Origin of the sequence: Streptomyces abikoensis, from assembly GCF_014648775.1 — a bacterium.
Lineage (GTDB): Bacteria > Actinomycetota > Actinomycetes > Streptomycetales > Streptomycetaceae > Streptomyces > Streptomyces abikoensis.
Genome location: NZ_BMRT01000005.1, coordinates 1 through 56,170 on the forward strand (window position 1 = coordinate 1; position 56,170 = coordinate 56,170).

55 protein-coding genes (1 of these 55 cut by a window edge) are annotated in these 56,170 nt (G+C 71.8%); 24 read left to right on the forward strand and 31 right to left on the reverse strand.

All coding sequences use genetic code 11. The features are described 5' to 3' along the window. Both IE096_RS17825 and IE096_RS17830 read left to right on the forward strand, forming a co-directional pair. Positions 1–801 (forward strand): biotin/lipoyl-containing protein (locus IE096_RS17825; protein WP_189452895.1); only part of this gene is annotated, 801 nt, incomplete at its 5' end. Between the two features lie 215 nt (positions 802–1,016). After that, positions 1,017–1,568, forward strand: a complete 552-nt coding sequence (locus tag IE096_RS17830) for a TetR/AcrR family transcriptional regulator (protein WP_189453539.1) — start codon at positions 1,017–1,019, stop codon at positions 1,566–1,568. A 64-nt stretch (positions 1,569–1,632) separates the two neighbouring features. Here the strand turns inward: IE096_RS17830 and IE096_RS17835 are convergent, their stop codons facing one another. Together IE096_RS17835 and IE096_RS17840 are read right to left on the reverse strand one after the other, a co-directional pair. Beyond that, positions 1,633–2,613, reverse strand: coding sequence for a DeoR/GlpR family DNA-binding transcription regulator (locus tag IE096_RS17835; RefSeq protein WP_229820383.1), 981 nt, complete (start codon positions 2,611–2,613; stop codon positions 1,633–1,635). 183 nt (positions 2,614–2,796) lie between these two features. Continuing rightward, complete coding sequence (locus IE096_RS17840) at positions 2,797–4,245, reverse strand: NAD(P)H-quinone dehydrogenase (protein ID WP_126915714.1); 1,449 nt, start codon at positions 4,243–4,245, stop codon at positions 2,797–2,799. A 176-nt stretch (positions 4,246–4,421) separates the two neighbouring features. On the opposite strand from IE096_RS17840, the gene IE096_RS17845 reads away from it, so the two are divergent. From IE096_RS17845 to IE096_RS17855, 3 genes are all read left to right on the forward strand, one after another. Beyond that, on the forward strand, positions 4,422–4,859 hold the full coding sequence (locus tag IE096_RS17845) for a gamma-glutamylcyclotransferase family protein (protein WP_126915713.1): 438 nt from the start codon (positions 4,422–4,424) through the stop codon (positions 4,857–4,859). 122 nt (positions 4,860–4,981) lie between these two features. Further along, positions 4,982–5,803 (forward strand): purine-nucleoside phosphorylase, encoded by an 822-nt coding sequence (locus IE096_RS17850; RefSeq protein ID WP_126915712.1) that lies wholly within the window; start codon positions 4,982–4,984, stop codon positions 5,801–5,803. Between the two features lie 354 nt (positions 5,804–6,157). After that, the gene (locus tag IE096_RS17855; RefSeq protein WP_189452899.1) at positions 6,158–7,843 is read left to right on the forward strand and encodes a phospho-sugar mutase; all 1,686 of its coding nucleotides are present in this window, start codon (positions 6,158–6,160) and stop codon (positions 7,841–7,843) included. Positions 7,844–8,183: 340 nt separating this feature from the next. On the opposite strand, the gene IE096_RS17860 is transcribed toward IE096_RS17855, so the two are convergent. From IE096_RS17860 to IE096_RS17870, 3 genes are all read right to left on the reverse strand, one after another. Beyond that, entirely contained in the window at positions 8,184–8,810 is a 627-nt protein-coding gene (locus IE096_RS17860; RefSeq protein WP_189452901.1) for a PH domain-containing protein, read from the reverse strand. A 28-nt stretch (positions 8,811–8,838) separates the two neighbouring features. Further along, on the reverse strand, positions 8,839–9,510 hold the full coding sequence (locus IE096_RS17865; RefSeq protein WP_189452904.1) for a class F sortase: 672 nt from the start codon (positions 9,508–9,510) through the stop codon (positions 8,839–8,841). Positions 9,511–9,596: 86 nt separating this feature from the next. Continuing rightward, entirely contained in the window at positions 9,597–11,066 is a 1,470-nt protein-coding gene (locus IE096_RS17870) for a hypothetical protein (protein WP_189452906.1), read from the reverse strand. A gap of 337 nt (positions 11,067–11,403) precedes the next feature. Here IE096_RS17870 and deoC point away from each other — a divergent pair, with 337 nt between their 5' ends. Genes deoC through IE096_RS17885 form a run of 3 tightly spaced genes read left to right on the forward strand, consistent with a single transcriptional unit; the run spans position 11,404 to position 14,655 of the window. Continuing rightward, complete coding sequence (deoC, locus tag IE096_RS17875) at positions 11,404–12,345, forward strand: deoxyribose-phosphate aldolase (protein ID WP_229820324.1); 942 nt, start codon at positions 11,404–11,406, stop codon at positions 12,343–12,345. 2 nt (positions 12,346–12,347) lie between these two features. After that, positions 12,348–13,778, forward strand: a complete 1,431-nt coding sequence (locus IE096_RS17880; protein ID WP_189452908.1) for an aldehyde dehydrogenase family protein — start codon at positions 12,348–12,350, stop codon at positions 13,776–13,778. Further along, a complete protein-coding gene (locus IE096_RS17885) occupies positions 13,771–14,655 on the forward strand; it encodes an aldehyde dehydrogenase family protein (protein WP_189452910.1) in 885 nt (294 codons plus the stop codon). Before IE096_RS17880 ends, IE096_RS17885 begins: the two co-directional genes overlap by 8 nt. Positions 14,656–14,728: 73 nt before the next feature. Here IE096_RS17885 and IE096_RS17890 read toward each other — a convergent pair whose 3' ends face one another. Further along, a complete protein-coding gene (locus tag IE096_RS17890; protein WP_229820326.1) occupies positions 14,729–15,097 on the reverse strand; it encodes a hypothetical protein in 369 nt (122 codons plus the stop codon). Positions 15,098–15,249: 152 nt separating this feature from the next. On the opposite strand from IE096_RS17890, the gene IE096_RS17895 reads away from it, so the two are divergent. Then, positions 15,250–15,903 carry a uridine kinase family protein gene (locus IE096_RS17895; protein WP_189452914.1) on the forward strand — a complete coding sequence of 218 codons (654 nt, stop codon included), beginning with the start codon at positions 15,250–15,252 and terminating at the stop codon, positions 15,901–15,903. 179 nt (positions 15,904–16,082) lie between these two features. On the opposite strand, the gene IE096_RS17900 is transcribed toward IE096_RS17895, so the two are convergent. Next, positions 16,083–16,838 carry a SigE family RNA polymerase sigma factor gene (locus IE096_RS17900; RefSeq protein ID WP_189452916.1) on the reverse strand — a complete coding sequence of 252 codons (756 nt, stop codon included), beginning with the start codon at positions 16,836–16,838 and terminating at the stop codon, positions 16,083–16,085. A gap of 218 nt (positions 16,839–17,056) precedes the next feature. Here IE096_RS17900 and afsQ1 point away from each other — a divergent pair, with 218 nt between their 5' ends. The 5 genes from afsQ1 to IE096_RS17925 all read left to right on the forward strand — a co-directional run bounded on the left by afsQ1 (position 17,057) and on the right by IE096_RS17925 (position 20,900). After that, entirely contained in the window at positions 17,057–17,734 is a 678-nt protein-coding gene (gene afsQ1, locus IE096_RS17905) for a two-component system response regulator AfsQ1 (protein WP_189453544.1), read from the forward strand. A gap of 112 nt (positions 17,735–17,846) precedes the next feature. Beyond that, positions 17,847–19,361, forward strand: a complete 1,515-nt coding sequence (locus tag IE096_RS17910) for an ATP-binding protein (RefSeq protein WP_229820327.1) — start codon at positions 17,847–17,849, stop codon at positions 19,359–19,361. Then, positions 19,358–19,969: a hypothetical protein gene (locus IE096_RS17915; RefSeq protein WP_189452918.1), complete on the forward strand. Its 612-nt coding sequence runs from the start codon at positions 19,358–19,360 to the stop codon at positions 19,967–19,969. Before IE096_RS17910 ends, IE096_RS17915 begins: the two co-directional genes overlap by 4 nt. A 54-nt stretch (positions 19,970–20,023) precedes the next feature. Then, a complete protein-coding gene (locus IE096_RS17920; protein WP_229820329.1) occupies positions 20,024–20,578 on the forward strand; it encodes a VanZ family protein in 555 nt (184 codons plus the stop codon). A gap of 109 nt (positions 20,579–20,687) precedes the next feature. Further along, positions 20,688–20,900 carry a PspC domain-containing protein gene (locus IE096_RS17925; protein WP_126915698.1) on the forward strand — a complete coding sequence of 71 codons (213 nt, stop codon included), beginning with the start codon at positions 20,688–20,690 and terminating at the stop codon, positions 20,898–20,900. A 75-nt stretch (positions 20,901–20,975) separates the two neighbouring features. On the opposite strand, the gene IE096_RS17930 is transcribed toward IE096_RS17925, so the two are convergent. Both IE096_RS17930 and IE096_RS17935 read right to left on the reverse strand, forming a co-directional pair. Next, positions 20,976–21,443 (reverse strand): hypothetical protein, encoded by a 468-nt coding sequence (locus IE096_RS17930; RefSeq protein WP_189452922.1) that lies wholly within the window; start codon positions 21,441–21,443, stop codon positions 20,976–20,978. Positions 21,444–21,634: 191 nt separating this feature from the next. Beyond that, on the reverse strand, positions 21,635–22,795 hold the full coding sequence (locus IE096_RS17935; RefSeq protein WP_126915696.1) for an adenosine deaminase: 1,161 nt from the start codon (positions 22,793–22,795) through the stop codon (positions 21,635–21,637). A 104-nt stretch (positions 22,796–22,899) separates the two neighbouring features. Here IE096_RS17935 and IE096_RS17940 point away from each other — a divergent pair, with 104 nt between their 5' ends. Continuing rightward, positions 22,900–23,712: an alpha/beta hydrolase gene (locus IE096_RS17940; RefSeq protein WP_373298151.1), complete on the forward strand. Its 813-nt coding sequence runs from the start codon at positions 22,900–22,902 to the stop codon at positions 23,710–23,712. Between the two features lie 8 nt (positions 23,713–23,720). On the opposite strand, the gene IE096_RS17945 is transcribed toward IE096_RS17940, so the two are convergent. Beyond that, a complete protein-coding gene (locus tag IE096_RS17945; protein ID WP_126915695.1) occupies positions 23,721–24,725 on the reverse strand; it encodes a LysR family transcriptional regulator in 1,005 nt (334 codons plus the stop codon). A 63-nt stretch (positions 24,726–24,788) separates the two neighbouring features. Between IE096_RS17945 and IE096_RS17950 the strand changes: the two genes are divergently transcribed. After that, positions 24,789–26,111, forward strand: a complete 1,323-nt coding sequence (locus tag IE096_RS17950) for an MFS transporter (protein ID WP_189452924.1) — start codon at positions 24,789–24,791, stop codon at positions 26,109–26,111. Between the two features lie 709 nt (positions 26,112–26,820). Here IE096_RS17950 and IE096_RS17955 read toward each other — a convergent pair. Continuing rightward, positions 26,821–27,720: an MBL fold metallo-hydrolase gene (locus IE096_RS17955; protein ID WP_189452926.1), complete on the reverse strand. Its 900-nt coding sequence runs from the start codon at positions 27,718–27,720 to the stop codon at positions 26,821–26,823. Positions 27,721–27,826: 106 nt separating this feature from the next. On the opposite strand from IE096_RS17955, the gene IE096_RS17960 reads away from it, so the two are divergent. Continuing rightward, complete coding sequence (locus IE096_RS17960) at positions 27,827–28,744, forward strand: AraC family transcriptional regulator (protein ID WP_189452928.1); 918 nt, start codon at positions 27,827–27,829, stop codon at positions 28,742–28,744. Here the strand turns inward: IE096_RS17960 and IE096_RS17965 are convergent. Then, positions 28,684–29,274, reverse strand: coding sequence for a carbohydrate-binding module family 14 protein (locus IE096_RS17965; RefSeq protein ID WP_189452930.1), 591 nt, complete (start codon positions 29,272–29,274; stop codon positions 28,684–28,686). The genes IE096_RS17960 and IE096_RS17965 overlap by 61 nt on opposite strands. Positions 29,275–29,607: 333 nt before the next feature. Between IE096_RS17965 and IE096_RS17970 the strand changes: the two genes are divergently transcribed. Next, the gene (locus tag IE096_RS17970) at positions 29,608–30,432 is read left to right on the forward strand and encodes a class I SAM-dependent methyltransferase (protein ID WP_189452932.1); all 825 of its coding nucleotides are present in this window, start codon (positions 29,608–29,610) and stop codon (positions 30,430–30,432) included. Positions 30,433–30,436: 4 nt separating this feature from the next. On the opposite strand, the gene IE096_RS17975 is transcribed toward IE096_RS17970, so the two are convergent. The 13 genes from IE096_RS17975 to IE096_RS18035 all read right to left on the reverse strand — a co-directional run bounded on the left by IE096_RS17975 (position 30,437) and on the right by IE096_RS18035 (position 46,020). Then, complete coding sequence (locus tag IE096_RS17975) at positions 30,437–31,042, reverse strand: Uma2 family endonuclease (protein WP_189452934.1); 606 nt, start codon at positions 31,040–31,042, stop codon at positions 30,437–30,439. Positions 31,043–31,146: 104 nt separating this feature from the next. Then, positions 31,147–32,232 carry a TerD family protein gene (locus IE096_RS31990; RefSeq protein WP_189452936.1) on the reverse strand — a complete coding sequence of 362 codons (1,086 nt, stop codon included), beginning with the start codon at positions 32,230–32,232 and terminating at the stop codon, positions 31,147–31,149. A gap of 222 nt (positions 32,233–32,454) precedes the next feature. Next, positions 32,455–33,738, reverse strand: coding sequence for a thymidine phosphorylase (locus IE096_RS17985; protein ID WP_189452938.1), 1,284 nt, complete (start codon positions 33,736–33,738; stop codon positions 32,455–32,457). A gap of 95 nt (positions 33,739–33,833) precedes the next feature. Next, positions 33,834–34,229 (reverse strand): cytidine deaminase, encoded by a 396-nt coding sequence (locus IE096_RS17990; protein WP_189452940.1) that lies wholly within the window; start codon positions 34,227–34,229, stop codon positions 33,834–33,836. Then, positions 34,226–35,518, reverse strand: coding sequence for an ABC transporter permease (locus IE096_RS17995; RefSeq protein ID WP_229820332.1), 1,293 nt, complete (start codon positions 35,516–35,518; stop codon positions 34,226–34,228). Before IE096_RS17995 ends, IE096_RS17990 begins: the two co-directional genes overlap by 4 nt. Continuing rightward, complete coding sequence (locus IE096_RS18000; protein ID WP_189452942.1) at positions 35,515–36,621, reverse strand: ABC transporter permease; 1,107 nt, start codon at positions 36,619–36,621, stop codon at positions 35,515–35,517. Before IE096_RS18000 ends, IE096_RS17995 begins: the two co-directional genes overlap by 4 nt. Next, the gene (locus IE096_RS18005) at positions 36,618–38,402 is read right to left on the reverse strand and encodes an ABC transporter ATP-binding protein (protein ID WP_189453551.1); all 1,785 of its coding nucleotides are present in this window, start codon (positions 38,400–38,402) and stop codon (positions 36,618–36,620) included. Before IE096_RS18005 ends, IE096_RS18000 begins: the two co-directional genes overlap by 4 nt. A 220-nt stretch (positions 38,403–38,622) precedes the next feature. Continuing rightward, positions 38,623–39,651: a BMP family lipoprotein gene (locus IE096_RS18010; RefSeq protein WP_189452944.1), complete on the reverse strand. Its 1,029-nt coding sequence runs from the start codon at positions 39,649–39,651 to the stop codon at positions 38,623–38,625. Between the two features lie 132 nt (positions 39,652–39,783). Further along, positions 39,784–41,022 (reverse strand): amidohydrolase, encoded by a 1,239-nt coding sequence (locus IE096_RS18015; RefSeq protein ID WP_189453553.1) that lies wholly within the window; start codon positions 41,020–41,022, stop codon positions 39,784–39,786. Positions 41,023–41,128: 106 nt separating this feature from the next. Then, a complete protein-coding gene (locus IE096_RS18020; protein WP_189452946.1) occupies positions 41,129–42,346 on the reverse strand; it encodes a hypothetical protein in 1,218 nt (405 codons plus the stop codon). Positions 42,347–42,356: 10 nt separating this feature from the next. After that, complete coding sequence (locus tag IE096_RS18025) at positions 42,357–43,307, reverse strand: N-acetylneuraminate synthase family protein (protein ID WP_229820334.1); 951 nt, start codon at positions 43,305–43,307, stop codon at positions 42,357–42,359. Positions 43,308–43,345: 38 nt separating this feature from the next. Beyond that, entirely contained in the window at positions 43,346–44,668 is a 1,323-nt protein-coding gene (locus IE096_RS18030) for an acylneuraminate cytidylyltransferase (RefSeq protein ID WP_189452948.1), read from the reverse strand. A 17-nt stretch (positions 44,669–44,685) separates the two neighbouring features. Next, positions 44,686–46,020 (reverse strand): DUF6716 putative glycosyltransferase, encoded by a 1,335-nt coding sequence (locus IE096_RS18035; protein ID WP_189452950.1) that lies wholly within the window; start codon positions 46,018–46,020, stop codon positions 44,686–44,688. Between the two features lie 187 nt (positions 46,021–46,207). On the opposite strand from IE096_RS18035, the gene IE096_RS18040 reads away from it, so the two are divergent. Genes IE096_RS18040 through IE096_RS18050 form a run of 3 tightly spaced genes read left to right on the forward strand, consistent with a single transcriptional unit; the run spans position 46,208 to position 49,694 of the window. Beyond that, entirely contained in the window at positions 46,208–47,200 is a 993-nt protein-coding gene (locus IE096_RS18040) for a glycosyltransferase family 2 protein (RefSeq protein WP_189452952.1), read from the forward strand. Further along, entirely contained in the window at positions 47,200–48,570 is a 1,371-nt protein-coding gene (locus IE096_RS18045) for a polysialyltransferase family glycosyltransferase (RefSeq protein WP_189452954.1), read from the forward strand. Before IE096_RS18040 ends, IE096_RS18045 begins: the two co-directional genes overlap by 1 nt. After that, positions 48,567–49,694: an acyltransferase family protein gene (locus IE096_RS18050; RefSeq protein ID WP_189452956.1), complete on the forward strand. Its 1,128-nt coding sequence runs from the start codon at positions 48,567–48,569 to the stop codon at positions 49,692–49,694. The genes IE096_RS18045 and IE096_RS18050 overlap by 4 nt, the downstream gene beginning before the upstream one ends. On the opposite strand, the gene IE096_RS18055 is transcribed toward IE096_RS18050, so the two are convergent. Further along, positions 49,680–50,324 (reverse strand): TetR/AcrR family transcriptional regulator C-terminal domain-containing protein, encoded by a 645-nt coding sequence (locus IE096_RS18055; RefSeq protein WP_189452958.1) that lies wholly within the window; start codon positions 50,322–50,324, stop codon positions 49,680–49,682. The genes IE096_RS18050 and IE096_RS18055 overlap by 15 nt on opposite strands. A 79-nt stretch (positions 50,325–50,403) precedes the next feature. Here IE096_RS18055 and IE096_RS18060 point away from each other — a divergent pair, with 79 nt between their 5' ends. Next, on the forward strand, positions 50,404–51,894 hold the full coding sequence (locus IE096_RS18060) for an FAD-dependent monooxygenase (RefSeq protein WP_229820335.1): 1,491 nt from the start codon (positions 50,404–50,406) through the stop codon (positions 51,892–51,894). Between the two features lie 72 nt (positions 51,895–51,966). On the opposite strand, the gene IE096_RS18065 is transcribed toward IE096_RS18060, so the two are convergent. From IE096_RS18065 to IE096_RS18080, 4 genes are all read right to left on the reverse strand, one after another. Continuing rightward, a complete protein-coding gene (locus IE096_RS18065) occupies positions 51,967–53,451 on the reverse strand; it encodes an alpha/beta hydrolase (RefSeq protein WP_229820336.1) in 1,485 nt (494 codons plus the stop codon). A gap of 79 nt (positions 53,452–53,530) precedes the next feature. Further along, positions 53,531–54,028, reverse strand: a complete 498-nt coding sequence (locus IE096_RS18070; protein WP_189452960.1) for a carboxymuconolactone decarboxylase family protein — start codon at positions 54,026–54,028, stop codon at positions 53,531–53,533. 114 nt (positions 54,029–54,142) lie between these two features. Then, a complete protein-coding gene (locus tag IE096_RS18075) occupies positions 54,143–54,337 on the reverse strand; it encodes a DUF397 domain-containing protein (RefSeq protein ID WP_189452962.1) in 195 nt (64 codons plus the stop codon). Next, entirely contained in the window at positions 54,334–55,149 is an 816-nt protein-coding gene (locus IE096_RS18080; protein WP_308430353.1) for a helix-turn-helix domain-containing protein, read from the reverse strand. Before IE096_RS18080 ends, IE096_RS18075 begins: the two co-directional genes overlap by 4 nt. Positions 55,150–55,266: 117 nt before the next feature. Between IE096_RS18080 and IE096_RS18085 the strand changes: the two genes are divergently transcribed. Next, complete coding sequence (locus tag IE096_RS18085) at positions 55,267–55,623, forward strand: hypothetical protein (RefSeq protein ID WP_189453625.1); 357 nt, start codon at positions 55,267–55,269, stop codon at positions 55,621–55,623. Beyond that, a complete protein-coding gene (locus IE096_RS18090) occupies positions 55,620–55,826 on the forward strand; it encodes a DUF6255 family natural product biosynthesis protein (protein ID WP_229820389.1) in 207 nt (68 codons plus the stop codon). The genes IE096_RS18085 and IE096_RS18090 overlap by 4 nt, the downstream gene beginning before the upstream one ends. Before the next feature lie 6 nt (positions 55,827–55,832). Here IE096_RS18090 and IE096_RS18095 read toward each other — a convergent pair whose 3' ends face one another. Further along, on the reverse strand, positions 55,833–56,170 hold the 3' end of the coding sequence (locus IE096_RS18095) for a GntP family permease (RefSeq protein ID WP_189452966.1). Its footprint extends 1,063 nt past the window's final position; 338 of the gene's 1,401 nt are visible here — the last part of the coding sequence; the start codon falls outside the window, past its right edge — the gene reads right to left on this strand; its stop codon occupies positions 55,833–55,835.

Sequence of the window (56,170 nt, forward strand, 5' to 3'; positions counted from 1 at the left end):
GAGGAGCTCGGCTACGACGACCCGGCGGTACGTGGTCACTCCTTCGAGTTCCGGATCAACGGCGAGGACCCGGGCCGTAACTTCCTGCCCGCCCCCGGCACCGTCACCACCTTCACCCCGCCGACGGGTCCGGGTGTGCGGCTGGACGCGGGTGTGGAGTCCGGCAGCGTCATCGGCCCCGCCTGGGACTCCCTCCTCGCCAAGCTGATCGTCACGGGTGCGACCCGTGAGCAGGCGCTGCAGCGGGCGGCGCGTGCGCTGGCGGAGTTCCAGGTCGAGGGCATGGCCACCGCCATCCCCTTCCACCGCGCCGTGGTCACCGACCCCGCCTTCACCAGCGACCCCTTCCACATCCACACCCGCTGGATCGAAACCGAATTCACCAACACCATCCCGCCCTTCACCGGCGCCGCCGCCGAGGAGGAAGAGGAACTCGGCCGCGAGACGGTCGTGGTCGAGGTGGGCGGCAAGCGCCTCGAGGTCTCCCTCCCGTCCTCGCTCGGGATGACCCTGGCCCGTACCGCCGCCGCGGGCGGTGCCAAGCCCAAGCGCCGCGCCGCCAAGAAGTCCGGCTCCGCCGCCTCCGGCGACAGCCTGGCCTCGCCGATGCAGGGCACGATCGTCAAGGTCGCGGTCGAAGAGGGCCAGCAGGTCAACGAGGGCGACCTCGTCGTGGTCCTGGAGGCCATGAAGATGGAGCAGCCCATCAACGCCCACCGCTCCGGCACGATCAAGGGGATCACCGCCGAGGTCGGCGCGTCCGTCTCCTCCGGCGCCGTGATCTGCGAGATCAAGGACTGAGCCAAGGACCGATCCGAGGGCTGATCCGGGGCGTTCCCCGGTCCGCCGCCGCCCACGGGCCCCGCCGCACCGGCCGGGGCCCGTGGGCGTTCGTCGTCCGGGGCCCCCGGCGGCCTGGCATCCTTGACTGACGGGGGAACGAGGGACTGACGGGGACTGTGATCGGGAGGACGGACGGAATGGCGACCGACGCGGCGCAGACGTCACCACGACCCATGCGCGCGGACGCCCGGCGCAACTACGAGCGGCTGCTCACGGAGGCCCGGACGGCGTTCACCGAGAACGGGACGGACGCCTCGCTGGAGGACATCGCCCGGCGGGCCGAGGTGGGCATCGGCACCCTCTACCGGCACTTCCCCAATCGCACGGCGCTGATGAGCGCGGTGTTCCAGGGCGAGGTGGACGGCATCCTCGCACGCTCGCGCGAGCTGCTGGCGGCTCCCGAGCCCTGCCGGGCGCTGGTCGCCTGGCTGCGGGCCATCGTGGCGCACGCCAGCACCTATCGCGGTCTCTCCCGGGCGCTGATGGCCGCGCAGACGGACGAGGGCTCCGCCATGTCGCGGTGCAGCCTGCCGCTGCGCGAGGCGGGCCGCGCGCTGCTCGCCCGTGCCCAGCGGTCCGGCGCCATCAGCCCCGACGTGGACATCGTGGACCTGATGCAGCTGACGAACGCCATCGCGCTGGCGGCCGAACAGTCCCCGGACGACCCGGAGTTGGCCGACCGCCTGCTCACGCTCACCCTGACCGGGCTAAAAGCCCGGCCGTAGCCTTCGCCGGGGAGAGCTCGCGGATCCCCGGTGCTCCTGCGGCCATGGGGGTCATCGGACCTGCCTACCGTCGGCGGGGTGCCAGGTCCGCCACCCGGGCCGTGGCCTGCTCGCCCAGGGAGACGGCGCTGCGCAGCTGGGTGCCCGGCGGCCCGCCCTGGACCGGGCCGGGCTGCTGGCCGTGGCCCAGCGGCAGGTTTCTGCGCTGGCCGGGCAGCGGGGGTACGTCCCGGCGGCGCGGGGACGCCGTGGGGACGTCCCCGTGGACGACGCCCGCCGCCGCCGGGCCGCTGCCCGCGCCCGGACCGGCCACCGAGATGTGGACGCCCTGGTCGGCCAGGGCCTGGAGCTCGGTGGCGGCCCGCTCGTCGTGGACGGGCGGCTCGTCGGTGACCAGCCGGGTGATCACATCGGTGGGCACGGTCTGGAACATGGTGTCCGTGCCCAGTTTGGTGTGGTCGGCGAGGACGACGACCTCCGCCGCCGCCTGTACCAGCGCCCGGTCCACGCTCGCGGAGAGCATGTTGGACGTGGACAGCCCGCGCTCGGCGGTCAGCCCGCTCCCGGACAGGAAGGCCCGCGAGACCCGTAGCCCCTGGAGGGACTGCTCGGCCCCGCTGCCGACCAGCGCGTAGTTCGAACCTCTGAGCGTGCCGCCGGTCATGACGACCTCGACCCGGTTGGCATGGGCCAGGGCCTGGGCGACGAGCAGGGAATTGGTGACCACGGTCAGACCCGGTACGCGTGCGAGCCGGCGGGCCAGCTCCTGGGTGGTCGTACCGGCGCCGACGACGACGGCCTCGCCTTCCTCGACGAAGCTCGCCGCGAGATCGGCGATTGCCGTCTTCTCGGCGGTCGCTAGATGGGATTTCTGCGGGAAGCCGGACTCCCTGGTGAAACCGCCCGGCAGCACCGCACCGCCGTGCCGGCGGTCGAGCAGTCCTTCGGCCTCCAGCGCCCGCACGTCCCGCCGTACGGTCACTTCTGAGGTCTGGACGACGCGGGCGAGCTCACGGAGCGAAACCGCCCCGTTGGCCCGCACCATTTCGAGGATCAATTGACGACGTTCTGCAGCGAACACGAAACCGACAGTAACGCCAACGTCCATCTGTTTTCAGCAGGTTGCAGCAATTAACGGAAGTTGTCCGTAGTGCGACCCAAGAGGTGGTATAGGGAACCGGAACAAACCGCTCCCCCACCGCTCCCCCTGGGCCTTCCCCGGCCTTCCCTACGCTTCGCGCTGCGTCTTCCTCGTGTGCAACTGCCGTGCCACCTCGGCGACCGACCCCGACAGGGACGGGTAGACGGTGAACGCGTTCGCGATCTGTTCGACCGTCAGATTGTTGTCGACGGCGATCGCGATCGGATGAATGAGCTCACTCGCCCGCGGCGAGACGACCACACCACCGACGACGATGCCCGTGCCGGGGCGGCAGAACATCTTCACGAAACCGTCGCGAATGCCCTGCATCTTCGCCCGCGGATTGCGCAGCAGCGGAAGCTTGACGACCCGGGCGTCGATGAGACCGTTGTCGACATCGGCCTGGGTGTACCCGACCGTCGCAATCTCCGGATCCGTAAATACGTTCGCGGATACCGTCTTGAGATTGAGCGGCGCCACCGCGTCGCCCAGGAAGTGGTACATCGCGATGCGGCCCTGCATCGCCGCCACCGACGCCAGCGCGAACACACCGGTGCAGTCGCCGGCCGCGTAGACGCCGGGCGCGGACGTCCGCGAGACCTTGTCCGTCCAGATGTGCCCGGACTCCTGGAGCCGGACCCCGGCCTCCTCCAGCCCGATCCCCGCCGTGTTGGGAATGGAGCCCACGGCCATCAGGCAGTGGGTACCGGTGATCACACGGCCGTCGGCCAGCGTGACCTCGACCCGGTCCCCCACCCGCTTGGCGGACTGGGCGCGCGAGCGCGCCATCACGTTCATGCCGCGCCGCCGGAAGACGTCCTCCAGCACGGCGGCCGCGTCCGGGTCCTCGCCCGGCAGCACCCGGTCGCGGGAGGAGACCAGCGTCACCTTGGAGCCCAGCGCCTGGTAGGCACCGGCGAACTCGGCACCGGTCACACCGGAGCCCACCACGATCAGCTCTTCGGGCAGCTCGTCGAGGTCGTAGACCTGCGTCCAGTTCAGGATGCGCTCGCCGTCGGGCAGCGCGTCCGGGATCTCCCGGGGGTGGGCGCCGGTGGCGACCAGCACGGCGTCGGCGACCAGCGTCTCCTCGGTCCCGTCGGCGGCCGTCACGACCACCCGGCGCGAACCGTCCGGCGCCTGCTGCGGCTCCAGCCGCCCGCGCCCGCGCATCACACGGCCACCCGCGCGGGTCACCGAGGCGGTGATGTCATGCGACTGGGCCAGCGCGAGACGCTTCACACGACGGTTGACCTTGCCCAGGTCCACGCCCATCACACGCGCCGCCTGCTCCAGCGGCGGAGTGTCGTCGGCGACGATGATCCCCAGCTCCTCGTAGGAGGAGTCGAAGTTGGTCATCACTTCCGCTGTAGCGATAAGAGTCTTCGAAGGGACGCAGTCGGTCAGCACCGACGCCCCACCCAGACCGTCGCAGTCGACGACGGTCACCTCCGCGCCGAGCTGGGCAGCGACAAGCGCCGCCTCGTAGCCGCCGGGTCCGCCACCGATGATCACGATCCGAGTCACGTACTCCATTGTCCCGCACCCATCAAAGCGACTCCTTCCGGGGCCTCCTTAGCGCGATCCCTCCGTGATTCCTCCGCGAATCCCCTCCGAATCCCGAGCGAAACCCGCCAGAACGTTCGCGCGATCCTCCCTTCGAGATTGCCACCCCAAATGCCGTTCCGCCTCACTCCCGTACCCTCGGAACCATGTCGCTCTACGCCGCGTACGCCGGCAACCTCGACGCGCGGCTGATGTCCCGCCGCGCCCCCCACTCACCGCTGCGCGGCACCGGCTGGCTCAACGGCTGGCGGCTGACCTTCGGCGGAGAGCAGATGGGGTGGGAGGGCGCGCTCGCCACGATCGTCGAAGCCCCCCGCTCCCAGGTCTTCGTCGCCCTCTACGACATCGCTCCGATGGACGAGGACTCGATGGACCGTTGGGAGGGTGTCGGCCTGGATGTCTACCGCCGGATGCGCGTCCGGGTGCACACTCTCGACGGAGAGGAGCCGGCGTGGGTCTACGTCCTCAACGGCTACGAGGGAGGGCTCCCCTCCGCCCGCTACCTCGGCGAGATCGCCGACGCCGCGGAATCGGCGGGCGCGCCCCACGACTACGTCATGGAACTGCGCAAGCGGCCCTGCTGACGCCCACCGGGTATGTGCGGAAAGTGACGATTCCATCTCGTCGCAACGCACAAAGCAACAATCGGAACACCGTAACCAGCGACATCTACGCGCGTAGGCCAAGAGCGGCTACCCTCGTCCGCGTGAACGCTTCTGTAACCCCCGACATCCAGGCCGACCCGTACGCCGCGGCGGACGCCGCCGCCGCCCGTCTCCGCGAGCTCACGGGCGCCGAGACCCACGACGTCGCCCTGGTCATGGGCTCCGGCTGGGTCCCCGCCACCGACGCCCTCGGCACCCCCGAGGCCGAGTTCCCGGTGACCGAGCTCCCCGGTTTCTCCGCCGCAGCCGTCGCGGGCCACGCGGGCACGGTCCGCTCCTACAAGGTCAACGACAAGCGCGCGCTCGTCTTCCTCGGCCGTACGCACTACTACGAGGGCCGCGGTGTCGCCGCCGTCGTCCACGGCGTCCGCACCTCCGTGGCCGCCGGCTGCAAGACCGTCGTCCTCACCAACGGCTGCGGCGGTCTCCGCGACGGCATGCGCCCCGGCCAGCCGGTGCTGATCAGCGACCACATCAACATGACGGCGACCTCGCCGATCGTCGGCGCCAACTTCGTCGACCTCACCGACCTGTACTCCCCCCGTCTGCGCGCCCTGTGCAAGGAGGTCGACGCCAGCCTGGAGGAGGGCGTCTACGTCCAGCTCCCCGGCCCGCACTACGAGACCCCCGCCGAGATCAAGATGGTCCGCACCCTCGGTGGCGACCTCGTCGGCATGTCCACCACCCTCGAGGCCATCGCGGCCCGCGAGGCGGGCGCCGAGGTCCTGGGCATCTCCCTGGTGACCAACCTCGCCGCGGGCATGACCGGTGAGCCCCTCAACCACGAAGAGGTCCTCGAGGCCGGTCGCGACGCCGCCGCCCGCATGGGGTCCCTGCTCGCGCAGGTCCTGCCCAAGCTCTGACCTTGATCCCATCCGTGCCGGGGGCGCCCTTCGCGCCTCCGGCGCTGGTGTTTCCGCGCCTTCGGCGCGGCTCTACCCCACCCACCCGCCCGATTGCCCGGCAATGGCCGGAGCCGACGCCGGCAGGGGCGGGTGAAGGCCCCACCGGCCCGCGGACGCCGTACGACGGGAGGGGCCGGGGCGGGACGGACCCCGGCAGGGGCGTAAAGCGTTATTTGCGGCGACGTGCCGGGTTCGCTGTTCCGTTGACCCCGGGCCGTAAATAATGCAGCCCCAGAGGGGTCCGTCCCGCCCCGGCCCCGGCCCACCCCGCACGGCGGGCGCACCGCACCCCGAAACCTCCGGAGGAAAAACGTGGAGCGAGACCTCATCGCACAGGCCCGGACCTGGCTCGCCGAGGACCCCGACCCCGAGACCCGCGACGAGCTCGCCAAGCTCATCGACGCCGGCGACGTCGCCGAGATCGGCACCCGCTTCGCCGGCACCCTGCAGTTCGGCACCGCCGGTCTCCGCGGTGAGCTCGGCGCCGGCCCCATGCGCATGAACCGCACCGTCGTCATCCGTGCCGCCGCCGGGCTCGCCGCGTACCTGAAGAAGCAGGGCCACACCGGTGGCACCGTCGTCATCGGCTACGACGCCCGCCACAAGTCCGCCGACTTCGCGCTGGACACCGCCGCCGTCATGGTCGGCGCGGGCCTCAAGGCCGCGCTGCTGCCGCGGCCCCTGCCCACGCCCGTCCTCGCCTTCGCCATCCGCCACCTCGGCGCGGTCGCCGGCGTGGAGGTCACGGCCAGCCACAACCCGCCGCGCGACAACGGCTACAAGGTCTACCTGGGCGACGGCTCCCAGATCGTGCCGCCCGCCGACGCCGGCATCGCCGCCGAGATCGCCGCGATCGCCAGCCTGAACGACGTCCCGCGCCCGTCCGAGGGCTGGGAGGTCCTCCGCGAGGAGGACGTCGTCGACGCCTACCTGGCGCGCACCGACGCCGTCCTCACCGACGGCTCCGCCCGTGACGTCCGCGTCGTCTACACGCCCATGCACGGCGTGGGCCGCTCCGTCCTGACCGCCGCGTTCGCCCGCGCCGGCTTCCCGGAGCCCGTCGTCGTCGCCGAGCAGGCCGAGCCGGACCCGGACTTCCCGACGGTGGCCTTCCCCAACCCGGAGGAGCCGGGCGCGATGGACCTCGCCTTCGCGACGGCCCGCGCGGCCGCGGAGGCGGGCGGCGCGCCCGACATCATCATCGCCAACGACCCCGACGCCGACCGCTGCGCCGTGGCCGTGCCGGACCCCGACAACGTCGAGGGCTGGCGGATGCTGCGCGGCGACGAGGTCGGCGCGCTGCTGGCCGAGCACCTGGTGCACAAGAGCGCGCGGGGCGCGTTCGCGACGACGATCGTCTCGTCCTCGCTGCTGTCCCGCATCGCGGCGGGCGCGCCGGACGCGTCGTACGAGGAGACCCTCACCGGCTTCAAGTGGCTCGCCCGCGTGGACAGCCTGCGCTACGCCTACGAGGAGGCGCTGGGCTACTGCGTCGACCCGGAGGGCGTGCGCGACAAGGACGGCATCACGGCCGCGCTGCTCGTGGCCGAGCTGGCGGCCGAGCTGAAGCAGTCGGACCGGACGCTGAGCGACCTCCTCGACGATCTGGCGGTCGAGCACGGGCTGCACGCCACGGACCAGCTGTCGGTGCGGGTGCAGGACCTGTCGCTGATCGCGTCGGCGATGCGCCGACTGCGGGAGGCGCCGCCGGTGGTCCTGGCCGGGCTGCACGTCATCTCCGCCGAGGACCTGTCCAAGGGCACGGAGTCGCTGCCGCCGACGGACGGCCTGCGGTACGCCCTGGCGGGCGACGAGGCGGGGACGGTGTCGGGGGCGCGGGTCATCGTGCGGCCGAGCGGTACGGAGCCGAAGCTGAAGTGCTACCTGGAGGTCGTGGTGCCGGTGGCTTCGGCGGCGGCGCTGGCCGACGCGCGCCGGCACGCGGGCGAGGTGCTGGCGGGCATCAAGACGGACCTGTCGCGGGCGGCGGGCATCTGACGCCTGTGGGGGTGGGTCGGGGTCGGGGCGGGGCGGACGGGCCCTTCCGGGGCTGAGCTCTTCGCGGCCCCTGGTATCACGGTGCCGGTTGCCCCGCCCGTGTCACCAGCGGCGAAGAGCTCCTTACGCCCCTACCAGGGCCCATCCACCCCACCCCGCCCCCTCACGTCACCCCAGCCGTGGGTACCCCAGGGAAGCCCCCGACCCCCGCCCCCTACCCGGTGCAATCCGGCTCCGGGTAATCGGGCGGGCGGGCGGGGTAGAACCCGCGCCGCAGGCGCGGGCACCCCCCACCGGGGGCACCCGGAAAGTCCACGGAACCCCGCGCGGGAGGCGCCCGTCAGCCGATCGCGGCGAGCGCGGCGAAGAGCAGCAGCCCCACCGCCGAAGGCGCGATCACCTCGTAGGCCCACCGCACGGAGGGCGAACCCTGCGCCCCCTCCCGCGAAGCACCCCGCTCCGCGAGCTCGCGCAGATCCTCGATCGCCTGGTCGGACGGGGCCCGCAGGGGCCCGGAGGGGCGGGAGGTCACGGAGGCGCGCCCCGTGACGTCCTCCGCCGCGTCCCGCGCCTGCCGCCGCGCCGCCCGCTTGCGCTGCTTCAGCGACACGGGGATGGCCCAGAGCTGGTACTTCTTCCCGTCCGCGAAGACCTCGCTGGAGTAGCCCGCGCGGACGCCCTCGACCGAGGCCCACGGCAGGGTGATCGTGCGGAAGGGGTTCCGCACCAGCAGCCGGTCCTCCCCCGCCCACACGGCGGGCCGCAGCGTGAACGCGACGATCAGCGGCACGGCGAAGAGCAGCCCCGCCAGCGCGAGCCAGGGCGCGTTGCCCGTGCCGCGCAGCATCGCGTCGCCGCCCAGCCACGCGACCAGGGCGAGCAGCAGCACGCCGCCGCCGATGCCGGCGGAGGAGCGGAAGCACCGCTCGGCGTATTCCTGGCCGGAGGCGTCAGGAGATCTCGTCATGGCGCCGATTCTGCACGACCGGGCGCGGCTACGGACGACCGGTGGCGGGCGAGTGCGACGGCGTGCTCGACGTGAGGTCGGCGTACACGACGATGTTGTCGGGCCGGTGGCCGTCGCGGAGGTCGCCGCCGCAGGTGATGAGGCGGAGTTCCGGGCGGTCGGTGTTCCCGTAGACCCGCTGGGTGGGGAAGTTCTTCTTGTCGACCTGTTGCAGTTCGCGAACGGTGAAGGTCGCGGTGGAGCCGTCGGCGCGGGTGACGGTGACGCGGTCGCCGACGCGGACCTTGGCGATGTCCTTGAGGACGGCCGGGCCCTCGGCGGTGTCGTAGTGACCGATGAGGACGGCGGGGCCGGTCTCGCCGGGGGTGACGCCCTTGTCGTACCAGCCGATGCGGTCGGCCTGGGCGACGGAGGGGACCTCGACGGTGCCGTCGTCGGCGAGCCCCAGTTCGAGGAGGGGGCCGGTGTCGACGGAGGCGGCGGGGATGCTGACGCGTACGGGCTTGGAGGCGGGCAGCGCGGGAGCGGCGGAGGGGCGCGGGGCCGAGGTCGCCGACACGTGGGCACCGGCCTTGGCGGTGTGCGGGCCGGTGCCGCAGGCGAGCAGTCCGCCGCCGAGGGCGGCGGCGAGCAGCGCGGCCGCCGCGGCCCGGCGAGCGCGGGCGCGAGGGCGGCCGAGGGCGCCGGAGGAGGGGTTCATCGGGACTCCTGGACGGGCGTCTGCGGCGCGAGGGCGGGCCGCCGGTGAGGTGGCGGCCCGCCCTCGCGGGTGGGTGGGGTGGTGACTCAGGCGGCGGAGCCGGCGACGCGGCGGCGCAGCACGGCGAAGGCGACGCCCGCGGCGCTGACGGAGGCGAGGGCGCCACCGGCCGCGAGGAGGAGGGTGCCGTTGCCGTCGTCCACGCCCTCGGCGCCGGCGGCCACGCCGCCCTGCGGGATGGCCTTGGTCTGGGCGAGCTGGGCGGAGGCGTTGACGGCCTTGGCCTGGGTGCCCGTGCCACCGACGGCGGCGGTGCCCTTGTCCGCGGAGTCACCCGAGGTGCCGCAGCCGGCCGGCATCTTCGGGAAGTCGGTGACGTGCGCGGTGCCGTAGCCCATGTCGACCAGCTTCGGGGTCGCCGTGTCGGCGTCCCTGATGAAGATGCTGTTCTTGGGCATGACCGCGAGGTCGCGGGTCAGGACCTGGTACGGCCGCTCGACGCCGCCCTCGTGGCTCGTGAAGACGGCCTTCGGGCCGCGCGGGCTGTTGATCAGCTCCACGCTCATGTTGCCCATGCTCACGCCGGCCTCGGCGTGCACGGTGCACTCGGCGCGGTCGGCGCCGGGGGGCGTGGTGGTGTTCTTCTTGCCGCCCGGCTGCCCCTTGGGGAGGGCGAAGGTCCTGGTGCCGCCGTCGCCGCGCACCTCGAGCACGGGAGCGGAGCCGTAGGCGTCGACCAGGCGCAGCTGCAGGCCCATGATCACCGCGGAGGTGTTGTCACGGTCCAGTCCGCCGACGACCCTGACCATGTAGTTGTCGCCCGGCTTCCACTGCTCGCCGACGGCGCGGATCCACACCTCGGGGCCACCGGCGTCGGGGTCGTTGCGGAGCACGGCCACCATGCCGTTGCCGATGTAGACGGCGTTGCCCGCGTAACGGGCGGGGGCGACGTGGCCCTGGCCGCCACCGCCCTTGTCGTTGAGGACCTCGACGCTGCCGTCGGTCGGGTTCACCTTGATCAGCTGGTCGTTGTACATGACGGAGCCGGTCTTGCCGTCGGCGTCCACGATCGCGGCGGCCGCACCCGCCGCACGGCCGCGGGCGATCCGGCCCTGGTGGTGGTTCGGGCCGATCCTGTAGACGCGGATGACGGCGCCGTCGCGCAGGTCGTGGGTGCCGACGAGCTCCTCGGCGGTGGTCTTCTCCCCGGAGTCCTTCTTCTCGGCACCCGTCTTCGCCGGCGTCCCCGTCTGCTTGTCGGCCGCCGTCTTCGCCGAGGTCCCCGTCTGCTTGGCGGTCTCGTCCGCCGCCTTCGTCTTCGGCGCGGTCTCGCCCGCCGGCTTCGCCGGGGTGGTGGGGGCGGTCGGCTCGGTGACGGACTTCGTGACCGCCTCGGCCGCCTTGGCGGCGGGAGCGACGGGAGCGGCAGGGGCGGCGGGAGCCGCCGGCTCGGCCGCGAACGCCGCGGTGGCCGGGGCCAGTACGGCACCCGCGAGGGCGGCGGTGGTGATCGCGGCACGCAGTGCGGAGCGGCGGCGCGGGGACAGAGCAGACATGCAGGGCTCCTAGTGGAGTCAGAGGTAGGGGATTCGCATGCCGCTTTCCTCGGTTCGGTTGGGGCCGGAGAGGTCGGGCGGGGTTGCTGAGAAGAATCTATGGATCTTGTGTGATCACGTCTTCGCGTATTTGTCACCAAACATCGACAGCAACCGGAAGATGACCCCTCGCTTGCCACTGAATCAGGATGAGTCAGGACATGTCGCCCGCCCCGGAAGAAGGGCCTCCGGAGGGGGTGACACGCGCTACGCGCGTAGATATGCTCATCCGGTGACCATGACCCCCTCCCCGAGGTTCCCCTCATCCGGCAATGAAGCCGCTGAGCGACTCGCTTCGATGGCGGACGTCACCGCCTCCGACGCCTCGCTGCGCCGCTTCCTGCACGGCCTCCCGGGCGTCGACCCGGTCGGGCTGGAGGCCCGCGCCGCGGCGCTGGGCACCCGATCGATCAAGACGACGGCGAAGGCGTACGCCATCGACCTGGCGATCTCCATGATCGACCTGACGACCTTGGAGGGCGCGGACACCCCCGGCAAGGTCCGGGCGCTGTGTGCCAAGGCCCTCAACCCGGACCCGACGGACCGCGGCACCCCGCGCACCGCCGCGATCTGTGTCTATCCCGACATGGTGGCGACGGCGGCCGAGGCCCTCGCGGGCTCGGAGGTCAAGGTCGCCTCCGTCGCGACGGCCTTCCCGGCCGGCCGCGCCGCCCTCCCCGTCAAGCTGGCCGACACGGCCGACGCCGTCGCCGCGGGCGCGGACGAGATCGACATGGTCATCGACCGCGGTGCCTTCCTCTCCGGGCGCTATCTGTCCGTCTTCGAGGAGATCAAGGCCGTCAAGGACGCCTGCCGCCGCACGGACGGTTCCGCCGCCCGGCTGAAGGTGATCTTCGAGACCGGCGAGCTGTCGACGTACGACAACATCCGCCGCGCCTCCTGGCTGGGCATGCTCGCGGGCGCCGACTTCATCAAGACGTCCACCGGCAAGGTCGCCGTCAACGCCACCCCGGCGAACACGCTCCTGATGCTGGAGGCCGTGCGCGACTTCCGCGCCGCGACCGGGGTACAGGTCGGAGTGAAGCCGGCCGGCGGCATCCGGACGACCAAGGACGCGCTGAAGTTCCTGGTGCTGGTCAACGAGACCGTGGGCGAGGAGTGGCTGACCAACGAGTGGTTCCGCTTCGGCGCCTCCAGCCTCCTCAACGACCTGCTGATGCAGCGCCAGAAGCTGAGCACCGGGCGCTACTCCGGTCCCGACTATGTGACGGTGGACTGACCATGGCTTTTGAATACGCTCCGGCGCCCGAGTCCCGCTCGGTCGTCGACATCGCCCCGTCGTACGGGCTGTTCATCGACGGCGAGTTCCGCGAGGCGTCCGACGGGAAGGTCTTCAAGACCGTCTCGCCGTCGACGGAGGAAGTGCTGTCCGAGGTCGCGCAGGCCTCGGCCGAGGACGTCGACGCGGCGGTGAAGGCCGCCCGCAAGGCGTTCGAGAAGTGGTCCGCGCTGCCGGGTGCCGAGCGCGCGAAGTACCTCTTCCGCATCGCCCGGATCATCCAGGAGCGCTCGCGCGAGCTGGCCGTCCTGGAGACCCTGGACAACGGCAAGCCGATCAAGGAGACCCGCGACGCGGACCTCCCGCTGGTCGCCGCCCACTTCTTCTACTACGCGGGCTGGGCCGACAAGCTCGACCACGCCGGCTTCGGGCCGGGCCCCAAGCCGCTGGGCGTCGCCGGTCAGGTCATCCCGTGGAACTTCCCGCTGCTGATGCTGGCGTGGAAGATCGCCCCGGCGCTGGCCGCGGGCAACACCGTCGTGCTGAAGCCGGCCGAGACCACGCCGCTGTCGGCGCTGTTCTTCGCCGACATCTGCCGCCAGGCGGGCCTGCCCAAGGGCGTCGTCAACATCCTCACTGGTGACGGCACGACCGGCGCCGCGCTCGTCGCGCACGACGGGGTCGACAAGGTCGCCTTCACCGGCTCCACCGCCGTCGGCAAGGCCATCGCCCGGACCGTCGCCGGTACGGACAAGAAGCTCACCCTGGAGCTGGGCGGCAAGGGCGCCAACATCGTCTTCGACGACGCGCCGATCGACCAGGCGGTCGAGGGGATCATCAACGGGATCTTCTTCAACCAGGGCCAGGTCTGCTGCGCCGGCTCGCGCCTGCTGGTGCAGGAGTCGATCCAGGACGAGCTGCTGGACGCCCTGAAGCGCCGGATGAGCACCCTGCGGGTCGGCGATCCGCTCGACAAGAACACCGACATCGGCGCGATCAACTCCGCCGAGCAGCTGGCCCGCATCCGGGCGCTGGCCGACAGCGGCGAGGCCGAGGGCGCCGAGCGCTGGGCCCCGGCCTGCGAGCTGCCGGCGAACGGCTACTGGTTCGCCCCGACGCTGTTCACCGGCGTCTCCCAGGCGCACCGCATCGCCCGTGAGGAGATCTTCGGGCCGGTGCTCTCCGTGCTGACGTTCCGCACGCCGGGCGAGGCCGTCGCCAAGGCCAACAACTCGGAGTACGGCCTGTCGGCCGGCATCTGGACCGAGAAGGGCTCGCGGATGCTCGCCGTCGCGAGCAAGCTGCGCGCCGGTGTGGTGTGGGCCAACACGTTCAACAAGTTCGATCCCACGTCGCCCTTCGGTGGTTACAAGGAGTCCGGTTTCGGGCGTGAGGGCGGTCGTCACGGTCTGGAGGCCTACCTCGATGTCTGATCGTCTCAGTGTCTTCAAGACCTACAAGCTGTTCGTCGGGGGCAAGTTCCCCCGGTCCGAGAGCGGGCGGGTGTACGAGGTGACCGACTCCAAGGGCAACTGGCTCGCCAACGCGCCGCTGTCGTCCCGCAAGGACGGCCGTGACGCCGTCGTCGCGGCCCGCAAGGCCTTCGGCGGCTGGTCGGGCGCGACCGCCTACAACCGGGGCCAGATCCTCTACCGCGTCGCCGAGATGCTGGAGGGCCGCCGGGACCAGTTCGTCGCCGAGGTCGCCGACGCCGAGGGGCTGTCGAAGTCCAAGGCCGCCGCCCAGGTGGACGCCGCGATCGACCGCTGGGTCTGGTACGCGGGCTGGACCGACAAGATCGCCCAGATCGCCGGGGGCACCAACCCGGTGGCCGGGCCGTTCTTCAACGTCTCCTCCCCGGAGCCGACCGGCGTCGTGGCCGTCGTCGCCCCGCAGGAGTCGTCGCTGCTGGGCCTGGTCTCCGTGATCGCCCCGGTGATCGCGGGCGGCAGCACGGTGGTCGTCGTCGCGTCCGAGAAGGCGCCGCTGCCCGCGCTGTCGCTGGGCGAGGTGCTGGCCACCTCCGACGTGCCCGGTGGCGTGGTCAACATCCTGTCCGGCAAGGCCGCCGAGATCTTCCCGGCCCTCGCCGCCCACCAGGACGTCAACGCCCTCGACCTCGCGGGCGCCGACGCCGAGCTGGCGAAGGCCCTGGAGATCGCCGCGGCCGACAACCTCAAGCGCGTCGTCCGTCCACAGGCTGTGGACTGGTCCGCCGACCCGGGCACCAAGCGCCTGATGGCGTTCCAGGAGACGAAGACCGTCTGGCACCCGACGGGTTCGCTGGGCGCGGGCGGCTCGTCGTACTGACGACGACCGTGACATGACGACGGCGGCGGTTTCCCTTCCGGGAAGCCGCCGCCGTCGTGTCGTGGCGACCGTCTCAGCCGCTGTTGCCCGGCAGCACGTTCAGCGCCTGGCCCACCAGGGGCAGGTCCCCGACCTGTCCCCGGTTGGTGACCGGGGCCGTCACCGCGTCGGTGCCGACGGGCTTGAAGTCCGCGACCTGCGTGCGGGCGCCGTTGTTCAGCGGGTCCACCGGGGTGGCCGCGAGCGGGTGGTACTTAAAGGTCTTCAGCACCGGCGAGAGCCCCTCGACGGACTTCTCCAGGGCGATGCCGGTGCCCGTGAACGCCGCCCCGACGTCCGTGCGGCCCAGCTCGGCGCGCGGCGCCTGCGGTTCCGCGTGGGCCGTGGCCGCTCCGCCCGTGGCGAGCGCCGCGCCCGCCGATACGGTCAGCCCGACGCGCATCAGCGTGCGCCGGCGCGGAGGAGGGGGGGACGCGTGACGTGGGTGACGTGCGTGGGAGGCCATGACCACCTGCCGTGAGAAGGTTGCGAACGACAACGCAACGTAGTGGATTCGCTACTCACCGCGCACGTCGCGACCCAGGGGGATCCCCCATGCGGCCCAATGCCTCACACTGGTGTCCCGTGACCTCCCACTCGCCCGCCGCGCGCGTCATCCTGCTCACCGGCCCCTCCGGCTCCGGAAAGTCCTCCCTCGCCGCCCGTACCGGGCTGCCGGTGCTCAACCTGGACGACTTCTACAAGGAGGGCGACGACCCGACGCTGCCGCTCCTCCCCGAAGGCGGCACCGACTGGGACTCGCCGCTGTCGTGGGACGCGGAGGCCGCCGTGGCCGCGATCGACGAGCTGTGCCGCACGGCCCGGACGAACGTGCCCGTGTACGACATCTCCACCAGCTCGCGGACCGGTGAGAGCGGCCTGGACATCGGGCGGACGCCGCTGTTCATCGCCGAGGGGATCTTCGCCGCCGACATCATCGGCCCGTGCCGGGACCTCGGCCACCTCGCGGACGCCCTGTGCCTGCGCGGCCGGCCCTCCGCCACGTTCCGCCAACGGCTGCTGCGCGACATCCGCGAGGCCCGCAAGCCCGTTCCGTACCTGGTCCGGCGCGGCCTGCGGCTGATGCGCGCCGAGCGCGGCATCGTGGCCCGCCAGACGGCGCTGGGCGCCTTCGCCTGCGGCCGCGAGACCGCCATGGGCCGCATCGCCGCGGCGGCCGCCGGCCACCGCGAGACCGTCCGCGTCTGACGCGCGGGCACCGGAGCGCTCGGAAGAAACGTTCCCGCGCGGGCGAGGGGGCGCGAAAACGGCGAGAGCGGGCCCGGCGGTCCCCCCGACCGCCGGCCCGCTCTCTCCCCCCGTTTTCCCCCGTTGGTCCTGCTGTTCCCCCGTGATCCCCGTGGTCCCCCGTGACCCGGGGCCGTCCGTTACGCCACGAGCTCCCCGAAGGACTCGCGGACGCCCCGGCCGGAGCCGATCGCCTCGTCCTCGCGCAGCCGCCGCAGCGACCGCCAGATGCTGCTCTTGACCGTGCCGACGCTGATGTCCAGGATCTCCGCGATCTCCGGGTCCGTCCGGCCCTCGTAGTAGCGCAGGACGAGCATGGTGCGCTGGAGCTCGGGGAGCTTGGCGAGGGCCTGCCAGAGCACGGCGCGCAGCTCGGTGCCGCGCATCGCGTCGGTCTCGGCGGCCGTCTCCGGCAGCTCCTCGGTCGGGTACTCGTTGAGCTTCCGGCGGCGCCAGGCGCTGATGTGGAGATTGGTCATGGTGCGGCGCAGGTAGCCGCCGACCGCCGCCTTGTCGGAGATCCGGTCCCAGGCGCGGTACGTGGAGAACAGCGCGCTCTGGAGCAGGTCCTCCGCCTCATGGCGGTCACCGGTCAGGTGGTACGCGGTCGCGTACAGGGAGGCCCGGCGCTCCTGGACGTAGGCGGTGAACTCCGCCTCCGTCCGCGACACACCGGTGTCGCTCCCCCCGTCGGCCGTGGCGGCGCCCCCCGCGCCCACCGTGGCCTCCCCGTACGCGATCGCGTCGATGGCCACCATGTACGGCGGCCTTGAGTTGCGTCCGGTGCCGCGAGCGCACCCCCGCCCGCCCACGGCACCGGACTTCTCGGCGCTCCGCCCGGCGTCGTGCAGGCGCGTGCGAACTGCGCTGGTCGCAGTGGCGTGCAGTGCGTTCATCTCGCGCCCCCCGTCGGTTGGAGCCAGTTGGTCCGGCAGTGTTCCCGGGCCTCTGTCCTGCCCGGTGCATCACAGCCTGCCGGGCCAGTTTCATGGCGCTGTCCGCCGACTGTCACAGCCCTGCAACAGGCCCCGCCGTGCCCGTTGCGGGGCCGGCCCCGGTCGCTGCGGCGTCCTTCTGTCGAACTACCGGCCACTCTTAGGCCAGAATGACCACTGTGCCTTTCCTGTTGCTGATCGAGGACGACGACGCCATCCGCACGGCTCTGGAGTTCTCCTTGTCCCGCCAGGGTCACCGTGTGGTGACCGCCGCGTCGGGCGAGGAGGGCCTGAAGATGCTGCGGGAGCAGCGTCCGGACCTGATCGTGCTGGACGTGATGCTGCCCGGTATCGACGGGTTCGAGGTGTGCCGGCGGATCCGGCGGACGGACCAGTTGCCGATCATCCTGCTCACGGCGCGCAACGACGACATCGACGTGGTGGTCGGGCTGGAGTCCGGCGCCGACGACTATGTGGTCAAGCCGGTGCAGGGCCGGGTGCTGGACGCCCGGATCAGGGCGGTGCTGCGCCGGGGCGAGCGGGAGTCCAGCGACTCGGCGTCGTTCGGCTCCCTGGTCATCGACCGGTCGGCCATGACGGTCACCAAGAACGGCCAGGACCTCCAGCTGACCCCGACGGAGCTGCGGCTGCTGCTGGAGCTCAGCCGCCGGCCGGGCCAGGCGCTCTCCCGGCAGCAGCTGCTGCGGCTGGTGTGGGAGCACGACTACCTGGGCGACTCCCGGCTGGTGGACGCCTGTGTCCAGCGGCTGCGCGCCAAGGTCGAGGACGTGCCGTCCTCCCCGACGCTGATCCGTACGGTCCGCGGGGTGGGGTACCGGCTGGACGCCCCGCAGTGATTCCCCTTTCGGGGGCGGCAGTGACGGACACGAGGACTGAGAGCGGACAGTGACAGAAGAGCCCGGTCGGGTGCGGGGCTGGGCGGCGGCCAGGAACCTCCTGAAACCGAGCATGCGGTGGATCAGCCTGCGGCTGCGCCTGATGCTGGTCTTCGCGCTGGTGGCCCTCGCCGCGGCCGTCTCCGCGTCGGCCATCGCGTACTGGCTGAACCGTGACGCGGTCCTCACCCGGACGCAGAACGCCGCCCTGGACGACTTCCGCAAGTCGTTGCAGGACAACACGGGTTCGCTGCCGCTCCTGCCCACGTGCGCGGACCTCCAGGAGGCGGCCGACCGGATGGCGGCGACCTCGCAGAAGTACGAGGTCCTGCTGATCGGCAACGTCAAGGGCGGCGCCGCCTGCGCCGCGCCCTCCGACCGCGATCTGTTCACCCTGTCCGTCGTGCCGAAGTCGCTGGTCACCGCCGTGAACCGGGAGCGGAAGGTCGACGAGTCCAATCCGTACCCGTACCACCTGTACTGGCAGCGGATCACCCTCGGCGGCAAGCCGTACCTGGTGGGCGGCGCGAAGGTGATCGGCGGCGGGCCGACGGGCTATCTGCTGAAGTCCCTGGAGAACGAGCGGGCCGACCTCAACTCCCTGGCCTGGTCGCTGGGGATCGCCACCGGCCTGGCGCTGATCGGCTCGGCGCTGCTGGCGCAGGCGGCGGCCTCCACCGTGCTGCGGCCCGTGCAGCGGCTCGGCGACGCGGCGCGCAGACTGGGCGAGGGGAAGCTGGACACCCGGCTGCGGGTCTCGGGCACGGACGAGCTGGCGGACCTGTCGCGGACGTTCAACAAGACGGCCGAGGCGTTGCAGAAGCGGGTGGAGGACCTCAGCTCCCGGGAGGCGGCGAGCCGCCGGTTCGTCGCCGACATGTCGCACGAGCTGCGCACCCCGCTGACGGCGATCACCGCGGTGACGGAGGTGCTGGAGGACGAGGCGGACTCCCTGGACCCGATGATCGCGCCGGCGGTGCAGCTCGTGGTGAGCGAGACCCGCAGGCTGAACGACCTGGTGGAGAACCTGATGGAGGTCACCCGCTTCGACGCGGGCACGGCCCGGCTGGTCCTGGACGACGTGGACATCGCCGACCAGATCACCGCGTGCATCGACGCGCGGGCCTGGCTGGACGCCGTCGAGCTGGACGCCGAGCGCGGCACGACGGTCCGGCTCGACCCGCGCCGGCTCGATGTGATCCTGGCCAACCTCATCGGCAACGCCCTCAAGCACGGCGGTTCGCCGGTGCGGGTCTCGGTGCGGCAGACGGAGGAGGCGCTGGTGATCGCGGTGCGCGACCACGGGCCGGGCATCCCCGAGGAGGTCCTCCCGCACGTCTTCGACCGCTTCTACAAGGCGAGCGCGTCGCGGCCGCGTTCGGAGGGCAGCGGTCTGGGGCTGTCCATCGCGCTGGAGAACGCCCATATCCACGGCGGCGAGATCACAGCGGAGAACTCCCCCGAGGGCGGTGCCGTCTTCACGCTGACGCTGCCTCGCGACTCGGCCCCGGCCCCGGACGGCGATCCGGCCCCCGGCGGCGGTGCCTCGGCGCCTGAGCGGGGCCCGGCCGAGGGGGAGAGCCGATGAGGCCGGCGATCCGCACGGCCGCCGTGGCGGCCGGGGTGTTCGCGCTCGCCACCGGGCTCTCCGGCTGTGGCATCCGGGGCACGGCCGTGCCCGTGGACGCCGGCAGCGCGCCCTCGCGGGCCACGTGCGTGGTGCACGGCCCGCAGGCCTCGGCGACACCGGGCAGCGCCACCACGTCCGTTCAGCTGCTGTGCACCTCGCTGCTACTCCCCGTGACGCGGCTGGTGTCCGTGCCGGAGGGCGGCGACCCGGCGGCACTCGCCCGGGCGCTGCTGGACGAGCTCAAGCGGCCGCCCACGCCCGCCGAGGACGAGGCCGGTTTCTCCACGGCCGTCCCCCAGCAGCTGACCGTCAGCGGCCCGGCGAAGGGCGATCCGGCGGGGGCGCTCCGGCTGAACATGCCCCCCGACGACCTGGCCCCGCTCGCGCTCGCGCAGGTCGTGTGCACGTTCGCGGGGACGCCGGCGGCCGACGCGCGGCCCACGGTGATCCTGGGCGGCCCGTCGGGCGACCGTCCCAAGAGTTACGTCTGCACCGACGAGACCCGTACGCATCCGGAGACGGTGCAGGGCAACGGCAGTCCACTGCCGCCGGCCGACGGGCGCTGACTCTCTGTACCCGGACGCGGAACCGCGCGCCCCGCGTGCGGCGTCATGGGGGGCGTGCAGCGTCATGGCTACGGCGGTACGCCCGCCCTCCGACACCGCTACCGCGTGGCGGGCTGTGTCCTCCTGGCCGCCCATGTCCTCGTGGTCGGCTGGCTCGCCCTGCGGCCCTTGACCGCACCCTGGGTGAGCGCCGCGCATATGGAGCCGCTGGCGACGATCCGGGCCGATCTGGCGCTGAGCCCCTGGGAGGCCGCGCGTTCGATAGGGGCCGGTGTGCTGCCGTTCGCGCCGCTGGGCGTGCTGCTGCCGTGGGCGGGGGGCCGGATCGGGGCGTCGACGCTGGGTTCGCTGGCCCGGACGGTCTTCACCAGCGCGATGCTCTCGCTGGCCCTCCAGGTGGTGGGCAGCGGGGTCGCGGGCCAGGTGCTGGACGTGGACGCGCTGCTGCTCAACATCACCGGGGTGACGGCCGCGCACCTCGCGGTCGTCCCGGCGGTACGGGCCCGGCTACGCCGCAGGGCCGAGGCGGGACCTACCCGGGCCCCCCGCCGGGAGGAGGCGGAGTGCGCCCTGACCCCGACGATCCCCAGGGTCGGGATCGCCCCGTAGAGTGACGCTTTGCCCGGTCCGGCGGCCGTAGCGTGGAGTCATCGTGAAGGCGAGGGGACGGCCCCTCTCCTCCCGCTCCATGGCACCTCGATGTGAAGGAGTCGCCGCCATGTCCGCTCCGCTGGTCCGCCCCCGTAACCACAGGATGATCGCCGGAGTCTGCGCGGGTCTGGCCGAGCGCTTCGGGATGTCCCGGACGACGGTACGGGTGCTGTTCCTGCTGTCGTGCCTGCTGCCCGGTCCGCAGTTCGTCCTCTACCTCGCGCTGTGGATCCTGATGCCGTCCGAGGGCAGCCCCCGCGCGTCCGCCAAGGCCTGGTGAGCTGTCGTACGACGAACGGGCCGCGCTCCCCTGTCGGGGTGCGCGGCCCGTTCGCCTCGTCCGACGCCGTACGCGTCACTTGATGTTGGGGGTGCCCAGGCCCGGCAGGGAGAGGCCGTTGGGGGCGATGGCCTTGGTGGGCAGGCCGCCGAGGAGACCGGCGTTCCCCTTGTTGTCGGCGGGGGCGGCGTGCTTTCCGGTGGGGGTGGTGGCCTCGGCCGTCGCCCCCCGCGGGTGCCCGGCGAGCTTCTCCGCGTGCCCGGTCAGTTTCTCGGTGGGCAGGTGCGGGGCCAGTGCGGTGTCGGCGGCCTTCGCCGACTGCTCCAGCACGCCGGAGCGGATCAGCCGGTCCGAGGCGACGAGCGCCGGGCCGCCCATCGGGGCCGCCGGGGCGAGCTGCTCCAGCGGCAGCCCCTTGGCCGCGCCGGTGGCCGTGGTGGTGACCGACTCCAGCGTGCCGGCGGCGGCGGGGCCCGCCGCGCCGACGGCGAGGGCGGCACCGACGACGGCGGCGCCAAGGGCCTTGAGAGAAGCCTGCTTCATCTGTTCTGTCCTCGACTCGTGACGGGGATCGTGACGGGGATGCCGTAAGAAATGGGGAGCGGCATTGCAAACTAGCCACGAGTCCGCCGCACCCGCAATCAATGACACGGCCGGGGCCCTGTCGGACCCCGGCCGCATTCACGGTATCGGCCGCCGTCCGGGCATTACCGGGCCCGGCGGGGAATTGCTGGTCAGGCGGTTCCCGTCGTCGTCTGGCGGAACAGCCACTCGGACTTGAGCTCCGCGTAACCCGGCTTGATCACGTCATTGATCATGGCCAGACGTTCATCGAATGGGATGAAGGCCGACTTCATGGCGTTGACGGTGAACCACTGCATGTCGTCCAGCGTGTAGCCGAATGCCTTGACCAGGTGCTCGAATTCCCGGCTCATGCTGGTACCGCTCATCAGACGATTATCCGTATTCACGGTCGCCCGGAAATGCAGTTTCCGCAGAAGTCCGATCGGGTGCTCTTCGTACGAAGTGGCCGCGGCGGTCTGGAGGTTGGAGGTGGGGCACATCTCCAGCGGAATGCGCTTGTCCCGCACATAGGACGCGAGCCGGCCGAGCTTGACCGTGCCGTCCTCCGCGATCTCGATGTCGTCGATGATCCGCACACCGTGGCCGAGCCGGTCCGCGCCGCACCACTGGAGGGCCTGCCAGATCGACGGCAGGCCGAACGCCTCGCCCGCGTGGATCGTGAAGTGGTTGTTCTCGCGCTTGAGGAACTCGAAGGCGTCCAGGTGGCGGGTGGGAGGGAAGCCCGCCTCGGCGCCCGCGATGTCGAAGCCGACGACGCCCGAGTCGCGGTAGTTGTTGGTGAGTTCGGCGATCTCCAGCGCCCGCGCGGCGTGCCGCATGGCGGTCAGCATCGCGCCGACCCGGATCCGGTGGCCGTTCGCGCGCGCCCGGCGCTCGCCCTCCCGGAAGCCCTCGTTGACCGCCTCGACGACCTGCTCCAGGGTGAGCCCCGCCTCCAGGTGCTGCTCGGGGGCGTAGCGCACCTCGGCGTAGACGACGCCGTCCGCGGCCAGGTCCTCGGCGCACTCGGCCGCCACACGGAACAGCGCCTCGCGGGTCTGCATCACGGCGCAGGTGTGCGCGAAGGTCTCCAGGTAGCGCTCGAGCGAGCCGGAGTCGGCCGCCTCGCGGAACCAGACGCCCAGCTTCTCGGGGTCCGTCTCGGGGAGCTTGTCGTAGCCGATCGCGGCCGCGAGGTCGACGACCGTGGCGGGGCGCAGGCCACCGTCGAGGTGGTCGTGGAGCAGCACCTTGGGCGCCCGGCGGATCTGCTCGGGAGAGGGCAGGGACGGCTGTCCCGGGATCGTGTGGGAGAACGTCTCGCTCGTCATTTCCGCACTCTAGCCCCTACGCGCGTAGATGTCGGCGAACGATACGGAACGGTGACCCATCGGCGGGGTGGACACCACCGGTCCTTCTGCCATCGTTGTCTGCCATGGTCCAGCAAGCGTTGCCGCAGCGAGACCCCAGCGATCCGGACGGCCCGGCGAGCCCCGTCCTCCAGGCCCCGCGCCTCGGCAAACCCCTCGGCGCGACGGGCCTGCCGCCCGGCCCGACCGTGCAGGCGGTGGCCCTGCTGCTGCCCGGCGGCCCGGCCGCGGGCGTGCGCCGCCCCTCGTACCGCGCGCTGGCCGCCCAGCGCCCCCTGGCCCGCCGGCTGACCCGGGCGGCCGGCGAGGAGGGCCTGGCCGTCCACGTCCTGCGCTACCGCCACCGCGGCTGGAACGGTTCGGCCGCCGATCCGGTGGGGGACGTGCGCTGGGCGGCGGACGAGGCGGTGCGGCGCTACGGCGACGTACCGGTGTGCCTCGCGGGTCAAGGCATGGGCGCCCGGGCCGCGCTGCTCGCCGCCGGGCACCCGGCGGTGGCGTCGGTGCTGGCGCTCGCCCCGTGGCTGCCCGAGCCCGACGCCGTCCTCGCCCCCGACCCGGTGCGCCAGCTGGCGGGCCGCCGGGTGCTGATCGTCCACGGCACCAACGACGAGCGCACGGACCCGGACCTGTCCTACCGCCTCGCCGAGCGCGCCAAGAAGCTCAACCGCGACGTCTGCCGCTTCGAGGTCCACTCCGACGGCCACGCGCTGCACCAGCACCGCCCCGAAGTCCTCGCACTGGCAGCCGATTTCGTCCGCGGCTCGCTGCTGGGCCACCCGTACGCCCGCCCGGTGGCGGACGCCTTCGCGGCTCCGCCGCCGCTGGGGTTGCGGATGCCGCTGGCATCGGGGTTCGGGGAGTCGCTGCGGCACTGAAGCCCGCTTCAGCGGTGCAGCAGCAGCTGGCCTCTCCGCGACAGCAGGAACCGCTTGAACGCCGCGACGGGCGGCGTGTCCGGGTGCCCGTCCAGCCACGCCACGCCGATCTCGCGCACCGCGCGCGGCGCCGTCACCGCCAGCTCGACCACCCCGGGCCGGGGCACGGCGGGCGGCGGCAGCAGCCCGACCCCCAGCCCGGCGGCGACCAGGCCGCGCAGCGTCTCGGGGTCCTCCCCCTCGAAGGCGATCTTCGGTGTGAAGCCCGCGTCCGCGCACAGCCGGTCCGTGATCTTCCGCAGCCCGTACCCGGGTTCGAGGGTGACGAAGAGTTCGTTCGCGGCCTCCGCCAGCCGGATCCGCTTGCGCGCCGCCAGCGGATGGTCGTCCGGCACGATCAGCCGCAGCTTCTGCTCGTCCAGCCGGCGCGCCACCAGGTCCGGCTCGTCGGGCACCGGCGAGGTCAGGCACAGGTCGAGCTCGCCGTCGCGCAGCCGCTCGATCATCGCCTCGCCGTAGTTCTGCACCAGCTGGAACCGGACGCGCGGATGGTCGGTACGGAAGGCCCTGATGAGCTCGGGTACGGTCTCGGAGCCCATCGTGTGGAGGAACCCGAACGCGACCTTGCCCGACTCCGGGTCGGCGTCCATCCGCACGGACTCGGCGGCCCGCTCGACCTCCGACAGCGCGCGCTCGACCGTCGTCAGGAAATCCCGGCCGGCGGCGGTCAGCGAGACCTGCCGCCCGTGGCGGGCGAACAGCGCGACGCCCAGGTCCTCCTCCAGCCGGGCCATCGACCGGCTGAGCGTGGACTGCGGCATGCCGAGCTGGTGCGCGGCCCGCGTCACGTGCTCGTGCCGGGCGACGGCCGTGAACTGCGCCAGACGCGGCGTCAGGGTCGCCGCCCAGGAGCCGGCGGCCAGCTCCGCCGTAGGCGTTCCATCAAAGTCTTCGGTAACACTCCTGTTGCCGATCGGTGACAGAGGGGCCTTTGACCTGCGGTCATGCTGCATGGGATCGATTATCGCCATTCTGTGCATTGGACGCATCAGATGCACCGTGCATACGTTTGATTCATGCCTCCCGCTGATACCGGGGCATCCGTCGTCATCGCGCGCTCGGATGCCTCTACCGCGTCGTCCCTGTCGCCTCTCCCGTCCTCCTCGAACACCGACTCCGACGACACCCGGCTGGTCCCCGGCGGGTCCGGCTACCGCCGGATGAGCTTCGCGCTCTTCGCCGCCGGCGTCGCCACCTTCGCCCTCCTCTACTCCACCCAGGCCCTGCTCCCCGCGATCTCGGGCGGCCTCGGTGTGACGGCCGATCAGGCCAGCTGGACCGTCTCCGCCGCGACCGGCGGCCTCGCCCTCGCGGTCGTCCCGCTCAGCGCCCTCTCCGAGCGCTTCGGCCGCCGGGCCACGATGACGGCCGCCCTCTGCGTCGCCGCGCTGCTCGGCCTCCTGGTGCCCTTCGCCCCCGACCTGGGCTCGCTGATCGCGCTGCGCGCGGTGCAGGGCGCGGCACTGGCCGGAGTGCCGGCCTCCGCGATGGCGTACCTGGCGGAGGAGGTCCGCCCCAAGGCGCTGGTCGGCGCGATCGGGCTGTTCGTGGCGGGCAACGCCATCGGCGGGATGACCGGCCGGATCCTGGCCGGCTGGGTGGCCCAGGCCTGGGGCTGGCGCGCGGGCCTGTGCGCGGTGGGCGCGCTGGCGGTCGTGTGCGCGCTGACCTTCCGGCTCATGATCCCCAAGGCGCGGCACTTCACCCCGTCCACGGTCTCGGCGCGCTCCCTGGCCCACACGCTGCGCACCCACCTCACCGACCCGCTGCTGTGCCGCCTGTACGCGATCGGCGCGCTCTTCATGACCGTCTTCGGCGCGGTCTACACCGTCATCGGCTACCGGCTGGCGGAGGCGCCCTTCTCGCTGCCGCAGGGCGTCGTCGGCTCCATCTTCCTGATCTACCTGGTCGGCACGGCCTCCTCCGCCGCCGCGGGCACGCTCGTCGCCCGCCTCGGCCGGCGCGGCGCGCTCTACCTCGCGGTGGGCACGACGGCGGTGGGCCTGCTGCTCACCGTCACGTCCTCGCTGACCGCGATCCTGGTCGGCCTGGTCCTGATCACGGCCGGCTTCTTCGCGGGCCACGCGGTGGCCTCGTCCTCCGTCAGCCGCGCCGCGACGACGGGCCGCGCCCAGGCCTCGGCCCTCTACCAGTTCGCGTACTACGCGGGCAGCTCGGTCGGCGGCACCCTCGGCGCGCTCGCCTTCCGCGCGGCGGGCTGGGACGGCACGGTCGTCCTGGGCCTGCTGGCCATGGTGGCCGCCGCGTCGATCACGCTGTACGCGACGCACCGCGCGGCGGTCCAGCGCCGCCTCCTGATCGCGGCGGCGCGCCGCTAGCCGGTTTCCGCTTCCGCGGATCCCGCTCGCAGAGCCCGGAGGGGCCGCACCCGCTCTTGACAGGCGGCGGGTGCGGCCCCTTCGTCATGGGGGCGCGTCGCGGTTCACCCGTTGGGTGTGTGGGGGGCTGAAGTCGGGAGGCGGATTCGGTACGGTGGAGGCGGCATCCTCTCGGGGACGCCCGGTGCCGTGCGGGCACCAAAGAGGCCCCCGCCCGGACCGAGACTCCAGACGGGGACCAGAACACCGCATGGGCGTTCAGTCGACCGAGGGTCCCCAGTTGGTCGGGGGATCGTCGGTCACCGCACAAAGAGGCCCCCGCCCGGACCAGGTATCCAGACGAGGGCCCACACCGTTCAGCCAGTCATCTGACCGACGGTCCCCAGGGTCTCGGGGGATCGTCGGTCACCGGCCGATCAGCCACCTCCCGAACTCACGGACTACGAAGTAGATCCGCTCGATCAGAGTCGGCTTACGGTGACGAGCCATTGCCCGCCCTCCTCCACAAAGGCGGCCGAATGTCCCGGTCGACCGCGCCTGTTGGATTCGGGCCGGGCCCCGAGGACGTGGGGCCCGGTCCTTCCTTGGAGGAGGGCGTGCCATTGGCACGCACAGCGACACTATCGCTCCTCTGAGTCCCCAAATGGCCCATAAGACAGGGCGCTTGAGGCGCACAAGGGGCGCGCGGCGGAGGTGCGCACTTCCCCGATCAGATCGACGCGAACGGCGCCCAGCGCGACAAGGCGAACTTGTCACCGTCCCGCCGCACCTCAGCCGCCCCGTGCCCCGGCAGATGCGCCGGGAAGATCAACGACCGGGTATCAGCGGCCTCTTCCAGGATCCTCCGCCGGGAACGCGTCGCCTCCACCTGGTCCTCGCTCAGGCACGTGTCGCAGTCGGGTTCGGCGAACTGCAACGGGCTGTGCACGAGGTCGCCCACGAACACCGCCCGATCCGTTCCGGACGCCAGCCGGAGGACCGACGAGCCGGGGGTGTGCCCGGGAGCGGGCGCGAGGGCGAGGCTGCCGTCGATGCGGTACTCGCCGTCACTCCCGTCCCACAAGACGGCCTGCCCGGCGCGCCGGACCGGCAGCACACTGTCCGCGAACGCGGCGCCCGCAGGCCCGGCGGCCGCTTCCGGCCGCGCCCAGTGCTCGAAGTCCGCCCTGGGGACGAGGTAGGTGGCGTTGGGGAAGGTGGGCACCCACTCCCCCGCCACCAGCCGGGTGTTCCAACCGACGTGATCGGCGTGCAGGTGGGTGTTGACCACGACGTCCACGTCCTCCGGCCGCACCCCGACGGCGGCCAGCCGCTCCAGGAAGTCTCCTCGCAACCGTGACCAGACCGGCCGGTCCGGCCGCTCCTTGTCATTGCCGAGCCCGGTGTCGACGAGGATCGTCCGCCCCTCGTTGCGCAGCAGCCACGTCTGTACGGCGACGCCTAGCCTGTCGGTGCCGGGGTCCCAGAAGTCGGGGGCCAGCCACGACTCGTTCTCCCGCCACATCCGTGGCGTGCTGTCGGGAAAGATCTCGGTGATGGGCGCCGCTGCCGGGGCGTGCCATTCCACGATGCGGGTGATCTCCACCGCGCCCAAGGTCATCGTTCGCATGGGTAAGACGTTAAGGAGCGTCCGGAAGACGCCCAATACGTCACCGTCCACGGTGTATACGCGATCGTCTCGCACCCGCTCGCAACCGCTCGCGCATACTCACGGCATGGACGTTCTCAGCGACACCCTCGCCGCCCTGCGCACCGGGCGGCCGTACTCGACGCTGACACGACAGCAAGGCCACTGGGAGACGGACATCCCGCCCTTCGGCGGAGCCGGCTTCCATGTGGTGCTGGACGGCTCCTGCCGGCTGATACCCCGGGCTCCGGGGGAAGCGGTGACGCTCGTCAAGGGCGACGCCGTCTTCCTGCCGCACGGCACGCCGCACACCCTGACGGCTTCCGCCGACCGCCCGTCCACCGTGCTGCTCACCGGCGGCTACCGCATGGACCAGGCCCGGGCCCATCCCCTCCTCGCGGACTTCCCCGCCTTCCTCCCCCTGCCCGCACGCGCCACCCCGCACGCGTCGCTGCACACGGTCATCCGCCTGCTCGGCGATGAGCTGGAGTCTCCGGGTCAGGGCACGGACGCCGCCCTGCCCTCCCTGCTGGAGCTGCTGCTCATCCACCTGATGCGCGCGGTCTACGAGGCCCGTTCCACCGTGGCCACCACCGGCTGGTGCCGCGCCCTGGCCGACCCCACGGCGGGCGCCGCCCTCCGCGCCCTCCACACGGAACCGGCCCGTCCATGGACGGTCGCCTCGCTCGCGGCCACGGCGGGCCTCTCCCGGGCAGCGTTTTCCCGCCGTTTCACCACGCTGGTCGGAAGGCCACCGCTGACATACGCGACGTGGTGGCGCCTGACCCTGGCCGCCGGGCTCCTCCGGAACTCGGACGCGACCCTGGCGACCGTCGCCGAACGCGTCGGCTACGGGTCACAGTTCGCCTTCGCCAACGCGTTCAAGCGGGAGTACGGGACCTCGCCGGGACGGTACCGGCTGCTGACCGCCGGGGACGACGGCAGCTATCGAGCGACTACGGTGCCTCTGCCCATGGAGCCGGCGAGAGTGCTGATGCCGTCGTAGGTGGCGGTGTAACCGCGCAGCAGTTGGTCCGCCGCCGTCACGGAGATTCCGTCGGCGTCACAGGAAGCGGTACCGAGGAGGCTGGTACGCGCGGTGCAGAGGGTCGTGCCGTCGAGGGTGGCGAAGGTGACGGAGGCGCCGGGCAGGTACCGGCCGCCGTCGTAGGTGACCTTGGCGTTCAGGCCCTTCACCCCCAGCGGGGTACGGGTCAGCTTCGCCGTCCCCGCCTTGAGGCTGGTGCCCGTCACGTGCGCCTTGTCCGGCGCCGCGCACTGCTTGTCCGTGGCGTCCCACACGGAGCCTTGCGGGCAGGTGTAGTCGTACCGGATGCCCTTGTGGCAGAAGGAGTAGCGACTCGGGTCACCGCCGTCGGGCAGGCGCGCGCCCTCGACCCCGGCGACGACCGGGCACGGCGCGGTGGCCCTGGCCCCGGCCCCCGGGACGCCGACGGCGTGAGCCGACACGACCGCCCCTCCGACGACGAGCACGGCGGCGGCGCCGAGAGCGGTGGCGATGCGACGAAGCGGCATGATGTCCCCCAACGGTGATTGATCACGACAACACACGAGACGTTAGTGATCAGCCGTGATCGCCAGCGACAGCCCTTTCGGCCAGACCGGCTTCTGTCAGCGCGGATCCGCCCTTTGGGCGCCCTCACGTGATGGCCAGCGCTGCCGGATCGGCGGCCCGCGGCCGCCGCGACGCGCGGCCGCCGCGACGCCCGCATCACCCCGCCGCTCCGCCTGCGGAAATCCCCCGGGCCGGGCACACTGCGGTGGTGAATTCCGCTGCCACCACTGCGGAGTTCGCCGCTCCGCGACGACATACGGCGCGAGGCGGACCGGCGGCGGCACCATGGGGCCATGACCGAGAATCCCATCGACCGCGCCCCCGAACGGCGCGTCGCCTTCGGTGAGGCCGCCGAGCAGTACGACGCCGCGCGCCCCGGCTATCCGGACGAACTCGTCACCGGCGTGCTGGAGTTCACCGGGCGCCGGCCGCAGGGCGTGGACGCGCTGGAGGTCGGCGCGGGCACGGGCAAGGCGACGCTCGCGTTCGCCGCGCGCGGCGTCACGCTGACCTGCCTCGAACCCGACCCCCGGATGGCGGCCGTGCTGGCACGGCACTGCGCCGGCATGCCCCATGTCACCGTCGAGGACGTCGACTTCGAGAGATGGCAGGCCTCAGACCGGAGGTTCGCGCTGCTTCTCGCCGGCCAGGCGTGGCACTGGGTCGACCCGGAGGTGCGCTGGCGGCGGGCACGGGAGTTACTGGTCCCGGGCGGGGCCATCGCCCTGTTCTGGAACGACTGGCTGGTGGCCGACGAGACCCTTCGGCACGAGCTGAGGGCCGTGCACCACCGCCACCTGCAGGGGCTGCCGCCGCATTCGATCGTGGACGCCCAGCCCCGCGAGTCGGTCATGGCTCCGAACTCCTGGGTGTGGGAGGAGTTGCAGGCCCAGGAGGACTTCACCGATGTGGAGCACCGCCTGTATCACTCACGGCACACCCGCACCACGGCCGGGATCGTCGACCTGCTGTCGTCGCTCTCCTCGTACCTGATCCTGACGGAGGAGACCCGTCGGGCGGTGCTTTCCGATGTCTCACGGACGGTCGACGCCCACGGCGGCGCGCTCGAACTGGCAACGCGCACGGGCCTCTTCCTGGCCCGCGCCACCCCGGCGTGACCCGTCAGCCGACGTCGACGGGGAATGCCTCTGTCTCAAGCGTCAGAGCGAACGGCTCGGGAAGGGGGATGTCCTCTCCGAACTTCCCCGCGTACAGCACTCGGTAGACGTCGTCCTTCGGCTCTCCGTAGAGGGTGATGGTGGGGCCACCCTTCGCCCAACCGTCGACCAGGAGGTAGAGGGGCGCACCGGCGTGCGCGTAGGCCGCCGGCTTGCTGACACGGTCATGACGGAGGCTGGACTTCGACGTGATCTCGGCGATGAACATCGAGGCGGAGGCGGGAATGTACTGCTCGGACTCGGACAGTTCCAGCAGCTCGGACTCCGGTGCGACGACCAGGTCGGGGATGAAGAGGCCGCTACGCGAAGGGACGGAGACCGCCAGGGTTTGGTAGATCCCCCAGTCCTCCGGGATCACTGTGTACAGAGCGCGCTGGAGCTTTCCCGCGATGACGTTGTGCCTATTGGCGGGAGCTGGTGACACGGTGATGATCCCCTCAATGATCTCCACCTTGCAGCCCTCGGGAGCTTCCGTCTCTTCCCAGATACGGAGCAACTCGTCCCACTCACGGCCGTGGCCTTCGGAGTGGTCGACGGTGAGTGCGCTCACGGCGGTCTCCTTCATCGGTGCATCACCGATCCCAGCATGCCGAACGGGACCGGCGGAGGTCCACCGATCCCGTTCACCCGTACGAGGAGTCCGGCGTCAGCCCGTCACTCGTCCTCGTAGTAGTTGTTGATGATCACGTCCGGCTCGTCGTCGCTCATCGCCTCGTTGAGGAGCGCGCCGCCGACGAGGCCCGCCGCGCCCGCGCCGATGAGGGCGCCGGTGCCGAAGCGGCGGCCGCCCTGCTGCTGGCCGCCCTGCTGCTGCGGGTAGCCGGCGGGGGGCTGCTGCTGGGGGTAGCCCTGCTGGACGGGCTGGGGGTAGCCCGCCTGGGGCTGCTGCGGCGTGTAGTACGGCGGCGGCGTGGTCTGGACGCGCTGGGCGCAGCCGCCGCAGGTCTGGACCTGGCGGGGGACGCCCCACTGCGGGGACCACAGGACCGTCGTCATGCCGGGGCCATGGCTCGGGTCGAAGAAGCACGTCACGGTGGAGCTCCCTGATACGTAATCGATTGCTGGTGGGGCGGAGGCGATGGTCGGAGGTGCCGGCGGGGCCGCCGGAACCGGCGCAGGCGCAGGCGGAGGCGGAGGCGGCGGCGTCGCCTGCGTCGTCGCCTCGCGCAGGACGTCCACGCCGTAGTCCGTCGCGATGCCCGCCAGCCCCGACGCGTATCCCTGCCCGATCGCCCGGAACTTCCATTCCGTCCCGTGGCGGTAGAGCTCGCCGAAGACCATCGCGGTCTCCGTCGAGCCGTCGCCCTTCAGGTCGTAGCGGGCCAGCTCGCGGCCGTCCGCGCGGTCGACGACGCGGATGTGGGCGCTGTCGAGCTGGCCGAAGGTCTGGTGGCGTTGTTCGGCCTCGTAGAGGGAGACGGGGAAGACGATCTTCGCCACCGTCTCCGGGACCCTGCCGAGGTCGACCTGGATCTGCTCGCGGTCCTCTCCCCCGGACGCGCCCACGTCCCCCGAGTGGGTGACCGAGCCGTCGGGGCTCCGAAGGTTGTTGAAGAAGACGAAGTGCCGGTCGGAGACGACCTTCCCGGCCTGGTCGCACAGCAGGGCGCTGGCGTCCAGGTCGTAGTCGGCGCCCGCGGCGGGACGGACCCGCCAGCCCAGCCCGACCGTCACCGCAGTCAGGCCCGGGGCCTGCTTGGTGAGCGACACGTTGCCGCCCTTGGTCAGGGGCACACCCATGAACTTCCTCCACAAACCACTGTCCCGGTCCCCGTCGTCTTGATCAACGGGGCACTCGCGCCCACAGTTCCTGGCTTGCGCAATATACAAAATGAGGGCCTCGACGAGTGTGCGCCCCCGGCCGCGGGCGACGCCGGTGACGACTGATCCCCCCCCACGGGATACGACGAAAGCCCCCGCCTCGGAGCAAGGCGGGGGCTTTCGGCGTCGCGCCGATGAAACTTACGCGATGCGGTCCAGCACGATCGGGTTCGGCGTGAAGTCCGTACCCGCCGGGGAGATCTCGACGCCGCCCTCAAGAGCCTTGAGCGCGTACTCGAACTTCTCCGGGGTGTCGGTGTTGAGGGTCATCAGCGGCTGGCCCGCCTTGACCGTGTCACCCGGCTTGGCGTGCATCTCGATGCCCGCGCCGGCCTGCACCGGGTCCTCCTTGCGGGCGCGGCCCGCGCCCAGGCGCCACGCCGAGACGCCCACCGCGTAGGCGTCCAGCTTGGTGAGGACGCCGGACTCGGCGGCCGTCACCACGTGCTGCTCGCGGGCGACCGGCAGCGTGGCGTCCGGGTCGCCGCCCTGGGCGATGATCATGCGGCGCCAGACGTCCATCGCGGAGCCGTCGGCGAGCGCCTTGGCCGGGTCGGCGTCCTTGATGCCGGCCGCGTCGAGCATCTCGCGGGCCAGGGCGATGGTGAGCTCGACGACGTCCGCCGGGCCGCCGCCCGCGAGGACCTCGACGGACTCGCGCACCTCCAGGGCGTTGCCCGCGGTGAGGCCGAGCGGGGTCGACATGTCGGTGAGCAGGGCCACGGTCTTGACGCCGTGGTCGGTGCCGAGGCCGACCATCGTGGAGGCCAGTTCGCGGGCGTCCGCGAGGTTCTTCATGAAGGCGCCCGAGCCGACCTTCACGTCGAGGACGAGCGAGCCCGTGCCCTCGGCGATCTTCTTCGACATGATGGAGGAGGCGATCAGCGGGATGGCCTCGACCGTGCCGGTGACGTCGCGCAGGGCGTAGAGCTTCTTGTCGGCCGGGGCCAGGCCGTCGCCGGCGGCGCAGATGACCGAGCCCACGTTGCGCAGGACGTCCAGCATCTCGTCGTTGGAGAGCAGCGCGCGCCAGCCGGGGATGGACTCCAGCTTGTCGAGGGTGCCACCGGTGTGGCCGAGGCCGCGGCCGGAGAGCTGCGGGACGGCCGCGCCGCAGGCCGCGACGAGGGGGGCCAGCGGGAGGGTGATCTTGTCGCCGACGCCGCCGGTGGAGTGCTTGTCGGCGGTGGGGACGGGCAGGGACGAGAAGTCCATGCGCTCGCCGGACTTGATCATCGCGGCGGTCCAGCGCGCGATCTCCGCGCGGTCCATGCCGTTGAGCAGGATGGCCATCGCGAGCGCGGACATCTGCTCGTCGGCGACCTCGCCCCGCGTGTACGCGTCGATCATCCAGTCGATCTGCTCGTCGCTCAGACGACCGCGGTCACGCTTGGTGCGGATAACGGAAATGGCGTCCATCAGCACATTTTCCTTAAGTTCGTAGTCCTCAGGTCTTCCCGGGTCCGGAAAGTGACCCGGACGGGCTGAAAGATCAGCCCGTCCGGCGCTTAGGGACATCTTCAACGATTCAGGTCCGAGGGCCCAAACGCGTCGGGGAGGAGCTCGGCGAGCGGGCGGACGCCCGTCGTCGTGTCCACCTCCAGCTCGGGGCCGCCGTGCTCCCAGAGCAGCTGGCGGCAGCGGCCGCACGGCATCAGGACGTTGCCGTGGCGGTCGCAGCAGGTGAAGTGGGTCAGCCGGCCGCCGCCGGTGGCGATCAGCTCGGAGACCATGCCGCACTCGGCGCACAGGGCGACGCCGTAGGCGGCGTTCTCCACGTTGCAGCCGGTGACGACGCGGCCGTCGTCCACGAGGGCCGCCGAGCCGACGGGGAAGTTGGAGTACGGGGCGTAGGCCCGGGACATGGCGTCCCGGGCCCGCCCGCGCAGGGCCTCCCAGTCAGGGGAGTCGGTCACTTGCCCTGGCCCTTCCGGTACGGCTTGCCGTCGGCCTTGGGCATCCGCAGGCGCTGCGCGGACAGCGACAGGACCAGCAGGGTCGCGACGTACGGGGTGGCGTCGACGAACTCCAGCGGGACGGTCTTGGTCAGCGCGTACCAGAGGACGAGGGCCGCGGCGATGACACCACTGATGACCGCGGGCCGCTTCTTGCCCTGCTTCAGGCGCCACAGGGCGAGGCCGACGAGCAGCACCGCCACGAGCAGCAGCAGGGCGTGGACGGTCGGGCCGCCGGAGCGCAGCTGGAGGCTGTCCATGAAGCCGAACAGGCCGGCGCCCATGGCGACGCCGCCCGGCCGCCAGTTACCGAAGATCATCGTGGCGAGACCGATGTAGCCGCGACCGCCGGTCTGGCCGTCGGAGTACATGTGGGTGCCGATGGCGAGGAACGCGCCACCGAGGCCGGCCATGCCGCCGGAGACGATGACGGCCGCGTACTTGTACTTGTAGACGTTGACGCCGAGGGACTCGGCGGCCACCGGGCTCTCGCCGCAGGAGCGCAGGCGCAGGCCGAAGGCCGAGCGCCACAGCACGAAGAACGTGCCGACGAAGAGCAGCGCGGCGACGATCGTCAGCCAGGACACGTCGGAGACGAGGCCGTCGAGGACGCCGGCGACGTCGGAGACGAGGAACCAGTGGTGCTTCTCGATCGAGTGGAGCCAGTCGGACAGGCCCGGGATGGAGAAGTTGGGCATGTTCTCCATGACCGGCGACTGCTTGTCGTTGCCGCCCGCCTTCTGCGCGGCACTGCCCTCGGCACCGAACCACATCTTGGCCAGGTACTGGGTGACGCCCAGGGCCAGGATGTTGATGGCCACACCCGAGATGATGTGGTCGACGTTGAAGGTGACGGTCGCGACGGCGTGGATGAGTCCGCCGACGGCACCGCCGACGACGCCGGCGAGGGCCGCCACCCACGGGCCGTGCTGCCAGCCCATCCAGCCGGCACAGAACGTGCCGAGCATCATCATGCCTTCGAGGCCGATGTTGACGACGCCGGCGCGCTCGGCCCACAGGCCGCCGAGACCGGCGAGGCCGATGGGCACGGCGGCGGCGAGGGCGCCGGAGAACTGACCGGAGGAGGTCAGGTCGTTGGCGCCGGTGATCTGGCGGAGGGCCGCCAGCAGGATCATCGCGCCAGCGATGATCAGCAGGACGACGGGGGTCGAGAGCTTGCCCCGCTTGCCCTCCGGCCGGTTCCTGCCGGACAGCTTCTCCGCGATGGCGGAGGTGAAGGTGGTGCTCACGCGGAAACCTCCGCCTTGTCGCTCTTACGGGCCTGGGCGGCGAGTTCCTCGCCGACCTTGCGCTGCTGGGCCTTGAGGCCGTACCGGCGCACGATCTCGTAGGCGATGACGACGCACAGGACGATGACGCCCTGGATCACGCCGACGATCTCCTGGGCGTAGCCCTCGAACTCCAGCTGGGTGCCGGTGCGCTCCAGGAAGCCCCAGAGCAGGGCGGCGAGCGCCATGCCGATGGGGTTGTTGCGGCCGAGCAGCGCGATGGCGATACCGGTGAAGCCGATACCGGCCGGGAAGTCGGTGCCGTAGTTGTACGACACGCCGAGCAGGGTCGGCATGCCGACGAGACCGGCGATGGCACCGGACAGCAGCATGGAGGTGATCACCATGCGCTTGACGCTCACGCCGGAGGCGTGGGCCGCGGACTCGGACCGGCCGACGGTGCGGAGGTCGAAGCCGAAGCGGGTGCGGTTGAGGACGAACCAGTAGGCGGCGCCGGCGAGGGCGGCGATCACCACGAAGCCGTAGATGGGCTTGGGCTGGGTCGGGATCTCGAAGAAGTGGGCCGAGTCGGGCAGGTAGGGCGTGTGGATCAGGTTGCCCTCCTTCTGCGCGAGGCGGCCGTCCTGGAGGAAGTAGCCGATCACCGAGGCGCCGATGGCGTTCAGCATGATCGTGCTGATGACCTCGTTGACGCCGCGGGTGACCTTCAGCAGACCGGCGATGCCGGCCCAGACGGCGCCGATCGCCATCGCGACGACGATGATGACCGGGATCTGGATGATGCCCGGCATCGTCAGCGCGCCGCCGACCACGGCGGCGAAGAACGCCGCGATGCGGTACTGGCCGTCGACACCGATGTTGAACAGGTTCATCCGGAAGCCGATGGCCACGGCCAGCGCGGAGAGGTAGTACGGCGTCGCCTTGTTGATGATCCAGACCTGGCTGTCGGCCTTCGAGCCGAACTCCACCATCACCTGGTAGGCGTGGAAGGGGTCCTTGCCGGTGGCCCCGATGATGATCGAGGTGATCACCAGCGCGGTGACGATGGCCAGGGCCGGGGCGGCGAGGCCAAGGATCAGCTTGTTCTTGTCGAACTTCTTCACTTCGAGTCACCGCCTTCCGGGTTCTCGTCGCTCTTGGCGCTCTTGTCGTTCTTCACGTTCTTCTTCTCCGGCTCCGAGGAGGGCTCCTCGGTCTCGGCCGGGGTCTCCTCCGCGGGGGTCTCCTCCGCCGGGGTCTCCTCCGCCGGGGCCTCCGGGTCCGCCGGGGCCTCCGGGGCGTCCCCGGAATCCGAGGGCTCCGGGGCCTCCTCGGCGCCCTCCTCGTGCTCGAGGTGGCCCGACGCGGCGCCCGTCATGGCGGAGCCCAGCTCCTCCGGGGTGATCGTCGCGGGGTCCGCGTCGGCGACCAGGCGGCCGCGGAACATCACCCGGAGCGTGTCGGAGAGGCCGATCAGCTCGTCCAGGTCGGCGGAGATCAGCAGCACCGCCAGGCCCTCGCGGCGCGCCTCGCGGATCTGGTCCCAGATCTGCGCCTGCGCGCCGACGTCCACGCCCCGGGTGGGGTGCGCGGCGATGAGGAGCTTGGGGTTGTGGCTCATCTCGCGGCCGACGATCAGCTTCTGCTGGTTGCCGCCGGACAGGGAGGCCGCGGTGACCTCGATGCCGGGCGTGCGGACGTCGTACTCGCGGACGATGCGCTCGGTGTCCTCACGGGCGGCCTTGGTGTCGAGGAGCCCGCCCTTGCTGTTGGGCTTCTCGGTGACGTGGCCGAGGATGCGGTTCTCCCACAGCGGGGCCTCCAGCAGCAGGCCGTGGCGGTGGCGGTCCTCGGGGATGTACCCCATGCCGCCCTCACGGCGCTTGCGCGTGGGGGTCTTGGTGATGTCGTCGCCGTCGAGGGTGACGACGCCGCCGTCCGGGGTCCGCATGCCCATGATGGCCTCGACGAGCTCCGCCTGACCGTTGCCCTCGACACCCGCGAGGCCGAGGACCTCGCCCTTGTGGATGGTGAAGGAGATGCCGTCGAGCACCGCGCGGACGACGCCGTCGGAGTCGGTGGCGGACAGGTGGAGGCCGTCGACGGTGAGCATGGGCACGTCGGTGACCGTGGACTCACGGGTCTCCGGCGAGGGCAGCTCCTCGCCCACCATCAGCTCGGCGAGCTGCTTGGGGGTGGTCTCGCTGGGGATCGCGGTGCCGACGGTGGTGCCGCGCCGGATGACGGTGATGTCGTCGGCGACGGAGAGCACCTCGCCCAGCTTGTGGGAGATGAAGATGACCGTCAGGCCCTCGGCCTTGAGCTCGCGCAGGTTGTCGAAGAGCGCGTCGACCTCCTGGGGAACCAGGACGGCGGTGGGCTCGTCGAGGATCAGGGTGCGGGCACCCCGGTAGAGGACCTTGAGGATCTCCACGCGCTGGCGGTCGGCGACGCCGAGGTCCTCGACGAGGACGTCGGGGCGCACGCCCAGGCCGTACGCGTCGGAGATCTCCTTGATCTTCTTGCGGGCCTTGTTGCCGATGCCGTGGAGCTTCTCGGCGCCGAGGACGACGTTCTCGAGCACGGTGAGGTTGTCGGCCAGCATGAAGTGCTGGTGCACCATGCCGATGCCGCGCGCGATGGCGTCGGCGGGGCTGTGCAGGGAGACCTGCTCGCCGTCGAGGGTGATGGTGCCCTCGTCCGGCTTCTGCATGCCGTAGAGGATCTTCATCAGGGTCGACTTGCCGGCGCCGTTCTCGCCGCAGAGGGCGTGGACGGTGCCGCGGCGGACCGTGAGGTGGATGTCGTGGTTGGCCACGACTCCGGGGAACCGCTTGGTGATGCCCGCGAGCTCTACCGCCGGTGCGGCTGGCTCCTTCTTGGGCTCTTCGGTGGACGCTTTGATGGCGCACTCTCCTCGGGGAAGGGAGCGGGAGGAAAGCCGGACCAGCCGTGCGGGGGTCGGAGGGTTCGGCGGGGCGGGGGCGACGCTACACGCGTCAATGCCGTGCTACGCGCGTAGCGTTGGCTCGTATGTACGGGCCCGGCGGCGGGGGAGCTCCTCCCCCGCCGCCGGGCCCGCTGTCATGACGTCATGACGGACCGGCCGGAACCGGTCACTCGCGTCACGGGGCGGTGCGGACCTTGACCTGGCCGTCCACGATCTTCTTCTTCGCGGCGTCGATCTTGTCCTTGATGTCGTCGATCTGACCACCGGAGGTGGCCAGCGACACGCCGCCGTCCTTGAGCAGGTAGGCGTGCGGGCCCGTGAGCGGCTTGCCGTCCTTGACGCTCTTGATGAGGTCGAAGACCGCCACGTCCACGTTCTTCACCACGGAGGTGAGGATGGAGCTCTTGTACTTCTCCAGGCCGGGCTGCTGGTACTGGTCGGAGTCGACACCGATCGCCCAGGCGCCCTTCTGGCCGGCGATGGCCTCGATCGAACCGTTGCCGGAGAGACCGGCGGCGGTGTAGATCACGTCGATGCCCGAGTCGAGCATGCCCTTGGCCTTGTCCTTGGCGGCCGCCGGGTCGTTGAAGCCCTTGTCGTTGTTCGGGTACAGGTACTGCGAGGTGACCTGGACGCTGGAGTCCGTGTCCTTCGCGCCCTGCTCGAAGCCGGCCTGGAACTTCTGGATGAGGGCGTTGTTCACACCACCGATGAAGCCGACCTTGTGGCTCTTGGACTTCAGGGCGGCGGCGACACCCGCGAGGTAGGAGCCCTCGTGCTCACCGAAGGTGATGCTGTCGATGTTGTTGCCCGGGGCGACCGAGTCGACGATGCCGAAGGTGGTCTTCGGGAAGTCCTTGGCGACCTTCTCGATCGACTTCGAGTAGTTGAAGCCGACGCCGATGACGGGGTTGTACCCGGACTCGGCCAGCGAGGTCAGCCGCTGCTCGCGGTCGGCCTCGGTCTCACCGTTCTTGGCGGTCATCAGCTTGCTCTGGACACCGAGCTCCTTCTGAGCCTTGTCCACGCCACGGGCGGCGGACTCATTGAAGGAGTGGTCGTCACGGCCGCCGACGTCGAACGCCAGGCCGACGCCCTTTCCGCCGCTGCTGGACTCGGTAGAGGACTCACCACAGGCGGTGAGAGTGAATGCGAGAGCCGCGGTGCTGATGCCCGCGACGGCGATAGTGGATACCCGGCGCACGAGGGGCCCCTTCACTCGAAGCGCCTCCATTGGCGCTGTCTTTCGCGGGCATCGTAACGCGCGTAGATACAGATAAAAGGGGTGCTAGGAAGCCGTTATCGGATCGTCGTCAACCCTTCTTGACCCGAATGCCTACATTCGGTTGCCGTCCAGCAATGCCGCGGCGGTAAAGAGCTCCACCCCCACGGCGATCGCTTCCTCGTCAACATCGAAATCGCCGCAATGCAGGTCACGGCGGGTCGTATCCCCCACCGGACGCACTCCGAGCCGGGCCATCGCGCCCGGTACGTGCTCGAGGTACCAGGAGAAGTCCTCGCCGCCGAGGCTCTGCTCGGTGTCCTCCAGGGAGTACCGCCCCCGGCGGGCGGCCATGGCGCGCCGGAGCAGCCCGGTGACGTCGGCGTCGTTGACGACGGGCGGGACGCCGCGGATGTAGCTGATCTCCGTCTTGGCCCGGTGGAGCGCGGCGACCTCGTCGACGGCGGCGTGCACCAGGTCGGCGGCCTCCCGCCAGGCGGCGAGGTCGAGGCAGCGGACGGTGCCGGAGAGCTCGGCGTGCTGCGGGATGACGTTGGGGGCGTGCCCGGTCTCCAGCCGGCCCCAGGTCAGGGAGAGCCCCGAGCGGGCGTCGGCCCGCCGGGCGAGCACCGCCGGGACGTCGGTGGCGACCCGGGCGGCGGCCGTCACCAGATCGGTGGTGAGGTGGGGGCGGGCGGTGTGGCCGCCGGGGCCGGCGAGGCGGACCTCCAGCCGGTCGCAGGCGGAGGTGATGGGGCCGGTCCGCAGGCCCAGCCGGCCGACCTCGACCTTGGGGTCGCAGTGGACGGCGATGATGCGGCCCACCCCGTCCAGCGCCCCGCACTCGATCGCGTCGAGGGCGCCGCCGGGCAGCACCTCCTCGGCGGGCTGGAAGATCAGCCGCACCGGATTGGGCAGCAGCCCCTGCTCGGCCAGCTCCGCCAGGACCAGCCCGGCGCCCAGCACGACGGTGGTGTGGACGTCGTGACCACAGGCGTGGGCCATCTTGGGGATGGTCGAGCGGTACGGGACGGTCTTGGTGTCCGGGATGGGCAGCGCGTCGAGGTCGGCGCGGAGCGCGAGGACGGGCCGCCGGCCGCCGGTGGCGGCGTACGACGCCCCGTCCCGCCCGATGTCGCAGATCAGGCCCGTGCCGTTCGCGAGCGTACGCGGTCTGAGCCCTGCCTTCTCCAGCCGCGCCCGGACCTGCGCGGTGGTGCGGAACTCACGGTTTCCCAGCTCGGGATGCATGTGCAAGTCGCGCCGGAAGGAGATGAGTTCGCTGCGCAGCCCGGGGGGTAGGAGACCGGGGAGTTCGCCGTCGGTGGTTTCGGGATCGGCTTCGCAGGGCATCAGGTGATTCACCCTGTGAAGGGTAGAGCCCCGAATGGGGCAACTGTCCCTCGATCAAGAAAAGTTCAGCCGCATGGATGGGTCGGCCGAGGGGTATGACCCGTATTTACGGCGTACCTTCGGCGACACGCCCCGATGGAACGGGCGCGTACGGTACGCGTCGTACGGCGCGGGCGCAGTCCGTGACTCCGGAGAGGAAACCTTCGGCCCGGGGTGAGGCGTGCTCGGTGAGCCAGGCGGGGTCGATGTCGCAGACGGCGACGGTCACCCCGGTGCCGGCGAGGGCCTGGGGCAGGGTGTGGACGACGGTGGAGGGGAAGCTCACCACCGTGCGTCCGATGGGCCCGCGCCGGGCGATCAGCTCCAGCGGCAGCTCGGGTCGGACGACCTCCAGCCCCAGTTCACCGGCTATGCGGCGGAGCTTGTCGGTGCTCTCGCGGCGGTGGGCGAAGTAGCGGGTGGCGCCGTGGGCGCGGGCGAGCGCGGCGACCGCTTCGAGGTAGCGCTCGGGGTCCACGACCCCGGTCTCGACGAGCGAGGTGCCCACCAGATCGGTGCCCCGGGTGAGGGTGGGCGGGCCCTGTGTGGCCCTGGTCCAGGCGAAGTCGTTGGCCGTGACCGTCACTCCGGGTGGCGGTTCCACGGGCATCGAGGTGAAGATTTCCACCGAACGGTGGTCGTTCGGAGTGAGTTTCCGGCGCGCCGATGCGGATACGGGCGCGAAGATGATGTCGCGCGCCCCCGGAGTGGCGTCGCGCCGGTGCCAGCGCACGAACCGTTCGCCCCGGGCGAGTTGGGAGACGAACTCCATGGTGGCCGTGCCGTCGTCCACCACGATCAGCTCCCGCGCCCGGGTGATGGTCAGCAGCAACTGGACGTAGCGCGAGAACGGGTCGCCGATGACGACGCGCCGCGCCCGGCGCAGCGGCCCGGCGAGCGCCCCCACGGTGGCGAAGGGCGCCCCCGGCCCGCCCCGGGCCTCCTCCCAGCGCACCCCGTGCCCCTGGTCCCGGGCCAGCTCGGCCATCCGCCGCAGCTGCCCCCGGGTCATGGGGTCGTGCGGGGCCAGGACGACGACGAGCAGATCACCGCCGAGCGGGGTGATGTCCCGGGCACCGGGCTGGCGCGGCACCCCTTCGCACAACGGCCGGGGGCCGTAGGTGACGCGGTACGCCCATTCGAGGACGTTCAGCAGCTGCACCGGGCTCTCGACGAAGGCCAGGGTGGGGGCTTCGGGCCGGCGAGGGCCCCGGAGGCGGCGGACGGGAGCCTCCGCCGCCTCCGGGACCGGTCCGTCGGCCGGCCGGCCCTCGGGTGGGGTCACGGCCGGCCCGTCAGACCGCGAGGGGTTCGCGGTCGTCCGCCTCGGCGACGACGCCCGCGACCCGGCGCAGCTTGCGCATCGGCCCCAGCTCGCTGTCGTACACCCGCTTGACCCCGTCGCCCAGCGACTCCTCCACGACGCGGATGTCGCGCACGAGCCTGCTGAGCCCGCCGGGTTCGACGGACGCGGCCTGGTCGGAGCCCCACATGGCGCGGTCGAGGGTGATGTGGCGCTCGACGAAGGCGGCGCCGAGGGCGACGGCGGCGAGGGTGGTCTGGAGGCCCGTCTCGTGGCCGGAGTAGCCGATGGGGACGTTGGGGTACTCGGCCATCAGGGTGTTGATCACCCGGAGGTTGAGCTCGGCGGCCTTGGCCGGGTAGGTCGAGGTCGCGTGGCAGAGCACGACGTTGTCGCTGCCCAGCACCTCGACGGCGTGCCGGATCTGCTTGGGCGTGGACATCCCAGTGGAGAGGACCACCGTGCGGCCGGTGGCGCGCAGGGTGCGCAGCAGCTCGTCGTCGGTGAGGGAGGCGGAGGCCACCTTGTGGGCCGGGACGTCGAACTTCTCCAGGAACGCGACGGACTCGACGTCCCAGGGCGAGGCGAACCAGGCGATGCCGCGCCGCGCGCAGTGCTCGTCGATCGCGCGGTACTCGTCCTCGCCGAATTCCACCCGGTGGCGGTAGTCGATGTACGTCATCCGGCCCCACGGCGTGTCGCGCTCCACGTCCCACTGGTCGCGCGGGGTGCAGATCTCGGGGGTGCGCTTCTGGAACTTCACGGCGTCGCAGCCGGCGTCGGCGGCGGCGTCGACGAGGGCGAGGGCGGTGGCGAGATCGCCGTTGTGGTTGATGCCGATCTCGCCGGTGACGTAGACGGGGTGCCCGGGGCCGACGGGGCGGTCGCCGAGGAGCCGGGTGCGGGGCGCGCTGCGGATCCCGCTGCGCGGTGCTGGGTTCATGAGGGAGCGGTTCCTTTGTGACGGGGACGGGGCGGGGGTCAGACGGTGGTGCCGCCGAGGTCTTCGCCGAGGAGCCAGGTGGCGATCTCGCGGACGGCGCCACGGCCGCCCGGGGCGGCGGTCACGGCGCGGGCGGCGGCGCGGACGACGCCATGGGCGTCGGCAACGGCCACGGGCCAGCCGACGAGGCCCAGGCAGGGCAGGTCGTTGACGTCGTTGCCGGCGTAGAGCACCCGCTGGGGGTCGACGCCGTGCTCCTCGCACCACTGTTTGAGCGACACGTCCTTGCGCCTGCTGCCGTGGATCACGGGCACGCCGAGCTTGCGGCCGCGCGCGGCGACGACGGGGTTGGTCTCGGTGGACAGGATCAGCACCGCCAGCCCGGCCCGGCGCAGCGCGGCGACGCCGAGGCCGTCCCCGCGGTGGACGGCGACGAGCTCGCGCCCGTCGGTGTCGATCAGGACGCGGTCGTCGGTCTGGGTGCCGTCGAAGTCGAGGACGACGGCGTCGACGTCCTCGCGGCGCGGCAGGGCGGCGGGGGCGGTGTCCAGCAGGGGCGCGAGGGCCCGGGCGCGGGCGAGATCGTGGGGGTCGTCGATCTCCAGGACGCGGGAGGGGTCGGTGCGGACGAGGTCGGTGCGGCCGAAGAAGCGGTGGCGGTTCTTGCGGAAGCCGGTGGCTTCCATGGCGTAGGCGGCGCCGGTTTCGAGGAGGTCCTGGGGGCGGTCCTGACGGCGCGGGCGGTGGGCGGGGTCGTGGTTCACGCCGGTGGGCGGGTTTGTGCACGATCGCCCACAAACCGGTGGCAAATCCAGCCCCTCCGGCGTTTGAGGAGCGGGGGTCCGGGGGCGGAGCCCCTGGGAAACGGTGAAAGGGCGGGGCTGGGGCACACCGCCGGAGGCACCCGCACCCTCCCGCCACACGAAGCCGTGGAACGGGGCGACGGTCAGGGCGCTGTCCGCGCCGCCCTCCACGACAGCGCGGGCCACCCCGTCCACGTCCTCCGCCGTGAGAAACGGGCTGGTGCACTGCACCAGCAGCACCGTGCCCACCGTCACCCCTCGCATCGCCTCCCACGCGTCCATCGCGTGCAACACCGCCGCCTCGCTCGTCGCGGCGTCCCCCGCGATCGCGGGCGGCCGTTGGACGACCTCCGCGCCCGCCCCCCGCGCGGCGGCCGCGATCGCCGGGTCGTCCGTCGAGACGACGACGTCCGTGACGAGCCGGGCCCCCCGGCAGGCGCGGACCGCGCGGGCGACGAGCGGGACGCCGCCGACGGGGGCGAGGTTCTTGCCGGGCACCCCCTTCGAGCCGCCGCGGGCGGGGATGACGGCCAGGACGGCCGACGGAACGGACGACATCGCGTACTCCTTCATGGCTACAGCTCCCCCAGCCGCCGGATGACGGGCGCCACGCGCTGCACCCCGTGCCGGTACGCCCCGCGCGCGGCCTCCCGGAGGGCGCCCCGGGTGGCGCGGCGCAGCGCGCTCTCCTCGCGGCCGGGCGCGGCCGGCTCGCGCAGGGGGCGGCCTTCGGGGTCGAAGCCGTGGCGGGCGAGGATGCCGGGGAGGTAGCCGGGGGCGGTCTCGGCCGTGTAATAGGGGGCGAGCGGCGGGGGCGCGGCGCGGCGGGCGAGTTCGGCGACGCGGGCGCGCGCCGCCTCGAACGCGCGCTCGTGGGGCCGGTCCGTCGCGACGCCCTGGCGGGCCGTCCAGGCGGGGGCGGCCTGGGGGAGGTGGCCCGCGTCGAGGCGGTCCCAGGAGGTGAGGCAGCCGGAGCCGAGGAAGTGGTGGTTGCCGAGGGCCTCGCGGATGCCGAGGTCGGTGAGGACGGCGGTCGGCACGTTCCGGTGGAGGGCTTCGAGGGCGGCGGTGGAGCTGACCGTGACCAGGAGGTCGGTGCGGTCGAGGACGTCGCCCATGTGACCGTAGACCAGGCGGCAGTTGGGCGGCAGGCCGCCCGGAACACGGCGGGACAGCTTCTGGTACGGAAGTTCCTCGATGTGCGTCGTGTGCTCTCCGGGCTTGCTGCGGAGCTTGATGAGGACGTCCCGGCCGGGGTGGGCACGGGCGTGCCGGACGGCACGTTCGAGGAGGTACGTCCGGTCGGCGCGACTTTCCGGTACGGAGGGCTGGGCGGCGAAGACGACGGTGAACGGCCGCGGGCCGGCTCCCTCGTTCCGCCCGCGCTCCCCTCCCTCCAGGAAGGGCAGCGCGCACTCGGTCACGCTGTCGGAAGGGGCGCCCACCCCCTCGTAGACCGCGCGGAAACGCTCGGCGTCGTGGCGGGAGTTGGCGAGGACGACGTCCGCGCCGTGCCGCAGCAGCAGGCCGTCGGCGAGCTTCTCGTAGACGACACCGACGTAGCCGGTGACGACGACGGGACGCACGGTGGCTGCCGGACCCCACGCGTGGGCCAGCCCGTGGAGCATCGCCTGCACGGCGCCGCCGACGCAGGCCAGGACGATCACGTCGTACCGCTCCCGGCCCGCCGCCCTGGTGAACTCCGCCCCGGTGACCTCCCGGAGGGCGTCCGCGCGAACGCCGACCTCGGCGAGCTGGCGGACCGTGGGAGTGGCGCGGCCCCTCAGCAGGAAGCCGTCGAGCGCGCCCCCCGGGGCGAGCCGGTGTGCGGTGAGCGCTCCCCATTTCCACCGGGTGTCGGAGTCCGCCAGGACGGCCACCCGGGGCGGGGATTCATTGCGTGAGGGCACGTCGCCGACGATAGAAATGCATTCCGTTTGGCCGCCCAACGGCACTTCAACAGCCGGTAAACAGCACACCGACGATCGGCGAATCGGTTGACGCACAAGGGCGGTTCATCGATCCGCCGCGCTTCGTTCACCTCTCATTGTGCCCTTCGTCAGAACGAATGCCGGGGCACCACATAGCGTCACGCGGGTGGTCAAGCTCTCGGTCATCGTGCCGTTCTTCAACGTGCAGACATATGCTCCCGACACACTTCGAAGTCTGAGTACGAACGCACGTGAGGACTTCGAATTCATTCTCGTCGACGATTGTTCGACGGACGGGACACCGGAGATCCTCGAACGCGCGGAGCGCGAGGTGCCGGGGGCGGTGCTGGTGCGGCACGAGGAGAACGGCGGCCTCGCCACGGCCCGCAACACCGGGCTGGAGCTGGCGCGCGGGGAGTACGTGACCTTCCTCGACGGCGACGACTGGCTCGCCCCCGGCTACTACGAGCGACTCCTCGCGGTGGCGGAGGACTTGGGCGTCGACTTCGTCCGCGCCGATCACGTGCAGTGCACGGGCCGGACGCGGACGGTCCGCCGGGTGCCCGTCGGACGGCGCGGGGTGGCGCTGTCACCGCGCGGGGCCATACTGCCGGCCGACCGCTCCACGTCCGTCGACTACGCCTACGCCTGGGCGGGCGTCTACCACCGGCGGCTGCTGGACGACGGACTGCTGCACTTCCCGCAGGGCCTGCGCACCGCCGAGGACCGGCCGTGGATCTGGCGGCTGCACCGCGAGGCGCGGTCCTTCGCGGTGACGGGACTGCTGGGGGTGTTCTACCGCCGGGGCGTCGCCACGTCGCTCACCCAGATCGGCGACGTACGTCAGCTCCATTTCCTGCGCGCCTTCGATCAGGTAATCGAGGAAACGGCGACGGACCCGGACGCGGAAAAGCTTCTCCCCAAGGCCGTCCGCACGTACTGCGCGATTATGTCCCACCAGTTGGGGACCATCGAACGATTCGAACCCGAAGTCGCCCGGGCGCTGCGTTCCCTGAGCGCGGACGCCTTGCGGCGCATGCCCCGGGAACTCGTCAAGGACGCGCTGAATTCCATGGACGAGGACCGGGCGGCCCGGCTGCGCCGGCTGCGCCGCCGACCCGCCCTGCCGCTTCCGGCCCGACGGAGGGCGGCAGCCTGATGACCACCCGCCCGCGCGTCCAGCTCCTGCTCGTCTCCACCCTCTACGGCGCCGCCACGCTCGCCGCCGCCCTCGACGCGGGCCAACTGCCCCCCGCCGAGCGCCGCTACCTGGTCGTCGCCAACACCGCCGTCATCCCCGAGACCACCCCGGGCCCCGACGAGGCACCCGGCTTCGAGCGGCTGCTCACCCGTTTCGACGGGGTGCTGTCCTGGAACGACGCGATCAGCCCCTTCCACCCCGCCGGCTGGTCCCCGCGCCCCGACGACGCCCCCCTGTGGGAGCGGTACCTGCGGCTGCTGTGGGGACTCGGCACGGACGACGTGACGATGGTCCTGGAATCCATCCAGGTCAACCCGGCCCTCGCCCTCGCCCAGCTCTTCCCCGACGCGCCCCTGGACGTCTACGCCGACGGGCTGATGAGCTACGGGCCCACCCGCAGCAAGCTCGACCCGCTGATCGGCACGCGCGTCCGGCGCCTCCTCCACCTGGACCTCGTGCCGGGACTGAAGCCCCTGCTGCTCACGGAGTTCGAGGTGGCGGCCGAGACCGTGCCGGCCGAGGCGTTCGCCAAGGTGCTGGCCGAGCTCTCCGAGAGCTGCCCCGAGCTGCCGGAGGCCCCCGAGGGCGCGGCGCTGCTCCTCGGGCAGTACCTGTCGGCGCTGGACATCCTCTCCCCCGAGGAGGAGGAACAGCTGCACGTACGGATGCTGCGCGGCGTCGTCCGGCACGGCCACCGCGACGTGCTCTTCAAGCCGCACCCCTCGGCGCCGGCCCGCTGGTCGCGGATGCTGGAGGAGGAGGCCGCCCGGCTGGACGCCCGGCTGACGGTCCTGGACGCGCCCGTGCTGGCCGAGGTCGTCTACCAGCGGCTGCGCCCGGCCCTGGTCGTCGCCTGCTTCTCGACCGCGCTGCTGACCGCCCGCACCTTCCACGGCCTGCCCGTCGCCCGCGCCGGCACGGACCTGCTGCTGGACCGCCTCACGCCGTACCAGAACAGCAACCGAGTGCCGGTGACGCTGGTGGACGCGCTGCTACCGGACCTGGACGAGTTGGGGGCAGGCGTTCCGCAGGGCGGAACGGGTGGGCCCAACGACCTCAGCGACCTGCTCGCCGCAGTCGGCTACGCGATGCAGCCCCAGATCTACCCGAATCTCCGCCCGGCGGCGGAGCGCTACTTGTCCACCCGCCTCACCCCGACCACATGGCGCTACTTCAAGCGCCGCCGCCTCACCGCGTTGGGACTCCCGGGCGCGATCCCCTCCCAGCTCGCCTTCCTCCCCCGCAGTCCCGCCGTCCGGAAGCTGGCCCGCCGGGCGCGGGCCGTCAAGCGGCGGCTGACGAAAGCGAAAAGAGTGACGCCCGCATGACGGCCCTCCCCACCCTGCCCGAGCCCCGCACGGAGCGGCCCGCGCCGCGCGCCGCCGGGCCCGGGCGGCGTCTGTACGCCCTGGACGGGCTGCGGCTCGTCGCCGCCCTGATGGTGGCGCTCTACCACTACGGCGGGCGGGACGGCGACGTCAGCCGGGCGTGGGGCGCCTCGCCCCGCCATGAGTTCCCACAGCTGTCCTCGGCTTTCGCGTACGGCTGCCTCGGGGTGCAGATCTTCTTCGTCATCAGCGGGTTCGTGATCTGCATGAGCGGCTGGGGCCGCCCCCTGCGGTCCTTCGTCGCCTCGCGCGCCGCCCGCCTCTACCCCGCGTACTGGGCGGCGATCGTGCTCGTCACACTCGTGTTCGCGCTGCCGTGGGTGGCGTACAAGACCGTCTCCCCCAGCGACACGCTCGTCAACCTCAGCATGCTCCAGCAGCCCGTCGGCGCCGACCGGGTGCTGGGGGTGTGCTGGACGCTCTGGGCGGAGCTGCGCTTCTACGCGCTCTTCGCGCTGTTCGTCGTGCTGCCCGGGGCCTCGCGGCGGAGGGTGGTGCTGTTCTGCGCGGTGTGGACGCTGATGACGGTGATCACATCCGCCTCGCACGTCGAGTTCCTGCGCGTGGTGTTCATGCCGGAGCACTCGGCGTTCTTCATCGGCGGCGTCGGCCTGTACCTGGTGCACCGCTTCGGCAACGACGCCCTGGCCTGGGGCATCGTGGGCGTGAGCTTCCTGCTCGGCCAGCACTACGCGGTGGCGGGCCTCGTCCACCCGCCGAACCCCCACTACTTCTCCACCCGCTCCGCCTACGTCGTCATCGCCGTCCTCGCCCTCGGGTACGCGGCCGTCGCGGCGGTGGCCACGGGCCGGACGGGCTGGGCGACATGGCGCTGGCTGCCCTTCGCGGGCGCGCTGACGTACCCGTTCTACCTGGTGCACGAGCACCTGGGGTGGGTGGTGATCGGCGGGCTGCACCGGGGGCTGGGCATCCCGTCGTACGCGACGTTCGCGCTGACGCTGCTGGTGATGCTGGTGCTGGCGTGGGCGCTGCACCGGTTCGTGGAGCGGCGGTTCACCCCGGCGCTGCGCAGGGCCCTGGAGGGCGCGTCACCCGGCCGGTAGCAGCGTGGCCTCGATGCCGGCGATGACGGCGCGCAGGCCGGCCTCGAAGCCGGCGTCGAGGTCGTTGAAGAACACCTGCCCCGCGTCGGCGGTGAGCGGATGGCCCTCCAGGCGCTGGGCGCGCTGGGCCTCGTCGTAGTAGGGGTCGCGCTCGCCGCCGGGGAACGGGTAGACGGACTGCTGCTCGATGACGTGCCCCATGGTGAAGCACTGGACGGTGAACCAGGCGCGTGCGGCGTTCGGCAGCGTGAACCCGGCGTCCACCAGCGTCTCCATCATTCCGTCCACGGGACCCGCGTAGTCCGTGCCCCTGAAGCGCGTCCCGCTGAAGACCTTGGCGCCGTCGCGGTAGCCGAGCACGGAGTCCCGGATGACGTGGGCCGCGCCGGCCATGAGCACCTGCCAGTCGGAGCGGTCGACGGCGTTCAGGGCGGCGCCCATGCGGCGGAACATCTCCGTCGCCATCTCGTCGAGCAGTTCCTGCTTGTTCTTGAAATGCCAGTAGAGCGCCGGTGCCTGGACGTCCAGCTCCTTGGCGATCCTGCGCAGGGTGAGACCTTCGAGACCCACCTCGTTCAGCAGGCGCAGCGCGGTCACAGCCACCTGGGCCCTGTCAATTCGAGTTGCCACCTTGACACCTTAACAACGTTAAGTGCACGCTGGGGAGCGTTCCGAACTTAACAACGTTAAGGAAGCAAGGGGGGATCGCGTGACCACCATCGACGCGACCACGCACACGGACGTTCTCATCGCGGGCGCCGGGCCGACCGGCCTGGTCCTCGCCATCGACCTGGCCCGGCGCGGCATACGCCACCGCCTCGTCGACAGTGCCGACCGCGGCTTCCCCGGCTCGCGCGGGGCGGGCCTCCAGCCGCGCTCGCTGGAGGTCTTCGAGGACCTGGGCGTGCTCGGGGCCATGCGCGCCGCGGGCGGCCCGTGCCCGCCGCTGATGATCTGGGACCGCGACCGGCAGGTCGGGGAATGGGACATGTTCGACCGCACCGAGCCCACGCCGGCCGTGCCCTACGGCGAGATCATGATGCTGCCCCAGTGGCGCACGGTCGAGATCCTCGCCGCGCGGCTCGAAGAGCTCGGCGGCCACGTGGACTTCGAGACCGGACTGACCGGCTTCGAGCAGGACGCCGACGGCGTCACCGCCACCCTCACCCGGCCGGACGGCACGACCGAGACCGTACGGGCCCGCTATCTGGTGGGCGCCGACGGCGGCCGCAGCGCCGTGCGCCACGCGCTGGGCGTCGGCTTCGCCGCGGAGCCCGTCGACGAGCGCGCCGCCCTCCTCGCCGACGTCGTCGTCGACGGGCTGGAGCGCACCCACTGGCACGTCTGGCCGGACGCCCCGGGCGGCAGGCTCATGCTGCGCCCGCTGGAGGGCGTCGAGACCTTCCAGCTCGTCGCCCGCCACGACGACCCCGACGCGCGGGTGGACCCCGAGCGGGAGGGCACCACGGAGGCCCTCCAGCGCCTGATCGACGAGGCGACGGGCCGGAGCGACCTGACGGTGGGCGAGGTCCACTGGGTGTCGGCGTTCAAGCCGCGCATGGCCATGGCGGAACGGTTCCGCGAGGGGCGGGTCTTCCTCGCCGGGGACGCCGCCCACGTCCACTCCCCGGCCGGTGGCCAGGGCCTCAACACCAGCATCCAGGACGGCTACAACCTCGGCTGGAAGCTGGAGGCGGTCCTGCGGCGCGGGGCGCCGGACTCCCTCCTCGACACCTACGCGACCGAACGGATGGGGGTCGCGGCCGACGTCCTGGGCCTGAGCACCCGCATCCACCACGAGGACGACGGTGGCCAGCCCCGGCGCGGCCCCGAGACCCACCAGCTCCACGTGGGCTACCCGGACAGCCCCCTCACCCGCGAGCTGCGCCACCACCTCCCCGAGGGCGCCCTGCGCGCGGGCGACCGCGCCCCGGACGCGCCCTGCGAGGACCCCGCCTCCGGGGCACGGGTCCGCCTCTTCGAGGTCTTCCAGGGCACGCACGCCACGGTCCTGGCGCTGAGCGACGGGGAGTTCACCGTGCCGGAGTGGGTTCGCGTGTTCCGCCCGGTGGACGTGGACGGGCACGTCAAGGACGCGTACGGGTCGGGGTACTTCGTGATCCGCCCGGACGGGTACGTGGGCCTGGCGACGGACGACGCGGCGGACGTGGCCGCGTACCTGGCGACGCTGACGGGGTGACGGGCTGACGCGCGGGCACCGGTTCCGGGCGGGCCTCCCACGGGGGTGGGGGACCGCCCGGAACGGCGACGCCTACCGACACAGCACGTCCCGCTCCGGCCGCTCCCCCGTGGTGAGGAACGCGGTGACCGTCCGGTCGCCGCAGGCGTTCCCCCTGCGGAGGTACGCGCCGTGACCGCCGGAGTCGACGCTGACCATCCGGGCGCGGTCGCCGAGGGACTCCCGCATCTTCAGCGCTCCCCGGTGCGGTGTGGCGGGGTCGCGGAGGTTCTGCACCATGAGGATGTTCGACGGGCCCTCGTCCGTTATGCGCACCGGCTTCTCCACCGGGTCGTTCTTCCAGAACGCGCACGGCATGACGTTGGCGGGCATCCCGGCCGTCAGCGGGTACCGGAGCCGGTCGGCGGCGACGGCGCGCTCGTACGAGGCGGGCGAACGGGGCCAGCGCATGTCGTTGCAGAGGACGCCGAGGAGGGTGGCGGCTTCCTCGGGCGACGCGTACGCCGGCTCCGCGGCCGGTGGAGCGGCGTCGCCCGCGGCGCGGGCCGAGACGATCAGTTCGGCGAGCCCGGGGAAGGCCCTGTCGTCGTAGAGGGCCATCTGGAGCCGGGCCCGCAGCCGGTTCCCGGTGAGCCGCTCCGTCCCGTCGGGCCCCCGCTCCGGTACCCGGTCCAGCCTCTCCGCGAGCGCGAGGACCAACGGCCGGACGTCCTCGGGCCGTTCGGCGACGCGGTGCCGGGCGTCCCGGGCCGGGTCGGAGGCCCACCGCGCGAAGTCCGGGAACCTGTCCTCCGTGGCCGCCGCGATGTTCGCCGTCCAGCCCCGGCCCACCCGGGAGGGATCCGGGTCGAGGCTGCTGTCGAGCACCAGCCGGTCGACGCGGTCCGGGTACTTCTGCGCGTAGACGGCGCCCACATACGTCCCGTACGAGACGCCCCACGCCGAGAGCTTGCGCTCGCCGAGGGCCTGACGGAGCCGGTCGATGTCACGGGCCTCGTTGGCGGTGGAGAAGGAGCGGATCAGCTCGCCGCCCTCGCGGGCACAGCTCTCGGCGACGCGCCGGGCGCCGGCGACGTTCGCGCCGATGTCCCCGTCGGCGGCGGGCCAGGGGCGGATCTTGGTGATTTCGAGATCGTCCCGGTCGAGCCCGCAGTCGGCCCGTGCGCTCCCCCCGACACCGCGCGGGTCGAACGACACGATGTCGTAGGCGCCTCGTGTCTCCTCCCGCAGCCTCTCCCCCACCCGTCCCAGCCAGTCCCGGCCGGAGCCGCCGGGCCCGCCGGGGATGAGTAAGAGCGTGCCGCGTCCGGCCTCCGGCCGGTCGCTACGGAGCCGGGAGACGGCGATGCCGATCGAACGCCCCTTGGGATCGCGGTAGTCGAGCGGTACGGACAGATCGGCGCACTCGCGGGTGGGCGCATCGGCGCAGGGTGCCCAGGCGAGGACGGGCGGCTTCGCCGCGACTGCGGGAGCCGCCTGCGCCGGGCTCGTCGCGAGAGTGGCGACGGCCCCTGCGCAGGCGGCGAGGGCGAGGGCCTTGCGGCTCGTCATTGACATACAGCCCATGATTGTCCGGACCCGGGCCCAACACCTCCGGTGAACCACCCAATTCGCGATCGGGGTAACCCCTAGGGACTCAGGTCCACTGCTCGGCCGGCGCCTTGCCGGGCAGGGGCCGCCCGATGAGGGCGATGGGCATGAAGAAGTTGACCTGGCCGATCGCGACGGCGAGGGTCGCGAGGGCCTTCGCGTCGTAATGCTTGGCCGCCTCGGCGTACACCTCGTCGGTCACCCGCTCACCGTGGGGGTTCGGCGTGAGCACGCCCTCCACGAGCGCGAGGGCTGCCCGCTCGGCGTCCGTGAAGTACGGCGCGTCCTTCCAGGACGAGACGGCGGTGATCCGCTCCTCGGACTCGCCTGCGGTGCGGAGGGAGTTGGAGTGGAAGACGGTGAGGTAGGTGTTGCCCACGATCTGCCCGGCGCGCAGGTGCATGAGGGCGAAGGTGGTGCGGGGCACCGAACCGTTTCCGACGGCCTTGAACAGGGCCGCCGACACCTCGGCGATCTCGGGGACGAGGTCGAGGGGGTTCGACATGCGGGAGGTCTGGGTCTGGGCCTTGGTCTTGTCCGTCATGGTGACTGGCTTCCTTCCGGCTTGGTTCGTCGCTGTGCTGACGGATGCCGGGGAAGGAATGTGACGGGTGAGGGAGGAGAGGCGGTGTGGCGTGAGACACAGCAGGATGCGGCGTTATTTGAGGGTGGCGATGAAGGTTTCCCATGCCTCGGCGGGGACGAGGAGGGCGAGCCCGTGGGGGTATTTGCTGTCCCGGACGGGGACAGCGCCGGGTATGTTGTCGGCGACTTCGACGCAGTTCCCGTCACCGCCGTTGCTGTAGCTGCTCTTGCGCCACTCAACGGTTACCAACTCGCGGGCGTTCGTCATGATGTGCTCTCCACGATCTGCTTGAGGTAGGTCAATGAATCCGGAGGCGAGAGCGCCATGTCTCGTACGCGATCGTAGGACAGGCGCAGCTGGGCGACCACGTGTGGATCATCCGTCAAGTGTCCGGACTTGCTGCCTTCCCGATAGGCGGTCGCGTGACCGTCCGGCAGCCACAGCAGGGAGAGCGAGCCGCCCACCAGGTCGTGCACACCGGCCTTGAGTGGCAGGACCTGGATCGTCAGGGGTGGCAGCGAAGCCGAGTTCACGATGTGCGCGAGTTGCCCCTGCCACACCTGTCGATCGGTGGTCGGCCGCTGCAGCACGCTCTCATCGAGAATGATTCGCACATTAGGTGACGGGTCTCGATGCAGGAGCTCTTGCCTGCTGACCCGGGCGGCCACTTGGTCTTCCAGCTCATTACTGTTGCCGTACTCGGGCGCCGAGGACAGCACGGCCCGGGCGTAGTCCTCTGTCTGCAGCAAGCCTGGGATGGTCGCCATGTACTTGTGCATGATGACGGCCTTCGCCTCGTACTGCATGAAGTCCTTGTACCCGTCCGTGAAGGTCTCCTGCCGCGCCAGCCTCCACAGGCGAACCAGCAGCCCGCCTGTCTTGTAGACGGCGTCCAGCGCTTCCATCACCGGGCGCTGCGACAGCCGCTCCCCCGTCTCCAGGCGGTGCAGGTACGTGCGGTCGTACGAGGTGTCTTCCGAAAGCTGCGCGAGCGACTTGCCGGACTCCTCCCGGAGGCGCCGGAGCTCGATGGCAAGCGTGGCTCGCGCAGAGTCGTCATCACCGGACAGGCGTTCCACGATCTCAACTCCCCTTTGTTGTCTCGTGGCTGGACAACAGCCGACCCCTGTTGAGCGTAGCTCCGGCGCGCGACGCTGAAACCGCTCTGCGTAAGGTCAACTCGAAGGGGATATTCCGTGACCTACCGCGAAGGCGCATACGTGGTGGACACGCGTAGCGCGACGCTCGCCCAGGTGATGGGCAACGTCGGCCCGTGCGTGCAGATCAGGCGGCCCGGCGGCGGCCGGGAGTGGGAGGCGCCCGCCGACGCGTTGCGTCTGGCGACGCGGGCGGAACGGGAAGCGGCGGGCCTGCGCGGCAGCGCCGCCGCGCCGAGCGCGTCGCCCGTCGGCTGCGCCGAGTGCGCCCGGCTCGACACGGCCCGGCGGGCCGCCGGGGAATACGGCGAGCTCACCGAGGCAGCCGTCGACGCCATGGTCGCCGTGCGCAGTCACTTCCGTGAGGCGCACGTCCTGCCCGCGTGGCCGCGATGAGGTGCGCGCACCGGGCCGGGTGGGCCCAGCGGGGCGGTGAGGCCCGCTGTCACGGATGCGGCGTCCGGCGGTTCACGTCGTACGGGGCGTTGCGGCCACCGGGACTGGCCGAGGCGACGCCCCGCACCTTCCTCGTCGGCCACCAGGCCGACCGGGCCGCCGCGCTGAACCTCACGCGGCGCGCCCGGTACGCGGGGGTGTAGGGACCCCTACAGCACCAGCGACAGGAGCATCACAAACCCCAGCCCCACCACCGAGATCACCGTCTCCATCAGTGACCACGTCTTGAGCGTCTGCCCGACGCTCATCCCGAAGTACTCCTTCACCATCCAGAACCCCGCGTCGTTCACGTGGGAGAAGAACAGCGAACCCGCGCCCACGGCCAGCACCAGCAGCGCCGTGTGCGTCGTGCTCATGTCGGCGGCGAGCGGGGCCACCAGACCCGCCGCCGAGATGGTGGCGACGGTCGCCGAGCCCGTCGCGAGCCGGATGGCGACGGCGATCAGCCACGCCAGCAGCAGCGCGGAGACGGACCAGTCCTTGGAGA

What these genes read in the sequence shown, in the direction of transcription:
- IE096_RS17830 (WP_189453539.1), top strand. Translation starts at nt 1,017, where the DNA reads ATGCGCGCGGACGCCCGGCGCAACTACGAGCGGCTGCTCACGGAGGCC.
- IE096_RS17835 (WP_229820383.1), bottom strand. Translation starts at nt 2,613, where the DNA reads ATGGTGCGGGCCAACGGGGCGGTTTCGCTCCGTGAGCTCGCCCGCGTC.
- IE096_RS17840 (WP_126915714.1), bottom strand. Translation starts at nt 4,245, where the DNA reads ATGGAGTACGTGACTCGGATCGTGATCATCGGTGGCGGACCCGGCGGC.
- IE096_RS17845 (WP_126915713.1), top strand. Translation starts at nt 4,422, where the DNA reads ATGTCGCTCTACGCCGCGTACGCCGGCAACCTCGACGCGCGGCTGATG.
- IE096_RS17860 (WP_189452901.1), bottom strand. Translation starts at nt 8,810, where the DNA reads ATGACGAGATCTCCTGACGCCTCCGGCCAGGAATACGCCGAGCGGTGC.
- IE096_RS17865 (WP_189452904.1), bottom strand. Translation starts at nt 9,510, where the DNA reads ATGAACCCCTCCTCCGGCGCCCTCGGCCGCCCTCGCGCCCGCGCTCGC.
- IE096_RS17870 (WP_189452906.1), bottom strand. Translation starts at nt 11,066, where the DNA reads ATGTCTGCTCTGTCCCCGCGCCGCCGCTCCGCACTGCGTGCCGCGATC.
- deoC (WP_229820324.1), top strand. Translation starts at nt 11,404, where the DNA reads ATGGCGGACGTCACCGCCTCCGACGCCTCGCTGCGCCGCTTCCTGCAC.
- IE096_RS17880 (WP_189452908.1), top strand. Translation starts at nt 12,348, where the DNA reads ATGGCTTTTGAATACGCTCCGGCGCCCGAGTCCCGCTCGGTCGTCGAC.
- IE096_RS17885 (WP_189452910.1), top strand. Translation starts at nt 13,771, where the DNA reads ATGTCTGATCGTCTCAGTGTCTTCAAGACCTACAAGCTGTTCGTCGGG.
- IE096_RS17890 (WP_229820326.1), bottom strand. Translation starts at nt 15,097, where the DNA reads ATGCGCGTCGGGCTGACCGTATCGGCGGGCGCGGCGCTCGCCACGGGC.
- IE096_RS17895 (WP_189452914.1), top strand. Translation starts at nt 15,250, where the DNA reads ATGCGGCCCAATGCCTCACACTGGTGTCCCGTGACCTCCCACTCGCCC.
- IE096_RS17900 (WP_189452916.1), bottom strand. Translation starts at nt 16,838, where the DNA reads ATGAACGCACTGCACGCCACTGCGACCAGCGCAGTTCGCACGCGCCTG.
- IE096_RS17910 (WP_229820327.1), top strand. Translation starts at nt 17,847, where the DNA reads ATGCGGTGGATCAGCCTGCGGCTGCGCCTGATGCTGGTCTTCGCGCTG.
- IE096_RS17915 (WP_189452918.1), top strand. Translation starts at nt 19,358, where the DNA reads ATGAGGCCGGCGATCCGCACGGCCGCCGTGGCGGCCGGGGTGTTCGCG.
- IE096_RS17925 (WP_126915698.1), top strand. Translation starts at nt 20,688, where the DNA reads ATGTCCGCTCCGCTGGTCCGCCCCCGTAACCACAGGATGATCGCCGGA.
- IE096_RS17930 (WP_189452922.1), bottom strand. Translation starts at nt 21,443, where the DNA reads ATGAAGCAGGCTTCTCTCAAGGCCCTTGGCGCCGCCGTCGTCGGTGCC.
- IE096_RS17935 (WP_126915696.1), bottom strand. Translation starts at nt 22,795, where the DNA reads ATGACGAGCGAGACGTTCTCCCACACGATCCCGGGACAGCCGTCCCTG.
- IE096_RS17940 (WP_373298151.1), top strand. Translation starts at nt 22,900, where the DNA reads ATGGTCCAGCAAGCGTTGCCGCAGCGAGACCCCAGCGATCCGGACGGC.
- IE096_RS17945 (WP_126915695.1), bottom strand. Translation starts at nt 24,725, where the DNA reads ATGCAGCATGACCGCAGGTCAAAGGCCCCTCTGTCACCGATCGGCAAC.
- IE096_RS17950 (WP_189452924.1), top strand. Translation starts at nt 24,789, where the DNA reads ATGCCTCCCGCTGATACCGGGGCATCCGTCGTCATCGCGCGCTCGGAT.
- IE096_RS17955 (WP_189452926.1), bottom strand. Translation starts at nt 27,720, where the DNA reads ATGCGAACGATGACCTTGGGCGCGGTGGAGATCACCCGCATCGTGGAA.
- IE096_RS17960 (WP_189452928.1), top strand. Translation starts at nt 27,827, where the DNA reads ATGGACGTTCTCAGCGACACCCTCGCCGCCCTGCGCACCGGGCGGCCG.
- IE096_RS17965 (WP_189452930.1), bottom strand. Translation starts at nt 29,274, where the DNA reads ATGCCGCTTCGTCGCATCGCCACCGCTCTCGGCGCCGCCGCCGTGCTC.
- IE096_RS17970 (WP_189452932.1), top strand. Translation starts at nt 29,608, where the DNA reads ATGACCGAGAATCCCATCGACCGCGCCCCCGAACGGCGCGTCGCCTTC.
- IE096_RS31990 (WP_189452936.1), bottom strand. Translation starts at nt 32,232, where the DNA reads ATGGGTGTGCCCCTGACCAAGGGCGGCAACGTGTCGCTCACCAAGCAG.
- IE096_RS18015 (WP_189453553.1), bottom strand. Translation starts at nt 41,022, where the DNA reads ATGCCCTGCGAAGCCGATCCCGAAACCACCGACGGCGAACTCCCCGGT.
- IE096_RS18025 (WP_229820334.1), bottom strand. Translation starts at nt 43,307, where the DNA reads ATGAACCCAGCACCGCGCAGCGGGATCCGCAGCGCGCCCCGCACCCGG.
- IE096_RS18030 (WP_189452948.1), bottom strand. Translation starts at nt 44,668, where the DNA reads ATGTCGTCCGTTCCGTCGGCCGTCCTGGCCGTCATCCCCGCCCGCGGC.
- IE096_RS18045 (WP_189452954.1), top strand. Translation starts at nt 47,200, where the DNA reads ATGACCACCCGCCCGCGCGTCCAGCTCCTGCTCGTCTCCACCCTCTAC.
- IE096_RS18050 (WP_189452956.1), top strand. Translation starts at nt 48,567, where the DNA reads ATGACGGCCCTCCCCACCCTGCCCGAGCCCCGCACGGAGCGGCCCGCG.
- IE096_RS18065 (WP_229820336.1), bottom strand. Translation starts at nt 53,451, where the DNA reads ATGTCAATGACGAGCCGCAAGGCCCTCGCCCTCGCCGCCTGCGCAGGG.
- IE096_RS18070 (WP_189452960.1), bottom strand. Translation starts at nt 54,028, where the DNA reads ATGACGGACAAGACCAAGGCCCAGACCCAGACCTCCCGCATGTCGAAC.
- IE096_RS18075 (WP_189452962.1), bottom strand. Translation starts at nt 54,337, where the DNA reads ATGACGAACGCCCGCGAGTTGGTAACCGTTGAGTGGCGCAAGAGCAGC.
- IE096_RS18090 (WP_229820389.1), top strand. Translation starts at nt 55,620, where the DNA reads ATGAGGTGCGCGCACCGGGCCGGGTGGGCCCAGCGGGGCGGTGAGGCC.